Source organism: Ruegeria sp. BK1, assembly GCF_056535645.1.
Genome location: NZ_JBQFIS010000001.1, coordinates 2,805,344 through 2,861,355 on the forward strand (window position 1 = coordinate 2,805,344; position 56,012 = coordinate 2,861,355).

At 58.5% G+C, this 56,012-nt stretch carries 57 protein-coding genes (2 of these 57 running past the window's edge); 26 read left to right on the forward strand and 31 right to left on the reverse strand.

The annotated features are described in order from the left end of the window. Nucleotides 1–1,539, reverse strand: the 5' portion of a protein-coding gene (locus ACR3E7_RS13935; RefSeq protein WP_170786172.1) for an NADP-dependent malic enzyme. The gene continues 726 nt to the left of window position 1, outside the view; the window shows 1,539 of its 2,265 coding nt (coding positions 1–1,539); it begins with the start codon at nt 1,537–1,539; the stop codon falls past the left edge of the window. A gap of 161 nt (nt 1,540–1,700) precedes the next feature. Here ACR3E7_RS13935 and mutS point away from each other — a divergent pair, with 161 nt between their 5' ends. Further along, complete coding sequence (gene mutS / locus ACR3E7_RS13940) at nt 1,701–4,316, forward strand: DNA mismatch repair protein MutS (RefSeq protein ID WP_480505478.1); 2,616 nt, start codon at nt 1,701–1,703, stop codon at nt 4,314–4,316. Between the two features lie 58 nt (nt 4,317–4,374). Here the strand turns inward: mutS and ACR3E7_RS13945 are convergent, their stop codons facing one another. Then, nucleotides 4,375–4,938 carry a nucleotide exchange factor GrpE gene (locus ACR3E7_RS13945; protein ID WP_170771360.1) on the reverse strand — a complete coding sequence of 188 codons (564 nt, stop codon included), beginning with the start codon at nt 4,936–4,938 and terminating at the stop codon, nt 4,375–4,377. Nucleotides 4,939–4,948: 10 nt separating this feature from the next. Next, the gene (gene hrcA, locus ACR3E7_RS13950) at nt 4,949–6,013 is read right to left on the reverse strand and encodes a heat-inducible transcriptional repressor HrcA (protein ID WP_480505395.1); all 1,065 of its coding nucleotides are present in this window, start codon (nt 6,011–6,013) and stop codon (nt 4,949–4,951) included. 112 nt (nt 6,014–6,125) lie between these two features. Between hrcA and rph the strand changes: the two genes are divergently transcribed. Genes rph through ACR3E7_RS13970 form a run of 4 tightly spaced genes read left to right on the forward strand, consistent with a single transcriptional unit; the run spans nt 6,126 to nt 8,949 of the window. Then, the gene (gene rph, locus ACR3E7_RS13955) at nt 6,126–6,839 is read left to right on the forward strand and encodes a ribonuclease PH (protein WP_480505393.1); all 714 of its coding nucleotides are present in this window, start codon (nt 6,126–6,128) and stop codon (nt 6,837–6,839) included. Further along, nucleotides 6,836–7,450, forward strand: a complete 615-nt coding sequence (gene rdgB, locus ACR3E7_RS13960) for an RdgB/HAM1 family non-canonical purine NTP pyrophosphatase (RefSeq protein WP_170771354.1) — start codon at nt 6,836–6,838, stop codon at nt 7,448–7,450. Before rph ends, rdgB begins: the two co-directional genes overlap by 4 nt. Then, nucleotides 7,440–8,594, forward strand: coding sequence for a radical SAM family heme chaperone HemW (gene hemW, locus ACR3E7_RS13965; RefSeq protein WP_480505391.1), 1,155 nt, complete (start codon nt 7,440–7,442; stop codon nt 8,592–8,594). The genes rdgB and hemW overlap by 11 nt, the downstream gene beginning before the upstream one ends. 1 nt (nt 8,595) lies before the next feature. Beyond that, nucleotides 8,596–8,949 carry a YbaN family protein gene (locus ACR3E7_RS13970; RefSeq protein WP_170771350.1) on the forward strand — a complete coding sequence of 118 codons (354 nt, stop codon included), beginning with the start codon at nt 8,596–8,598 and terminating at the stop codon, nt 8,947–8,949. On the opposite strand, the gene ACR3E7_RS13975 is transcribed toward ACR3E7_RS13970, so the two are convergent. The 7 genes from ACR3E7_RS13975 to ACR3E7_RS14005 form a co-directional block, all read right to left on the reverse strand. Further along, nucleotides 8,939–9,835: a ParB/RepB/Spo0J family partition protein gene (locus ACR3E7_RS13975; RefSeq protein WP_480505389.1), complete on the reverse strand. Its 897-nt coding sequence runs from the start codon at nt 9,833–9,835 to the stop codon at nt 8,939–8,941. The two genes, ACR3E7_RS13970 and ACR3E7_RS13975, sit on opposite strands and share 11 nt — an antisense overlap. Nucleotides 9,836–9,854: 19 nt before the next feature. Further along, a complete protein-coding gene (locus ACR3E7_RS13980) occupies nt 9,855–10,655 on the reverse strand; it encodes a ParA family protein (RefSeq protein ID WP_170786181.1) in 801 nt (266 codons plus the stop codon). Continuing rightward, entirely contained in the window at nt 10,648–11,250 is a 603-nt protein-coding gene (gene rsmG / locus ACR3E7_RS13985; RefSeq protein WP_480505387.1) for a 16S rRNA (guanine(527)-N(7))-methyltransferase RsmG, read from the reverse strand. The genes ACR3E7_RS13980 and rsmG overlap by 8 nt, the downstream gene beginning before the upstream one ends. Continuing rightward, nucleotides 11,247–13,115 (reverse strand): tRNA uridine-5-carboxymethylaminomethyl(34) synthesis enzyme MnmG, encoded by a 1,869-nt coding sequence (gene mnmG / locus ACR3E7_RS13990; protein WP_480505385.1) that lies wholly within the window; start codon nt 13,113–13,115, stop codon nt 11,247–11,249. Before mnmG ends, rsmG begins: the two co-directional genes overlap by 4 nt. A gap of 12 nt (nt 13,116–13,127) precedes the next feature. Then, nucleotides 13,128–14,414, reverse strand: coding sequence for a tRNA uridine-5-carboxymethylaminomethyl(34) synthesis GTPase MnmE (mnmE, locus tag ACR3E7_RS13995; protein ID WP_480505384.1), 1,287 nt, complete (start codon nt 14,412–14,414; stop codon nt 13,128–13,130). Between the two features lie 30 nt (nt 14,415–14,444). Next, nucleotides 14,445–15,716 carry a transcription termination factor Rho gene (gene rho, locus ACR3E7_RS14000; RefSeq protein WP_170771337.1) on the reverse strand — a complete coding sequence of 424 codons (1,272 nt, stop codon included), beginning with the start codon at nt 15,714–15,716 and terminating at the stop codon, nt 14,445–14,447. Between the two features lie 147 nt (nt 15,717–15,863). After that, nucleotides 15,864–16,313, reverse strand: coding sequence for a CopD family protein (locus ACR3E7_RS14005; RefSeq protein WP_170790202.1), 450 nt, complete (start codon nt 16,311–16,313; stop codon nt 15,864–15,866). 404 nt (nt 16,314–16,717) lie between these two features. On the opposite strand from ACR3E7_RS14005, the gene ACR3E7_RS14010 reads away from it, so the two are divergent. The 4 genes from ACR3E7_RS14010 to dnaQ are packed head-to-tail and all read left to right on the forward strand — an operon-like array spanning nt 16,718 to nt 19,452. After that, nucleotides 16,718–17,317 (forward strand): Maf family protein, encoded by a 600-nt coding sequence (locus ACR3E7_RS14010; protein WP_480505381.1) that lies wholly within the window; start codon nt 16,718–16,720, stop codon nt 17,315–17,317. Continuing rightward, nucleotides 17,314–18,147, forward strand: coding sequence for a shikimate dehydrogenase (locus ACR3E7_RS14015; protein ID WP_480505380.1), 834 nt, complete (start codon nt 17,314–17,316; stop codon nt 18,145–18,147). Before ACR3E7_RS14010 ends, ACR3E7_RS14015 begins: the two co-directional genes overlap by 4 nt. After that, the gene (gene coaE / locus ACR3E7_RS14020; RefSeq protein ID WP_480505378.1) at nt 18,144–18,737 is read left to right on the forward strand and encodes a dephospho-CoA kinase; all 594 of its coding nucleotides are present in this window, start codon (nt 18,144–18,146) and stop codon (nt 18,735–18,737) included. The genes ACR3E7_RS14015 and coaE overlap by 4 nt, the downstream gene beginning before the upstream one ends. Next, on the forward strand, nt 18,730–19,452 hold the full coding sequence (gene dnaQ / locus ACR3E7_RS14025) for a DNA polymerase III subunit epsilon (RefSeq protein ID WP_170790198.1): 723 nt from the start codon (nt 18,730–18,732) through the stop codon (nt 19,450–19,452). The genes coaE and dnaQ overlap by 8 nt, the downstream gene beginning before the upstream one ends. 27 nt (nt 19,453–19,479) lie before the next feature. On the opposite strand, the gene secB is transcribed toward dnaQ, so the two are convergent. Then, the gene (gene secB / locus ACR3E7_RS14030) at nt 19,480–19,983 is read right to left on the reverse strand and encodes a protein-export chaperone SecB (RefSeq protein WP_170771325.1); all 504 of its coding nucleotides are present in this window, start codon (nt 19,981–19,983) and stop codon (nt 19,480–19,482) included. Between the two features lie 64 nt (nt 19,984–20,047). After that, on the reverse strand, nt 20,048–20,539 hold the full coding sequence (locus ACR3E7_RS14035; RefSeq protein ID WP_170771323.1) for an FxsA family protein: 492 nt from the start codon (nt 20,537–20,539) through the stop codon (nt 20,048–20,050). Between the two features lie 108 nt (nt 20,540–20,647). Here ACR3E7_RS14035 and ACR3E7_RS14040 point away from each other — a divergent pair, with 108 nt between their 5' ends. The 3 genes from ACR3E7_RS14040 to ACR3E7_RS14050 are packed head-to-tail and all read left to right on the forward strand — an operon-like array spanning nt 20,648 to nt 22,925. Continuing rightward, nucleotides 20,648–21,307 carry a Tim44/TimA family putative adaptor protein gene (locus ACR3E7_RS14040; RefSeq protein WP_170771321.1) on the forward strand — a complete coding sequence of 220 codons (660 nt, stop codon included), beginning with the start codon at nt 20,648–20,650 and terminating at the stop codon, nt 21,305–21,307. Then, nucleotides 21,304–22,338, forward strand: coding sequence for a murein transglycosylase A (mltA, locus tag ACR3E7_RS14045; protein WP_480505375.1), 1,035 nt, complete (start codon nt 21,304–21,306; stop codon nt 22,336–22,338). The genes ACR3E7_RS14040 and mltA overlap by 4 nt, the downstream gene beginning before the upstream one ends. Next, nucleotides 22,338–22,925, forward strand: coding sequence for a Smr/MutS family protein (locus ACR3E7_RS14050; protein WP_480505373.1), 588 nt, complete (start codon nt 22,338–22,340; stop codon nt 22,923–22,925). The genes mltA and ACR3E7_RS14050 overlap by 1 nt, the downstream gene beginning before the upstream one ends. Here the strand turns inward: ACR3E7_RS14050 and ACR3E7_RS14055 are convergent. The 3 genes from ACR3E7_RS14055 to hslU all read right to left on the reverse strand — a co-directional run bounded on the left by ACR3E7_RS14055 (nt 22,922) and on the right by hslU (nt 26,643). Then, nucleotides 22,922–24,139, reverse strand: a complete 1,218-nt coding sequence (locus ACR3E7_RS14055) for an MFS transporter (RefSeq protein WP_480505371.1) — start codon at nt 24,137–24,139, stop codon at nt 22,922–22,924. The genes ACR3E7_RS14050 and ACR3E7_RS14055 overlap by 4 nt on opposite strands. Further along, complete coding sequence (locus tag ACR3E7_RS14060; RefSeq protein WP_480505370.1) at nt 24,139–25,263, reverse strand: alpha/beta hydrolase; 1,125 nt, start codon at nt 25,261–25,263, stop codon at nt 24,139–24,141. Before ACR3E7_RS14060 ends, ACR3E7_RS14055 begins: the two co-directional genes overlap by 1 nt. Nucleotides 25,264–25,335: 72 nt before the next feature. After that, on the reverse strand, nt 25,336–26,643 hold the full coding sequence (gene hslU, locus ACR3E7_RS14065; RefSeq protein ID WP_480505368.1) for an ATP-dependent protease ATPase subunit HslU: 1,308 nt from the start codon (nt 26,641–26,643) through the stop codon (nt 25,336–25,338). A gap of 172 nt (nt 26,644–26,815) precedes the next feature. Here hslU and ACR3E7_RS14070 point away from each other — a divergent pair, with 172 nt between their 5' ends. After that, nucleotides 26,816–28,057, forward strand: coding sequence for an MFS transporter (locus ACR3E7_RS14070; RefSeq protein ID WP_170786204.1), 1,242 nt, complete (start codon nt 26,816–26,818; stop codon nt 28,055–28,057). On the opposite strand, the gene hslV is transcribed toward ACR3E7_RS14070, so the two are convergent. Then, nucleotides 28,046–28,606, reverse strand: a complete 561-nt coding sequence (gene hslV, locus ACR3E7_RS14075; RefSeq protein ID WP_170771306.1) for an ATP-dependent protease subunit HslV — start codon at nt 28,604–28,606, stop codon at nt 28,046–28,048. The genes ACR3E7_RS14070 and hslV overlap by 12 nt on opposite strands. Nucleotides 28,607–28,803: 197 nt before the next feature. Between hslV and ACR3E7_RS14080 the strand changes: the two genes are divergently transcribed. Next, nucleotides 28,804–28,998, forward strand: a complete 195-nt coding sequence (locus ACR3E7_RS14080; protein ID WP_170771304.1) for a DUF1127 domain-containing protein — start codon at nt 28,804–28,806, stop codon at nt 28,996–28,998. Between the two features lie 136 nt (nt 28,999–29,134). Here ACR3E7_RS14080 and trxA read toward each other — a convergent pair whose 3' ends face one another. The 8 genes from trxA to regB all read right to left on the reverse strand — a co-directional run bounded on the left by trxA (nt 29,135) and on the right by regB (nt 40,961). Beyond that, nucleotides 29,135–29,455 (reverse strand): thioredoxin, encoded by a 321-nt coding sequence (gene trxA, locus ACR3E7_RS14085; RefSeq protein ID WP_170771302.1) that lies wholly within the window; start codon nt 29,453–29,455, stop codon nt 29,135–29,137. 60 nt (nt 29,456–29,515) lie between these two features. Beyond that, a complete protein-coding gene (gene addA, locus ACR3E7_RS14090) occupies nt 29,516–32,875 on the reverse strand; it encodes a double-strand break repair helicase AddA (RefSeq protein ID WP_480505365.1) in 3,360 nt (1,119 codons plus the stop codon). Next, a complete protein-coding gene (gene addB / locus ACR3E7_RS14095; protein ID WP_480505363.1) occupies nt 32,872–35,799 on the reverse strand; it encodes a double-strand break repair protein AddB in 2,928 nt (975 codons plus the stop codon). The genes addA and addB overlap by 4 nt, the downstream gene beginning before the upstream one ends. Next, entirely contained in the window at nt 35,792–36,478 is a 687-nt protein-coding gene (locus ACR3E7_RS14100; RefSeq protein WP_480505361.1) for a nucleotidyltransferase family protein, read from the reverse strand. The genes addB and ACR3E7_RS14100 overlap by 8 nt, the downstream gene beginning before the upstream one ends. Beyond that, nucleotides 36,475–37,479: an aminoglycoside phosphotransferase family protein gene (locus ACR3E7_RS14105; RefSeq protein ID WP_480505359.1), complete on the reverse strand. Its 1,005-nt coding sequence runs from the start codon at nt 37,477–37,479 to the stop codon at nt 36,475–36,477. The genes ACR3E7_RS14100 and ACR3E7_RS14105 overlap by 4 nt, the downstream gene beginning before the upstream one ends. Further along, on the reverse strand, nt 37,476–37,949 hold the full coding sequence (tsaE, locus tag ACR3E7_RS14110; protein ID WP_480505357.1) for a tRNA (adenosine(37)-N6)-threonylcarbamoyltransferase complex ATPase subunit type 1 TsaE: 474 nt from the start codon (nt 37,947–37,949) through the stop codon (nt 37,476–37,478). Before tsaE ends, ACR3E7_RS14105 begins: the two co-directional genes overlap by 4 nt. Nucleotides 37,950–37,990: 41 nt before the next feature. Then, nucleotides 37,991–39,499, reverse strand: coding sequence for a PAS-domain containing protein (locus tag ACR3E7_RS14115; protein WP_480505355.1), 1,509 nt, complete (start codon nt 39,497–39,499; stop codon nt 37,991–37,993). A 64-nt stretch (nt 39,500–39,563) separates the two neighbouring features. After that, the gene (regB, locus tag ACR3E7_RS14120; protein ID WP_170790184.1) at nt 39,564–40,961 is read right to left on the reverse strand and encodes a sensor histidine kinase RegB; all 1,398 of its coding nucleotides are present in this window, start codon (nt 40,959–40,961) and stop codon (nt 39,564–39,566) included. Between the two features lie 93 nt (nt 40,962–41,054). Here regB and ACR3E7_RS14125 point away from each other — a divergent pair, with 93 nt between their 5' ends. The 4 genes from ACR3E7_RS14125 (at nt 41,055) to ACR3E7_RS14140 (ending at nt 43,310) form a co-directional block, all read left to right on the forward strand. Then, on the forward strand, nt 41,055–41,675 hold the full coding sequence (locus tag ACR3E7_RS14125; protein ID WP_480505353.1) for an SCO family protein: 621 nt from the start codon (nt 41,055–41,057) through the stop codon (nt 41,673–41,675). Nucleotides 41,676–41,761: 86 nt separating this feature from the next. Continuing rightward, nucleotides 41,762–42,316: an ActR/PrrA/RegA family redox response regulator transcription factor gene (locus tag ACR3E7_RS14130; RefSeq protein WP_170771283.1), complete on the forward strand. Its 555-nt coding sequence runs from the start codon at nt 41,762–41,764 to the stop codon at nt 42,314–42,316. A 14-nt stretch (nt 42,317–42,330) separates the two neighbouring features. Continuing rightward, entirely contained in the window at nt 42,331–42,837 is a 507-nt protein-coding gene (locus tag ACR3E7_RS14135; RefSeq protein ID WP_170786220.1) for a DUF2199 domain-containing protein, read from the forward strand. A gap of 101 nt (nt 42,838–42,938) precedes the next feature. Continuing rightward, nucleotides 42,939–43,310, forward strand: a complete 372-nt coding sequence (locus ACR3E7_RS14140; RefSeq protein ID WP_170771279.1) for a VOC family protein — start codon at nt 42,939–42,941, stop codon at nt 43,308–43,310. Here ACR3E7_RS14140 and ACR3E7_RS14145 read toward each other — a convergent pair. Continuing rightward, nucleotides 43,307–43,900, reverse strand: a complete 594-nt coding sequence (locus ACR3E7_RS14145) for an HD domain-containing protein (RefSeq protein ID WP_170771277.1) — start codon at nt 43,898–43,900, stop codon at nt 43,307–43,309. The two genes, ACR3E7_RS14140 and ACR3E7_RS14145, sit on opposite strands and share 4 nt — an antisense overlap. A 205-nt stretch (nt 43,901–44,105) precedes the next feature. Between ACR3E7_RS14145 and ACR3E7_RS14150 the strand changes: the two genes are divergently transcribed. The 3 genes from ACR3E7_RS14150 (at nt 44,106) to ACR3E7_RS14160 (ending at nt 46,676) form a co-directional block, all read left to right on the forward strand. After that, entirely contained in the window at nt 44,106–44,426 is a 321-nt protein-coding gene (locus ACR3E7_RS14150) for a hypothetical protein (RefSeq protein WP_170771275.1), read from the forward strand. 101 nt (nt 44,427–44,527) lie between these two features. Next, nucleotides 44,528–45,916, forward strand: coding sequence for an adenosylhomocysteinase (ahcY, locus tag ACR3E7_RS14155; protein ID WP_170771582.1), 1,389 nt, complete (start codon nt 44,528–44,530; stop codon nt 45,914–45,916). A 13-nt stretch (nt 45,917–45,929) separates the two neighbouring features. Then, a complete protein-coding gene (locus ACR3E7_RS14160) occupies nt 45,930–46,676 on the forward strand; it encodes an extensin-like domain-containing protein (RefSeq protein WP_480505349.1) in 747 nt (248 codons plus the stop codon). 32 nt (nt 46,677–46,708) lie between these two features. Here the strand turns inward: ACR3E7_RS14160 and ACR3E7_RS14165 are convergent, their stop codons facing one another. Continuing rightward, nucleotides 46,709–47,785, reverse strand: coding sequence for an L-dopachrome tautomerase-related protein (locus ACR3E7_RS14165; protein WP_480505347.1), 1,077 nt, complete (start codon nt 47,783–47,785; stop codon nt 46,709–46,711). A 92-nt stretch (nt 47,786–47,877) separates the two neighbouring features. Between ACR3E7_RS14165 and ACR3E7_RS14170 the strand changes: the two genes are divergently transcribed. Together ACR3E7_RS14170 and ACR3E7_RS14175 are read left to right on the forward strand one after the other, a co-directional pair. Beyond that, a complete protein-coding gene (locus ACR3E7_RS14170) occupies nt 47,878–48,753 on the forward strand; it encodes a LysR family transcriptional regulator (RefSeq protein WP_480505345.1) in 876 nt (291 codons plus the stop codon). 125 nt (nt 48,754–48,878) lie between these two features. Next, nucleotides 48,879–49,220 (forward strand): DUF2853 family protein, encoded by a 342-nt coding sequence (locus ACR3E7_RS14175; RefSeq protein ID WP_170771266.1) that lies wholly within the window; start codon nt 48,879–48,881, stop codon nt 49,218–49,220. Between the two features lie 204 nt (nt 49,221–49,424). On the opposite strand, the gene ACR3E7_RS14180 is transcribed toward ACR3E7_RS14175, so the two are convergent. From ACR3E7_RS14180 to tsaD, 4 genes are read right to left on the reverse strand one after another with little or no spacing between them, the layout of a single operon-like run. Then, a complete protein-coding gene (locus ACR3E7_RS14180; RefSeq protein WP_170771264.1) occupies nt 49,425–49,847 on the reverse strand; it encodes an EVE domain-containing protein in 423 nt (140 codons plus the stop codon). After that, nucleotides 49,847–50,116, reverse strand: a complete 270-nt coding sequence (locus ACR3E7_RS14185) for a YciI family protein (RefSeq protein ID WP_170771262.1) — start codon at nt 50,114–50,116, stop codon at nt 49,847–49,849. The genes ACR3E7_RS14180 and ACR3E7_RS14185 overlap by 1 nt, the downstream gene beginning before the upstream one ends. A gap of 1 nt (nt 50,117) precedes the next feature. After that, complete coding sequence (locus ACR3E7_RS14190) at nt 50,118–51,074, reverse strand: NAD(P)H-dependent glycerol-3-phosphate dehydrogenase (RefSeq protein WP_480505342.1); 957 nt, start codon at nt 51,072–51,074, stop codon at nt 50,118–50,120. After that, nucleotides 51,071–52,165 carry a tRNA (adenosine(37)-N6)-threonylcarbamoyltransferase complex transferase subunit TsaD gene (tsaD, locus tag ACR3E7_RS14195; RefSeq protein ID WP_480505340.1) on the reverse strand — a complete coding sequence of 365 codons (1,095 nt, stop codon included), beginning with the start codon at nt 52,163–52,165 and terminating at the stop codon, nt 51,071–51,073. Before tsaD ends, ACR3E7_RS14190 begins: the two co-directional genes overlap by 4 nt. 85 nt (nt 52,166–52,250) lie before the next feature. Here tsaD and ACR3E7_RS14200 point away from each other — a divergent pair, with 85 nt between their 5' ends. The 3 genes from ACR3E7_RS14200 to ACR3E7_RS14210 are packed head-to-tail and all read left to right on the forward strand — an operon-like array spanning nt 52,251 to nt 55,902. After that, entirely contained in the window at nt 52,251–52,976 is a 726-nt protein-coding gene (locus ACR3E7_RS14200; protein ID WP_237215880.1) for a uroporphyrinogen-III synthase, read from the forward strand. Between the two features lie 54 nt (nt 52,977–53,030). Continuing rightward, nucleotides 53,031–54,395: a COG4223 family protein gene (locus ACR3E7_RS14205; protein WP_480719415.1), complete on the forward strand. Its 1,365-nt coding sequence runs from the start codon at nt 53,031–53,033 to the stop codon at nt 54,393–54,395. Nucleotides 54,396–54,405: 10 nt separating this feature from the next. Continuing rightward, the gene (locus ACR3E7_RS14210) at nt 54,406–55,902 is read left to right on the forward strand and encodes a heme biosynthesis protein HemY (protein WP_170790174.1); all 1,497 of its coding nucleotides are present in this window, start codon (nt 54,406–54,408) and stop codon (nt 55,900–55,902) included. Between the two features lie 39 nt (nt 55,903–55,941). Here the strand turns inward: ACR3E7_RS14210 and ACR3E7_RS14215 are convergent, their stop codons facing one another. Next, nucleotides 55,942–56,012: the 3' portion of a citryl-CoA lyase gene (locus ACR3E7_RS14215; protein ID WP_480504266.1), read on the reverse strand. The gene runs 703 nt beyond the window's last position; only the last 71 of its 774 coding nucleotides appear in the window; its start codon lies off the right edge, out of view; it ends in the stop codon at nt 55,942–55,944.

Genomic DNA, 56,012 nt, shown 5'->3' on the forward strand with positions numbered 1-56,012 from the left:
AAGAAAATTCGAGTAGGTCTCGAGATGGTTGGTATTGGCAGCATTCACCACCTCCAACTCGCGCACGGCATCGCCCAGACCGGCCTCTTCCAGCTTTTGCTTCACGTCATCGGGGCGCCCCACAACCAGTGCCTTGCCAAAGCCCGACCGCTGATATGTCACTGCGGCGCGCAGCACGCGAGGGTCGTCGCCCTCGGCAAAGATCATCCGGCTTTGCGCGGCGCGGGCACGGGCGTTCAGACCACGTAGGATGCTGGCGGTCGGGTCCATGCGGGATTTCAGGCTCAGTTCATAGGCGTCCATGTCGATGATCGGACGCCGCGCTGCGCCGGTATCCATCCCGGCCTTGGCAACGGCAGGCGGAATGCGGTGGATCAGACGCGGGTCGAACGGCGTCGGTATGATGTAATCGCGCCCGAATGTCAGCGATTTGCCATAGGCCATGGCGACCTCATCCGGCACATCCTCGCGCGCCAAATTTGCCAACGCGTGGGCACAGGCAATCTTCATCTCGTCATTGATGGCGCGGGCGTGGATATCCAGCGCGCCGCGGAACAGGTAGGGAAAGCCCAACACGTTGTTCACCTGGTTAGGGTAATCGCTGCGTCCGGTGGCGACGATGGCATCGACGCGGACCTCATGCGCTTCTTCCGGGGTGATCTCGGGGTCGGGGTTTGCCATAGCGAAGATGACAGGGTTGTCGGCCATCGAGGCAACCATGTCCTGCGTCACCGCGCCTTTGACCGAAACGCCCAGGAAGACGTCTGCGCCTTTCATCGCCTCTTCCAGCGTGCGCAGGTCCGTGGTGATCGCATGGGCCGATTTCCACTGGTTCATCCCCTCGGTCCGGCCTTGATAGATCACGCCCTTGGTGTCGCAAACGATGCAGTTCTCATGCCGAGCGCCCATGGATTTGAGCAGCTCAATACAGGCGATCCCCGCCGCACCTGCCCCGTTCAGAACGATCTTCACGTCCTCAATCTTCTTGCCCGAGATATGCAGCGCATTCAGCAGACCCGCTGCACAGATCACCGCGGTCCCGTGTTGGTCATCGTGGAAGACTGGAATATCCATCTCTTCCTTCAGGCGCTGTTCGATGATGAAACACTCGGGCGCCTTGATGTCTTCAAGGTTGACGCCGCCGAAGGTCGGCCCCATGAGTTTCACCGCACGGCAGAATTCATCCGGGTCCTCGGTATCCAGCTCGATATCGATCGAGTTCACATCGGCGAAGCGTTTGAACAGAACGGCCTTGCCTTCCATCACCGGCTTACCGCCCAGTGCACCAAGGTTCCCAAGGCCCAGAACTGCCGTCCCGTTCGAGATCACAGCCACCAGATTGCCCTTGTTGGTATAGTCATACGCCGTCTCGGGCGCGGCAGCGATGGCCTCACAAGGCACCGCGACACCGGGACTGTAGGCCAGCGACAGATCGCGCTGCGTGGTCATGGGAACGGTGGCCTGCACCTCCCACTTGCCGGGGGTGGGGTCCAGGTGAAAGGCCAGTGCCTCTGCTTCGGTGATCTTCGTTTTGGGCATCTTTTAGGTCGTTTCCATGACTTCGGGGCTTATGCGTCATAGCGCAGGCAGGGCTGCGCCTCAACGACAATACGTTTTCACCTTTCGTCACGGTTGGGGGATTTGTAAGGTCGCGACCGGAAGACGCCAAGAGGGGGCCGCTTTTGTCCACAGTCACGCCGATGATGGCGCAATATCTTGAGATCAAAGAGGCCCATTCAGACGCCCTGCTGTTCTACCGCATGGGCGATTTCTATGAGATGTTTTTCGAGGATGCGGTGAACGCCGCCGAGGCGCTGGACATTGCCCTGACCAAACGCGGCAAGCACAACGGGGCAGACATCCCAATGTGCGGCGTGCCGGTTCATGCCGCCGAGGGCTATCTGCTGACGCTGATCCGCAAAGGCTTTCGCGTGGCCGTATGCGAACAGATGGAAAGCCCGGCTGATGCGAAGAAAAGAGGCTCTAAATCGGTCGTTCGGCGCGATGTTGTGCGTCTCGTGACGCCCGGCACACTGACCGAGGACGCCCTGCTTGAGGCCCGCCGCCACAACTTTCTGGCCGCTTACGCCGAGGTCCGGGATGAGGCCGCTTTAGCCTGGGCCGACATTTCCACCGGGGCGTTTCACGTAATGCCTTTGACATCAGTTCGGCTCAGCCCTGAGCTGGCGCGGTTGGCCCCGTCCGAGTTGATCGTGGGCGACGGGATGGAACAGGCGTTGAACGAGACGGTCCGTGATCTGGGCATTTCGCTTACCCCCATCGGGCGCGCCAGTTTCGACAGTACAGCTGCGGAAAAACGCATATGTGGGCTGTTTCACGTAGGTGCCTTGGATGCGTTCGGTAGTTTTGGCCGGGCCGAAGTGTCCGCCATGGGTGCGCTGATCGATTATCTTGAGATCACCCAAAAGGGCAAATTGCCCTTGCTGCAAACACCGCTCAAGGAATCCGAGGACCGCGTGGTGCAGATCGACGCCGCCACGCGCCGCAATCTGGAACTCACACGATCCCTGTCAGGTGGGCGCGCCGGATCACTGCTTTCTGTGGTTGACCGCACAGTGACGCCGGGCGGCGCGCGACTGCTGGAGCAGCGCCTGTCCAGCCCGTCCCGCAATCTGGACGTGATCCATGCACGACTCGATGCGGTGGCTTTCGCGACCGAGGACAGCCTGATCGCGTCAGATCTGCGCGAGGCGCTGCGCAAAACCCCCGATCTGGACCGCGCCCTGTCGCGCCTGTCACTTGAACGCGGCGGGCCACGCGATCTGGCCGCAATCCGCAACGGCCTGATGCAGGCGGCCGCGATTGCTGAAATCTGTGAGGCGCAGGATCTGCCCGTTCTGCTCTCGACCGCATTGAAAAACCTTGTAGGGTTCGACGATCTACTAAACCTTCTGGACGAAGCATTGGTGGCCGAGCCACCCCTTCTGGCCCGCGACGGAGGCTTCATCGCCCCCGGTTTCGACGCAGAACTGGACGAAGCGCGCACCCTGCGCGATGAAGGTCGATCCGTCATCGCTGGATTCCAGCAGAAATACGCGGAACATACCGGCATCACGTCGCTGAAAATCAAGCACAACAACGTGCTGGGCTATTTTATCGAAACAACGGCCACACATGCCGAAAAAATGCTGAACCCGCCGTTCTCTGAGACCTATATCCACCGCCAGACCACCGCGAACCAAGTACGGTTCACTACGGTCGAACTGTCCGAGATCGAAACCCGCATCCTAAACGCCGGAAACATGGCGCTTGAGATTGAAAAACGGCTCTATCAAAGGCTTTCTTGCGATATTCTGACCCTCGCCGCCCGTCTCAACCAAGCTGCGCGAGGGCTGGCGGAACTGGACCTGACCACCGCGCTCGCCGATCTAGCGCGGGGTGAAAACTGGTGCCGCCCACAGGTCGACAGCTCGCGCGCGTTCAACGTGCAAGGCGGTCGCCATCCGGTCGTGGAACACGCGCTGCGCCAGCAATCGGGTGATGCTTTCATCGCCAATGACTGCGATCTGAGCGCCGATCAGGGGGCCGCGATCTGGCTGCTGACCGGTCCCAACATGGCCGGTAAGTCAACCTTCTTGCGCCAAAACGCGCTGATCGCCCTGCTAGCCCAAATGGGCAGCTATGTCCCAGCAGAACAGACCCATCTCGGCGTGGTCAGCCAACTGTTCAGCCGGGTCGGAGCCTCCGACGATCTGGCCCGCGGCCGCTCGACCTTCATGGTCGAAATGGTCGAAACCGCCGCCATCCTCAATCAAGCCGACGACCGCGCGCTGGTCATTCTGGATGAAATTGGCCGCGGCACCGCCACTTATGACGGCCTCTCGATCGCCTGGGCCACGCTGGAGCACTTGCACGCCGCCAACCAATGCCGCGCGCTGTTTGCCACCCACTACCACGAACTCACAGCACTGGCCGGAAAACTCGAAGGCGTCGACAACGCCACCGTCGCTGTCAAGGAATGGGAGGGCGAGGTGATCTTCCTGCATGAGGTCCACAAAGGCGCCGCCGACCGCTCCTATGGCGTGCAGGTCGCACAGCTGGCGGGCCTCCCAGCATCTGTCGTCGATCGCGCCCGAACCGTCCTTGAACAACTGGAAAAAACCGAACGCGAAGGCGGCAAGCAAAAAGCGCTGATTGACGACCTACCACTTTTCTCAGCTGCGCCACCACCTCCACCACACACGCCGAAACCCTCGCCGGTCTCAGACATGCTGCAAGATATCCTGCCGGACGAACTCACTCCACGCGAAGCACTCGACCTGATCTACAAACTAAAAGAGGCGGCCAAAAACTGACCGCCCCTTCTTCTGTTCAAAAATACCTCCGCCGGAGGCTTGGCCTCGCAGAGGCCAATCAGCTCGCAGGTGTCGACGACACTCCAACCTGCGCCGGACGCAGCAAACGGTCATGCAGCATGAATCCTTCAGCCGAGACCTGAATGATGTCGCCCGCCTTGGTGCCAGGCACCGGGGCTTCGAACATCGCCTCATGCATGTTTGGATCAAACCGATCCCCAACTTCCGGCGTGATCACCACAATCCCATGTTTTTGGAATACGTCCTTCAGTGCGCGCATGGTCAGTTCCACGCCTTCTATCAAACCAGCAGCCACTTCTTTCTGCTCATCGGTCGCAGCCTCAAGCGCGCGTTTCATGTTATCGTAAACCGGCAGCATGTCACGGGCCAGCTTTGACCCTCCATACTGTTCCGCATCGCGACGGGCCTTATCGCCACGTTTCCGCGCGTTCTCTGCATCCGCCAGGGCGCGCATGAACTTGTCCTTGAACGCATCTCGCTCGGCGCGCAACGCGTCGATCTCAAGCTCTTCTTCGCTAATCTCAACAAGGTCCTCGGCCAGCTCTTCCGCTTCGGCCATTGCGATATCGTCCAGAAAATCTTCGTTTTTGGGCTCTGCCATCTCTTACCCTCTAGCTCCGGTCGGAAATCAGCTTGCCGACCAGTTGCGCCGTATAATCCACGATCGGCACGATCCGTCCATAGTTCAGTCGCGTGGGTCCAATAACCCCGACCGCACCAATTATCTTACGATCAGCGTTCATATATGGAGACACCACCAAAGAGGAACCCGAAAGTGAGAAAAGTTTGTTCTCAGAGCCGATAAAAATGCGCACACCCTCGCCATCTTCGGTCAATTCAAGGAATTCGGCGATGTCACGCTTACGTTCCAGATCGTCAAACAGGGTGCGAATGCGGTCCAGCTCTTCAACTTCGCCCGAATCCGCCAGCAGATTCGCCCGCCCCCGCACGATCAACCGGGCCGAGTCGCCTCCGTCCCCGTCCCAGGCCGCGATTCCGCTTTCGACCATGTCACGCGCCAGAACATCAATTTCCTGTTTACGCGCGTCGATCTGAGACAGCATCTGCTTGCGCACTTCGCTAATCGTGCGGCCCTCAATCAGCGCGTTCAGGAAATTCGCCGCCTCACGCATGGAACTGGGCGTCTGCCCCGGCGGCGGAGTGAACAGGCGGTTTTCCACGTGCCCGTCCGAAAACACCAGCACCACCAAAGCGCGGTCATGGCCCAGCGAGACAAACTCGATATGCTTGATCTCGGCCTCATGCTTGGGCGTCAGCACCAGTGACGCACCTTGCGTCACGTGTGACAAGGCCGATCCCACCCGGTCCAGCATTCCGCCCACATCGCCCGTGCTAGAGCCTAATGTTTCATTCAGCTTCTGCCGATCGTCGGCGCCCAGATCGCCAACCTCAAGCAACCCGTCAACAAACATTCGCAGCCCCTGCTGCGTCGGAATCCGCCCTGCGCTTACATGAGGGCTGTCCAGCAGGCCCAGAAACTCCAGATCCTGCATCACATTGCGCACCGTCGCGGCGCTGACTTTCTCCGACAAGGTGCGGGTCAGGGTGCGGCTGCCCACCGGCTCGCCGCTCTCCAAATAGCTTTCGACGATCAACCGGAACACTTCGCGCGAGCGGTCGTTCATCTCATTCAGAATTTTACTTGCTTCGCTCATCGGCGGCCCCCTGCTGGATCGTCATTAAATCGCAGGTAAATGAAAGGTCAATCGGGGTTGCATCGTAACGCCACGGGGCGGTATCCCAAAGCCAGCAAACAAAGGATATTTCATGCGACCCTCAGGACGTAATCTAGACGAAATGCGCGCTGTTTCCATCGAGACAGGTTTCACCAAACATGCCGAAGGGTCCTGCCTGATCAAGATGGGCGACACCCATGTGCTGTGTACCGCCACGATCGAGGATCGCGTGCCGCCCTTTATCAAAGGCTCGGGCCTGGGTTGGGTGACGGCGGAATACGGCATGCTGCCCCGCGCGACCAACACGCGGATGCGGCGTGAGGCGGCCTCAGGCAAGCAAGGCGGTCGCACCGTGGAAATCCAGCGCCTGATTGGCCGCGCCCTGCGCGCCGGTGTCGACCGGGTTGCATTGGGTGAACGCCAGATCACTGTCGACTGCGACGTCATTCAGGCCGATGGCGGCACCCGCTGTGCCTCGATCACCGGCGGTTGGGTCGCGCTGCGTCTGGCAGTGAACAAGCTGATGAAAACGGGCGATGTCATTTCCGATCCTCTGGTTGATCCTGTCGCCGCCGTGTCTTGTGGCATCTATGCCGGTCAGCCGGTGCTGGATCTGGACTACCCCGAAGACAGCGAAGCCGGTGTGGATGGCAACTTCATCATGACCGGCTCGGGCAAGCTGATCGAAGTACAGATGAGCGCCGAAGGCTCGGTCTTTAGCCGCGCGCAGATGGATCAGCTGATGGATCTGGCCGAGAAAGGCGTCGGCGAACTGGCAGCGGCACAGAAAGCCGCCACCGCATGACCCGCAAGTTCGACAGCGACAGGCTGCTGGTCGCCACGCACAACAGAGGCAAGCTTGAGGAGATGGCGCATCTTCTTGAGCCCTTTGGCGTGACCGTGATCGGCGCGGGCGAGATGAATCTGCCCGAACCGGAAGAGACAGAGGATACCTTTGTCGGCAATGCCCGGATCAAGGCGCATGCCGCGGCCAAAGCGACCGGCCTGCCTGCTCTGTCGGACGATTCCGGGATCACCATCGACGCGCTGAACGGCGCACCCGGCGTCTACACTGCCGATTGGGCCGAAACTGGCAATGGCCGGGATTTCCTGATGGCGATGACCCGCGCTCATAATGAGTTGGAAGCCAAAAACGCCCCCCACCCGCGTACTGCGCAGTTCCGCAGCACCCTGGTGTTAGCCTGGCCCGACGGTCATGACGAAGTGTTCGAGGGCATCGCTCCCGGTCATCTGGTCTGGCCCATTCGCGGCGAAGGCGGTTTTGGCTATGACCCGATGTTTGTCCCCGACGGCTATGACATTACCTTTGCCGAGATGGATCGCTGGGAAAAGAACAAGATCAGCCATCGCGGCCGCGCGGTGGAGATGTTCGTGAAGGGCTGCTTTGGCGGATGATTGGCGCAACGGGGGCTTTGGCCTGTACGTGCATTGGCCCTTTTGCGAGGCCAAATGCCCCTATTGCGACTTCAACAGCCATGTTTCCCGTAATATTGATCAAAAACAATGGCTTGAGGCGTATCTGACCGAGCTGCGCCGCTCGGCCACCGAAACGCCCGATCGCATCCTGAACACGATCTTCTTTGGCGGAGGCACCCCATCTCTGATGGAGCCAGACACAGTCGCCGCTGTGATCGATGAAGCTCGCGCCTTATGGCGCCCCGCCAATGACATGGAAATCACGCTCGAAGCCAATCCCGGTTCAGTCGAGGCGGGCCGTTTCGCCGCCTATCGTGATGCCGGGGTCAACCGGATCTCGATGGGCGTGCAAGCGTTGAACGATGAAGATCTGCGCCGTCTGGGCCGCATCCACACGGTGGCCGAGGCCCGCGCCGCCTTTGATATCGCCCGGACCTGTTTCGAACGCGTCAGCTTTGACCTGATCTACGCCCGACAACACCAAACACTGGAAGACTGGCGCGCAGAATTGACCGAGGCGCTGTCGATGGCTGTCGATCACCTGTCGCTCTACCAACTGACCATCGAGGAAGGCACCGCCTTTGGCGACCGCTATGCAGTGGGCAAACTGCGCGGCCTGCCCGAGGATGACCACGCCGCTGACATGTATCTTGCCACGCAAGAGATTTGTGAGGCGCATGGCCTGCCGGCCTATGAGGTGTCAAACCACGCCCGACCGGGTGCGGAGTCGCGGCACAATCTGATCTATTGGAACTACGGGGATTATGTGGGCATCGGACCCGGCGCACATGGGCGCATCACGGTTCAAAACACTAAATACGCCACTGAAACTTACTTGTCGCCCACCGCGTGGTTGACCGCTGCCCTCAAGGGATCGGGTGAAAAGGAACGCACCGCGCTCAGCCCGCAAGAGCAGGCGAATGAATACCTTATGATGGGGCTACGTGTTTCGGATGGTCTAGATATAGATCGCTACAGTGCGCTATCATCGTATGAGCTGCCACATGGCAAACTCAACGATCTGAGTGAAATCGGCATGGTCGAGGTGCAAGACCGTCGGCTTAAGGCTACCAAAAACGGACGCGCCGTGTTGAATGCCGTTATCCGGGAATTGCTGGGGTAGCATGCAGTATCTTTGGGCTACTCTGGGATTGATTTGCGTGGCGCTTGCAGTCATCGGTGTCGTGCTGCCACTGCTACCGACCGTCCCGTTCCTGCTATTGGCCGCCTTCTTCTTCGCGCGCTCGTCGTCCCGTTTGCATAATTGGCTGATCACACATCGCACGTTCGGCCCAATGATTATTGATTGGCAAAGCTCCGGCGCCATTCGTGCAAGTGCAAAAAAAGCGGCAACCGTATCGATTGCCGCCGTTTTTGGAATTTCAGTCCTGATTTCTGTACCGGGGTACGTTCTTGCAATCCAGGCGGTCGTTTTGGGCGCTGTGCTAACCTTTATCTGGACCCGCCCTAACGGCTGAGCTTGGCGCAAAGATCGTCGAGTTGATCCAGGTTTTCATAGGTTAATACAACCTGCCCCGTCTCGGTCCCCGCTTTATGGTTGATGACAACCTTCATCGCCAGAATGGCTGACAGATCCTTTTCCAATGCCCGCGTATCCGCATCCTTCCCTGCATCCAGATTACGCGCCCGAGGGACCGGTTTGGCTTCATTCGGCTGCTGTTGTTTCTTGACCAACGCCTCCGTCGCGCGGACTGAAAGGCCATCGCGGATCACAATTTTCGCCAGCTCAGTTGGGTTTTCGGCGGTAATCAACGCCCGCGCATGGCCGCCGGACAGCTTTCCCTCGACCACGAAATGCTGCACATCCATTGGCAATGACAGCAATCGCAGCAGGTTTGCGATATGGCTCCGGCTTTTACCCAGAGCCTCGGCCATTTTTTCCTGCGTATGGCCAAAGCGGTCCATAAGCTGTTTGTAACCCGCGGCCTCTTCTACAGCGTTCAGGTCAGCACGCTGGATATTCTCAATTATCGCGACTTCCAGAACCTCGGTGTCGTCGAATTCCCGCACAATAACTGGAATTTCATGCAGTTGCGCCATCTGCGCAGCGCGCCAGCGCCGCTCACCAGCGACAATCTCATAATCACCTTCCGAGATTTCACGCACGATCAAAGGTTGGATAATGCCCTTTTCCTTGACCGAAGCCGCCAGTTCATCCAGTTGCTCTCGTGAAAAAGTACGGCGCGGCTGGTTCGGATTGGCGTGCAGTTTTTCAATCGGGACTTTCATGTCCGGGCGGCGTGGTTCGGACATGACGCGGCCTTCGGTTTCCTGCGTTACATCCGCCATCAATGCAGACAATCCGCGCCCCAACCCCCGAGGTTTCGATTTCTTTGCTGCCACTGTGACCTCCTACCGCCATTCAGGCGGCTTTTTTATTCTTATGCATGACCTCGCGCGCCAAGTGTCGGTACGCCATCGCCCCTAAGGACCCAGAATCATATTGCAGAACTGGCAAAGCGTAAGACGGAGCCTCGCTGACCCGAACATTTCTGGGTATCTTGGTTTTAAATACCATCTCACCCAGATTGTCACGCGCGTCTTTTTCCACCTGACGGGACAAGTTGTTGCGGTTGTCATACATAGTCAGCACAACACCTTCGATTCTGAGGTCGGGGTTTGCGGTTTGCCGAACCTCTCGAATGGTCAGCATAAGCTGCGATAGGCCCTCAAGCGCAAAGAACTCACTTTGCAGCGGAACCAGCACAGAATGCGCTGCAACCATTGCGTTGACGGTCAAAAGGTTCAGCGAAGGCGGGCAATCGATCAGAACAAAGTCAAACCCAAACTTGTCGATAGCGGTTTGACGCAATGCGTCATGAAGCAGATAGCTGCGTTTTTCGTTGGAAATAAGTTCGATATCAGCCGAACTTAGATCCACAGTCGCCGGGATAACAAAAAGCCCACCAATTTCTGTTTCCTGAACGACCGCCTCCAGCGGTGCATCATCCAGGATCAGATCATATGTCGTCCAATCCCGGTCTTCGACACCTAAACCGGTGGACGCGTTGCCCTGCGGGTCCAAATCGACCACGAGAACTTTGCATCCAGCTTCTGCCAGGCCCGCAGCGAGGTTGATCGCAGTTGTTGTCTTTCCAACACCGCCCTTCTGATTAGCTACCGCAATTATCCGAGGGCCAGAAGGACGAGACAAATCAACCACGGGAAACTCCTTTTATCTTAAGGATAACGGCTTGGGGCTCGGTTAAACTTTTAATCGGCTCGGCATCGAATATCCATTCCTCCTGCGCGTCCGACAGTTCTTTTTTCCACTTCGCGCCTTTCGGCAACAGGGCTGTCCCAGATTCGCCTAAATGCCTGTCGCAAAACGATAATAAGACCTTTAAATCTGCAAGCGCGCGGGCGGACAAAACATCGGCATTCAAGGGGTCAACGGATTCAATTCGTTTGGAAATTACCCGGCAATTCGTGCTGCATTCACGCGCCACATTTCGCAGAAATGCTGATTTTCTTTGATCACTCTCCACCAGTGTGAACGAGGCGTCCGGATATTCTTCCATAGCCAGAATCGCACAGACCATACCTGGAAATCCGCCCCCACTACCCAGATCAACCCAAGAATTGAAGCTGTCGGCGCAGCGATAAACTTGCACAGAATCCTTGATGTGCCGCTCCCATATGTCCTCCAGGCTGTTCCTCGAGACAAGATTTATGCTTTGATTCCACTTTTTGACCAAATCCACATAAGTGGTCAGCCGGGAAAATGTTTCACGTGAAACATTCAAGTCGTCCCTCATATCTTTCGCACTTTCTGGTTGCGGCGAAGTCTGGCCAAAACCAATGTCAGAGCTGCAGGCGTAACGCCTTCGACGCGACTAGCCTGACCAATATTCTCCGGCTTTGCTTGGGACAGCTTTTGTTTCATCTCTGACGACAGGCCTTCCAGGGCAAAAAAATCGAAACCCCTAGGAATTTCATAAGCTTCATCCCGGCGCATTGCTTCGACATCTCTTTTCTGCCGCTCAATATAGTTCGCGTACAGCGCGTCACGCTCCACTTGTTGGCGGATATCAGGGTCAACGGCTTCCGAGCCCGAAATTAGTGGGATCAAATCCGAGTAATTGACTTTGGGAAACGCCAGAATCGCCATGCCATCTCGACGATTGCCGTCGTTATTAACCGAAATTCCTGCCGCGTTTATCTCTTTCGGCGTATATTTCCGCTTATTTAGCAACGACTTTGCCGCCGTTAACTTCTTCATCTTCTCGGAAAACACTTCTTCCCGTTTAGGTGTTACGCACCCCAGCTTAATTCCGACCGGCGTTAACCTCTGGTCTGCATTGTCTGCTCGCAATGACAGGCGAAACTCAGCACGAGACGTGAACATCCGGTAAGGCTCCGCGACTCCCTTGGTGGTAAGGTCGTCAATCATTACCCCTATGTAACTGTCTGCACGTGTAAAATGAACAGGTTCTCTATCCAAGGTGGCCAGGGCGGCATTTAGTCCCGCTACCAAGCCCTGAGCAGCCGCCTCCTCATACCCAGTGGTTCCATTAATTTGACCTGCCAAATATAAACCTGGCACAGATGGCAGAGACAGCGAGGAAGTTAACACACGGGGATCCACGTAATCATATTCGATCGCGTATCCTGGTTGCAGAATCTTGGCTTTTTCCAAGCCCTTAATAGACTGGACATATTCGCGCTGAACACCCTGCGGCAACGAAGTTGAGATTCCATTTGGATATATTGTGTGATCATTGACCCCTTCCGGCTCCAGAAATATCTGGTGGGAGTCCTTTTCGGCAAATCGAACAATCTTATCTTCAATTGAAGGACAGTACCGCGGGCCAACGCCATCAATATGGCCGCCATACATTGCTGAACGCGCCAAGTTCTTTTCGATTATCTCGTGTGTTTGGGCATTCGTATGTGTAATACCACACGAGATTTGGGGAGCTACAACCGAACTGGACAAAAAAGAGAACAGGCTTGGTTCATCGTCTCCGTCTTGACGCTCTAGATCTGACCAATCAATCGTTCGTCCGTCCAATCTTGGCGGAGTGCCCGTTTTCAAACGACCAAGTGGCAACTCAAAGCTATCTAATCTTTCTGCCAATCGAACCGACGGTCTGTCGCCCATCCGTCCGCCCGGTTTGGACTGATCCCCAATATGGATCACACCGCGCAGAAATGTCCCGGATGTTAAGATCACTGCTTTTGCTCGGATTTCTGAGTCGTCCGCCAATCGGATACCGACAACGCGATCGGCGACCATCAGGAAATCAGTCACTTCACCGACAATAACGCTCAACTCTTGTTGAGCTTGAGTTTCTTTTTGCATAGCCGCCCGGTACAAAGCCCGGTCTGCCTGCGTTCGGGGACCTTGCACCGCGGGCCCCTTGCGGCGATTTAGCAACCGAAACTGAATTCCGGCCCGATCTGCGACGCGCCCCATAACGCCGTCCATGGCATCGATTTCGCGTACTAAGTGGCCTTTGCCCAGTCCTCCGATTGCTGGGTTACATGACATGACTCCAATGTCGGCGGCTGATAAAGTCACCAATGCGGTATTCACACCCATCCGTGCGGCTGCGTGGGCTGCCTCGGTTCCTGCGTGGCCCGCGCCGATGACGATGACATCAAAATCCGAATGTTTCACGTGAAACACTCCTTACTTGCCCAAGCAGAAACTCGAGAATATTTCGTCCAACAAGTCTTCAACCCCGATCCTCCCGACCAGAGATTCCAACGTTCTGATTGCTGTGCGCATTTCTTCCGCAGCGATATCATACAGGTCTGGGCCTGATTCCAGAACCGAGATTGCCGCGTTCAAGGCCTGTTGCGCATTGATCAGCGCAACACGGTGCCTTTCTCGTGTCGAAATACCAGATGTCGTGGTTCGCGATGACAAAATACGCGATATACGGGCAACAAGTGCATCCACTCCGTGGCCTGTTTTCCCAGAAATTCCATTTTCACCCTCGTCTCGAAGGTCGGATTTAGGGAAAACTTGGATATCGTCGGACTGAAACTGCACATCCAATTCGAACGGGTCAGCTGTCAGAAACACTCGCATATCCGCAGCTTCCGCCCGTTTCTTTGCCAACGCAATCCCCAATGATTCCACATGATCTTCGGTTTCGCGCAATCCGGCCGTGTCCAACAGTGTTACCGGCAGACCGTCCAAGTCCATCCGCACTTCGATCACATCGCGTGTAGTTCCGGCATATTCCGATGTTATCGCGGCTTCTCGCCCGGCCAACGCATTCAGCAAAGTAGACTTTCCAGCATTGGGCAAGCCGACAATAGCAACTTCAAATCCTGTGCGAATACGTTCAGCAATCTTGACGCCTTCGGCTTCACGCATCAGGTCGGACATGACACCTTCAACTAAGGCCCGAACTTCAGGAGTGACATCGGTTGGCACCTCTTCATCCGCAAAATCGATCACGGCCTCAAGCAGGGACGCAGCACGGATCAGGTCGCGACGCCAACGCTCGGCAAGCTGCCCCAGACCCCCAGCTAGAATAGTCTGCGCCTGCTTGCGTTGCGCTTCAGTTTCCGCGTCGATCAAATCGGCAAGACCTTCGACCTGAGTCAGATCCATCTTGCCGTTTTCCAACGCGCGACGGGTGAATTCTCCGGGTTCAGCCAGGCGCAAACCATCGGTATCGGACAAACACCGCATCACAGCATTCACCGACGCAGCGCTACCATGAATTTGCAGCTCTGCGACGTCCTCACCGGTGAAACTGGCCGGAGCCTGGAACGTCAGCACCAACCCGTTATCCAGACGAGATCCATCCGGCCCGCGTAGCGTGCGTAAATTCATACCGCGCGCGGGAAGTTCCCCGCCCGTCAGATCCCTGACCGCCGAGTGCGCTAAAGGACCAGAGAGGCGTATAACCGCCACCCCTGCTTTGCCTTGCGCGCTGGCCAAGGCGAATATCGTATCCATTCGAAGGCCTCGCGTCCGTTAAGACCTGTGTCAGGTATTCATTGAATCGAAGAACTCGCCATTCGTCTTCGTCTGTTTCAACTTGGACAGCAGGAACTCGATCGCGTCGGTCGTCCCCATCGGGTTGAGGATGCGGCGCAGAACAAATGTTTTGGCCAGATCACCCTTGTCGACCAGCAGATCCTCTTTCCGGGTGCCCGATTTGAGGATGTCAATCGCCGGGAACACACGCTTGTCGGCGATTTTGCGGTCCAACACGATTTCCGAGTTACCCGTGCCTTTGAATTCTTCAAAGATCACCTCGTCCATCCTGCTGCCGGTGTCGATCAGCGCTGTGGCGATGATGGTCAGCGAACCGCCCTCTTCGATGTTCCGGGCCGCACCAAAGAACCGTTTGGGTCGTTGCAGAGCATTCGCATCCACACCACCGGTCAGAACCTTACCCGAAGATGGGACCACAGTGTTAAACGCCCTACCAAGTCTTGTGATCGAGTCCAAAAGAATCACAACATCTCGTTTATGCTCAACCAGACGCTTAGCCTTTTCGATCACCATTTCCGAAACGGCCACGTGGCGCGTCGCCGGTTCATCAAAGGTCGAAGACACGACCTCACCCTTCACCGAGCGCTGCATGTCCGTCACCTCTTCGGGACGTTCATCGATCAGCAGGACGATCAGATAGCACTCGGGGTGGTTCTGTTCGATCGAGTGCGCGATGTTCTGCAGGATCACCGTCTTACCCGTCCGCGGAGGCGCCACGATCAGCGACCGCTGTCCTTTACCAATTGGTGCAACAAGGTCGATCACGCGAGCGGACTTGTCTTTGATGGTGGGATCTTCGATCTCCATCTTCAGACGTTCGTCTGGGTACAAAGGTGTCAGGTTGTCGAACAGGATCTTGTGCTTAGCTTTCTCGGGGTCTTCAAAGTTGATCTTTGTGACCTTGGTCAGCGCAAAATACCGTTCGTTGTCATCGGGCGCCTTGATTTCACCTTCAACGGTGTCGCCAGTGCGCAGCGAATGCAGGCGGATCATGTCAGGCGAGACATAAATGTCGTCAGGACCCGGCAGATAGTTTGCCTCGGGCGAACGCAGGAAGCCAAAACCGTCTTGCAGCACTTCCAGCACGCCATCGCCGCCAACGGTCCAGCCCTCATCCGCGCGTTCGCGCAGGATCTGGAACATCATCTCGCCCTTGCGCATGGTAGAGGCGTTTTCGATCTCCAGTTCTTCGGCCATCGCAAGAAGGTCTTTGGGGCTTTTGGCTTTCAGATCGGCCAGATTCAGGGATTCATTGGACATGATACAAACCTTCACCGCTGTCAGCGCGGCACGAAGTGGAATTTCAGTACGGAAGATACGCCGCCCGGACGGGCGTGTTGACCCCTACATAAGCGTGACCTTTGTTGGAGTCAAACTGCCCTTGTATTTCCTAAGTAGTTTGTGCCCTCAGAACTTCAGAACGACCGCCAGGACAATGATAACCATCAAAACCGTCGGAACCTCGTTCATCATGCGGTACTGCCGCCCAGTGAGCTTATTTCGCCCCTCTATGAAGTCCTTGCGCCGCGCCATCAGCCAATGATGGAACCAGGTCATCCCGATCACCGCGACCCCCTTGGCCCAGGGCCAAGTCCAATCCCAACCAACAATGCCGGGCGTGAAGACCATGATCAGCCCGCAGACCCACGCCACGACCATAGCCGGGCGCATGATCACGCGCAGCAGCTTTTCTTCCATTTCAAAGAAGATCTCCTGCGCTCCGTCGACCGCCTGAGCCTTTTCTACGTGATAGACGAACAAGCGGGGCAGATAGAACAACCCTGCCATCCATGAGATCACGGCCATGATGTGAACCGACTTTACCCACGGGTAGATTGCGAAAAGAAGGTCGGTCATGCTGGCTCCGAAGGTTTCCCGGAACCCTCCCTAATAAAAAAATAAGAAAAGAAAAAGGATGATGGTTTTGTAGGGTGGTTCAAATCCGTGGATTACTTTTTTACACATATGTTTTCCCCAAGTGGACAGAATCCGGTTCTGGCCGGGTGATTCTGTTGAGGGAAATTTTTTCTGATTAATTTCAGTGATTTATACTTTTCTTGAATATGAATCACTGGGGATAAGTCTTTGGGTATATATGGAAAACCCTGGTTTTCCCGTCTGTCGAGTTATCCTTGTCCCTATTGGATAGTATTCGGGCGAATCCGGGATGTTTGACGCGAAAATCGCGGGCTTGCGTGTCAACAGGAAAACCATACAAACCATCCCGGAACCGTTAACGATTTGCTCAGGGGGTTTTCCACATGTCTGTCCCCATCATTCTGGCCTCAGGCTCGTCCATCCGGGCGGAGTTGTTGCGCAATGCGCAGGTGCCGTTCTGCGTGCAAACCGCGCGCGTCGATGAAGACACAGCCAAACGCGCCCTTCTGGCCGAAGGTGCCTCGCCCCGTGATGTTGCGGATGCTCTGGCCGAAATGAAGGCCCGCAAGGTCAGCGACAAACATCCCGGCGCGATGGTGTTGGGATGCGATCAAGTGCTGGACTTCGACGGTCAGCTTTTATCGAAACCACAAACGCCTGACGACGCGCTGGCGCAGCTTAGGACCATGCGGGGGAAACGGCATATGCTGCTATCGGCGGCCGTGATCTATCAGGATGGCGAGCCAATCTGGCGGCATGTGGGTCAGGTTCGCTTGCGGATGCGGATGAGCTCGGACGCATATCTGCGGGGCTACGTGGATCGAAGCTGGGACAGTATCCGTCACGCTGTTGGGGCCTATAAGCTGGAAGAAGAAGGTGTGCGCCTGTTCGCCACCATTGACGGAGACTATTTTAACGTCTTGGGTATGCCCTTATTGGAGCTGTTGAATTTTCTGGCCGTCAAAGGGGTGATTGATCAATGAGCAAGGCAAAGATTCCTCTGGCCGGGGTGATCGGGCACCCAGTGGCGCATTCGAAATCGCCTCAGTTGCATGGGCATTGGTTAAAGACCTATGGGTTGTCGGGTCACTACGTGCCGATGGATGTGTCCCCGGACGATTTACAGGATGTGTTGCGCGCTTTGCCCAAGGCTGGGTTCGTGGGATCCAATGTCACCGTTCCGCATAAAGAGGCTGCGCTACGTCTAGCCGATGAGGTCACGGACCGAGCGCGCAAGATTGGCGCGGCGAATACGCTGGTGTTTCAGGACGATGGCCGAATTCACGCCGACAACACCGATGGCTATGGATTTCTCGAGAACCTGCGCAGCGGCGCGCCGGATTGGTCCCCGACGGACGGACCTGCGGTTGTGTTCGGGGCAGGCGGTGCCGCGCGAGCGGTGCTTCAGGCTTTGGTCGAGGCAGATGTGCCCGAGATTTTTCTAACCAACCGTACCTGGGAGCGGGCCGAGACATTGCGAGATGAATTTGGGCCCAGCATCACGGTTGTCGATTGGGTTCAGGCCGGAAATGTGATCGAGGATGCCGAATTGGTGGTCAACACCAGCTCTTTGGGGATGCAGGGGCAGCCCGAGTTACGCGTGCCGCTGGACGGGTTGCAGCCCGGTGCGGTTGTGACGGACCTGGTCTACGCACCGCTGAAAACGCGTCTGCTGAAAACCGCCGAAGAGGCCGGCTGCACCACCGTCGATGGTTTGGGCATGTTGCTGCACCAGGCTGTGCCGGGTTTCGAAAGCTGGTTCGGTGTCCGCCCTGAAGTCAATGTAGACCTGCGCGCGGCTGTTTTGTCATGAGTTTCGCGCTTGGCCTGACGGGCTCGATCGGAATGGGCAAAAGCACCACAGCGCAAATGTTTGTCGATGAAGGCTGCGTGTTATGGGATGCTGATGCAGCAGTGCATAGACTCTATTCAAGGGGCGGTGCTGCCGTTGAACCGATGCAAGCCACTTTTCCCGCCGCAATCGTTGACGACGCGGTCAGCCGCGATGCGCTGAAACAGATCATCACAAATGACCCGGCTGCGCTCAAGCAGATCGAAGGCATCGTGCACCCCTTGGTTGCCGCAGACCGCGCTGCGTTTCGGGCAAACGCTACCGCGGATATTCTGGTTTTCGACATTCCCTTGCTATTCGAAACCGGTGGAGATGCTGCGATGGATGCCGTGGCTTGCGTGTCGATCCCGGCGGATGAACAAAAACGCCGCGTCATGGCGCGGGGAACGATGTCTGAGGCGCAGTTCGAACAGATCCGCGCCAAACAGATGCCGAATGACGAAAAATGCGCACGATCTGATTTCGTGATCGTGACGGACAGTCTGGACCATGCCCGCGCGCAGGTGCAGGATGTGGTCAGGCAGATACGGGCGGGTTTGGCAGATGCGTGAAATTGTACTGGATACCGAAACCACGGGGTTCGATCCCGAAAGTGGCGACCGCATCGTGGAAATCGGCGCGGTCGAGCTTTGGAACCACGTGGCCACGGGCGAGACCTATCACGTCTATATCAACCCCGAACGTTCGATGCCGGAAGAGGCGTTTGGCGTTCACGGTATCGGCCCGGACCTGCTGGAAACTCCGCGACCACCGGAAAAAGGTGAAGTAACACTGAAGGACAAGCCGGTTTTTGCCAAGGTCGGTCAGGGATTTCGCGACTTCATCAAGGATTCGAAACTGGTCATCCACAACGCCTCGTTCGACATGAAGTTCCTGAACGCCGAGTTGAAATGGATGGGCCTGCCGCAGATTCCGATGGATCAGGCGCTCGATACGCTGGCCATCGCGCGCAAACGCTTTCCGGGTTCACCCGCCTCGTTGGATGCGCTGTGCCGGCGGTTCAATATCGACAACTCGAACCGAACGCTGCACGGAGCGCTGCTGGACTCTGAGATTCTGGCCGAGGTCTATCTGGAGCTGATTGGTGGACGGCAGCCGGATTTCGGCCTTTCGACTGTCGCCTCTGCGGCAGGTGCGGGCGGCGAAGAGTGGCGACCCACGGCACGACCGACACCCTTGGCGTCAAAGATCACCGATGAAGAACGCACAGCACATGAAATATTTGTGGAAAAACTGGGCGAAAACGCCCTGTGGACCCGCGCCTGAGGGATTATCCGGCGCGGGTCGAATGGGTTAGGCTTCGGCTTTTTGTGCTTCGGCCTGACGACGCATCAACTCGTTGCGGTACAGGGCGACAAAGTCGATATTGTCCAGGTTCACCGGCGGATAACCACCGTCGCGGGTTACGTCGCTGACGATGCGGCGCAGGAACGGGAACAACATCCGCGGGCATTCGATCATCAGGAACGGATGCAGTTGGTCATCGGCCACACCTTCAACGTGGAACAAGCCGCAATAATCCAGCTCGCACAGGAACAGGATATCTTCCATGCCCTTGGCTTTGGATTTGAGGTTCAGTTTGACCGAAACCTCATACTGATGCTCAGTCGGGCGCTTTTTTGCATCAAGATTGACCTGAACGGAAATCTCGGGCTGCACGTCGCCGGATACGCCCTTTTGGGCCATCACGTTTTCAAACGACAGATCACGAATGAATTGTCCCAGAACGCGCATCTGGATCTGCGGTGCCGCCTGGGCTGCGGCGGCTGTGTTTTCTTTGGCGTCTTCTTCGGCCATTTATCTACTCCGAAACTAAAATTTGCCTTTGCTTAGCAAGTTGGGCGCGGCACCTCAATGCAGGTCACGGACCTTCGACCCATTTCGATGGTTTTGATGGGTCACGGCGGGGGTGAACCTCGGTGTATTCCCCGTCGATCACGTCGTCTTGCGGTGCAGGGTCAGGACCGGTGCGGAACTGCGCGCCACCACCCATCTGAAACTGGGTGATGGTTACCCTGGACTTAAGAAAATTGAAAACGGCCACCCGAACTCCGGGAATAAGCAAAGCAAAACCAATGGCATCGGTGAAAAACCCCGGTGTCAGCAGCAATACGCCAGACAAGAGGATCATGGCGCCATGGGCCAGCGGCTCGGTCGGGTCGTCCAGTTCGGCAAAGGATCGCTGCAGATTGGCCAATGCCATGCGACCTTGTGTCCGTACCAAAGCCGTGCCCAAAACAGCCGTCAGAACGACAATCGCAAGTGTTGGCCACAGGCCGATCAGGCCGCCGACCTGAATGAACAGGCCGATCTCGATGATCGGGACCAGCAAAAAAGCGAGGAACAGATACATATGCGTTATCCTTTAACCAGGCTCGGGCAGTAGACTTGTCCCGAACTGTCACCTACATAGTGGCAAGAGGCTGCGTATACAAAGTCGCGGTCCGATAAAGAGGATGAAATGAACGAACCGATGATCCAGTTGCTGGTCCTGGCCGGAATTGCCGTTTTCCTGATCCTGCGCCTGAAAAGCGTGCTGGGGACGCGTGAGGGTTTTGAAAAGCCCCCCGTTCAGCAGCAGCCAGACGGGCAGAATTCGCGCCGTGACTTCGAGGTGATCGAAGGCGGCCCGGATCACGACATCACCGACCACGTTGCCGAAGACAGCGAACAGGCCCAGACCCTGACTGCGATGAAGCGGGTTGAGCCTAGCTTTTCGGTGTCCGAGTTTGTTCAAGGCGCGCGCGGCGCGTATGAGATGATCGTGATGGGGTTCGAAAAGGGCAATCTGGACGAAATCCAGCCCTTCCTGTCCGAAGAGGTGTTTGACACTTTCGTCGATGTCGTCGCAGCGCGTGAGGATCAGGGTCTGACGATCGAAGCTGAATTCATTGGGGTGCGAGAAACCGCGCTGGCCGATGTAAAGTTCGACAAGGACACCAACGAGGCCGAGATTACCATGCGCTTTGTGGGTGAGCTGACCTCGGTCGTGCGGGATCGCGGTGGGGATATCATCGAAGGCAACCCCAACACCGTCAAACGCCAAAAGGACAGCTGGACCTTTGCCCGCGTCATGGGCAGCGACGATCCGAACTGGCTGCTTGTTGCCACGGACGCATGATTGCTGCGCTTCGGTTGCTTTTGCTGGGGGCTGTGATGGCAACCTCTGCCAGCGCCGAAGCGACGCGGTCCATTCTGTCGTTTGACGATCTGGATGGCTGGGCCGCCGATGACCACGGGGCGGCTCTTTCGGTTTTTCTGAACACGTGTGGCGATCTAGATGACTCGGATTGGCGCGCACTCTGCAGTGTCGCGCAGACCTATGAAGCCGATGCCGCCCGATCTTTCTTTGAGCTGTTCTTCCGCCCCGTTCTGGTCGAAGACGGCAAGGACGCGTTGTTCACCGGGTATTTTGAGCCAGAATTGGACGGATCGCGCACCCGATCGGATCGGTTCCGATATCCGCTGTACAAAATGCCGCCCGAGGCGCGTGGGGCTGGGCAATGGCTGTCACGTCGGGACCTGTTGACCAGCGATGTTTTGCAAGGTCGCGGACTTGAGATCGCTTGGGTCGATGACCCGGTCGAGCTTTTCTTTCTGCAAATCCAGGGCTCGGGCCGTATCCGCCTGCCGGATGGCGGCGCATTGCGGGTGGGTTATGGGGGCGCAAACGGGCATCCCTACCGCTCAATCGGGTCGGAGTTGATCCGAAAGGGAGCGTTAGCCGCCCATCAGGTCAGTGCGCAGATGATCAAGACGTGGGTGCGCAAGAACCCCGAGGCCGGGGCCGAGCTGCTGTTTCACAACCCCTCATACGTGTTCTTCCGCGAAGTCACCCGCATCGCGCCCGAGCTTGGGCCTTTGGGCGCTATGAACCGATCCGTCACCACGATGCGCAGCATTGCAGCCGATCCGGGCTTCACGCCGTTGGGCGCGCCTGTTTGGGTTGAGAAGGACGGCAAAAACCCATTGCGACGGTTGATGATCGCGCAGGATACCGGTTCGGCTATCAAGGGCGCGCAGAGGGCTGATATTTTCTTTGGTACTGGTGATGAAGCGGGCCGCGCCGCGGGGCGTTTGAAAGACCCCGGACGCATGATCGTTTTACTGCCGATCCAACGCGCCTATGCACTGGCACCGGATTCGTTCTGATGGCACGGCGCAAACTCACCTCGGACGAAATCGAACTATGGCGAAAGGTCGCCAAACAGGCCGAGCGGATGCACCCCGAGATCCCGCAAACGGTGCATCCGACCACCCTGCCGAAACCGAAGCCCACCAAAACGCCAAAAGCGCGGACCGACACGTTTGAGCTTGGCCAGACCGCACCTTCTAAACCATCGCGCCATGCGCTGAAACCCTCTATCGCGGAAAGCCTGCGCGCTAGCCCGGTGCAGATGGACAACAAAGCGTTTGGTCGGATGAAGCGTGGCAAGCTCAAGCCTGAAGGCAAGCTGGACCTGCACGGAATGCGCGTGGATACGGCCCATCCGGCGTTGGTGCGCTTTGTTCTGACCGCCCAAGCGCAAGGTAAACGTCTGGTTCTGGTCGTCACCGGAAAAGGCAAGGACCGGGACGAGCCCGGCCCCATCCCCACCCCGCGCGGCGTATTGCGCAACCAAGTGCCGCATTGGCTGAGCATTCCGCCGCTGGCGCAGGCCGTGCTGCAAGTAACCCCTGCCCATATCAGCCATGGTGGCGACGGGGCGTATTACGTTTACCTGCGGCGTATCCGTTAAAAACTGCGCGCGGCGCGGGTGATCCCGATCCAGACCAACGCGCTGGCTGCGACGAAGAACGCTCCTATCCACAGGAATTGCTGATCCAGCGCGACGCGATGGTCGATCAACACTCCGGTCAGTCCCGGCCCGATGGCCGAGCCCAAGACCATCAGGGCGGTTGCCATGGCCTTGATCGCACCGATGTGGCGGGTGCCATAGAACTCGGCCCAGAACGCGCTGGGCAGTGTGCTATTGGCCCCCACAGTCAAGGCCAGAAAAACCAACGCCAAACTGGCCCCCACCAACCCTGTCACAAACGAGACAAGGGCAAACCCGATCGCCATGGGCAATAGGAAATAAGGCATCATCCGCGCGGTGCCCCATTTGTCCAAAGCCCAGCCGGTTGCAAACATCGCCAGCAGGGACACAGCGGTGTAGATCGGGAACAATGCAACCAGTTCGATATGCTGCCAGCCCTTGATCTCGGCCAGATGCACCTGATGAAAGAAAAACGCGGTGATGAAGGCGGATGGTCCCAGCAATGCTGGAGCCATAAACCAGAAAAGTGGACTAAGTAGAGCCTGTTTTCGCGTCCAATGGCGCCCTTTCATCCCGGTTGAGGAATGCTCAGACGCCAGGCTTTGCGGCGTGCGTTCCTGTCGCAGCAAACGCACCAGAACCGGGATCCCTAACAGCACCATTCCAGCTGAAATCACCCAAAGTATCCGCCAATCCAGCACTGCCATCGCGGCGACGAAAATGACCGGCAGCAGCGCCTCGCCGACCGAGAACCCGACCGAGGCAATGGACAGCGCTTTGCCCCGCGTGGCGGTGAACCAGCGTGTCATTGCCACCAGGGCCAGATGCACAGACATCCCCTGCCCGAACAGGCGCAACAGAAAGATGATGATGGGTAAAAGGAACAGCCATGCGTTCAGCGCCATCGCCATCGCGGCCAAGGCCAGACCGACCAGGACAACCGGCCCCAGAACGCGCACGCGAAACATATCGGTCAGCGCCCCGGCCCAGATCATGACCACGGCCGACACTGTCGTGCCCAGCGAATAAATCCCGCCCCACGCCCCATGGCTCAGGCCATACGCGGCGCGGATTTCGCCGGAAAAGATCGAGATGAAGAAGGTTTGCCCAAAGCTGGACAGAAATGTCAGCAAAAACCCCGCGCCCAGCCATGCTGCGTTGTCGCGCAGAAACCCGCCGGGCCGAGGCGACATCACGGGGCGCTTACCTGTGCCTGTCCGGTTTCGGTCAGAACGATCTCGGTCGCGCCGGTTGGGTTGCGCACATTGGCCGGGGCGATGACGTCAATCCCCCGCTGCTCGGTACCGAATGTGTCGCTGACCCGGCGGGCCGATGCGATAATTGCCAGCAACGCTGGCGAGGTCGCGGCCACGAAATGCGAGGATTGCGCATCGTCATTGAAAGCGGTCGTGTCCAGAATGTTGATCTTGTATTCAGACAGCGCCTCGGCCGAACTGATATTGCCCAGACGCTCACCCTTGGTGGTGCCGCGCAGCCGGGCCGAGATATTCAGCAACTTGTCCTTTTGCGAGGTGATGACGATGAACGGATCCGGCGGTGTCTTGATCACATCCATCTGCGAGCGGAACAGATCCACGTCCAGATCCGGTGAAATCAGCACCACGCCTTCCAGATTGCGACTGGCCCAGCCTGGTTCGCGCAATTCGGCCTGTCGCATCATCTCCATCGTCAAGGCAGTGCCCATGGAGTGCGCTACCAGAACCACGCGTTTGACTCCCATGGTTTTCAAGTGGCGGACGGTCTGCTCCAACCCGTCGCGGGCAAACAGCATACTGTCCAGATCATAGGCATAGCCATATCCGGTCGCCTGGCTGGGCCAGGAATAAACCATTGTGGCACCGGGAATATTCAGATCGTGTCTAAGCTGCGCGGCGCGAAACGCAGTTTCGGACTGTGTTGTGTTGTAGCCGTGAATGAAGATAGACACCTCATCCACGTTGCCCAACCGGGCTTTCAGATCGCCGGGCCCTTGTAACTCATCCACGGCTGCCATTACGAACTGCTTTTCGGGGTTTGGATTGGCGTAAGAGAAATCCAACGTTCCGGGTGTGTGATTGGGCGGGATCGAGACGGTCATTTCCAGAAACTGCAACCCATCTCCCCGCTTGAACCCGTAAGAGCCATCAGCCTCGCGCGCGCGGGTTGTGGTGGCGTAGATGGTTTGGGGTGTGCCCACATCCAAAGCCGACGGCACCGTTTCCGAGATGGTACGGTCGACGCAGGCTGTCAGAAGAGATGCAATCAAAAAAATGGAAATATAGCGCAGCACGAAAATAGCCCTCGAGGGTTTGCGCATAAGCTAACGAATTCCTGCCGCGGGTCCAAGCGCGACGGGTTCAACCAAGCAGCGAAAATCGGCCAGTGTCTGTTACAGGACGTATCGGCTCAGGTCGGTGGATTTGGTCAGCTCACCCAGATTGTCATCCACGAACTGCGCGTTCACAGTGATTTCCGCCCCGGCCTGATCGGGTGCAGTGAACGAGAGTTCTTCGAACACACGCTCCATCACCGTATAAAGCCGCCGCGCGCCGATGTTTTCGACGCTTTGGTTCACATCTGCCGCGATCTTGGCCAAAGCGGCGATGCCGTCATCGGTAAAGCTGACCGCAACCTCTTCAGTACCCATCAGCGCAGTGTATTGGCGGGTCAAGGCGTTGTCGGTCTCGGTCAGGATGCGGACGAAATCCTCTTCGGTGAGCGCTCGTAGTTCCACCCGGATCGGCAGACGCCCCTGCAATTCCGGCAACAGATCCGAGGGTTTGGCGATGTGAAACGCGCCAGACGCGATGAACAGGATGTGGTCGGTTTTCACCGGACCATGTTTGGTGGATACGGTGGTGCCTTCGATCAGGGGCAGCAGGTCGCGCTGCACCCCCTCGCGACTGACATCGCCACCGCGCGCTTCCGCGCGCGCGCAGACCTTGTCGATCTCATCCAGAAACACGATGCCGTTCTGTTCAACCGATTCCAAAGCCACGCGGTTGACCGTTTCATCGTCCAGCAGCTTGTCGGCTTCTTCCCCGATCAGCGCGTCATAGCTTTCGGCCACGGTCATGCGTTTCCTGACGGTGCGCCCGCCAAAAGCCTTGCCGAAGATATCACCCAAATTCATCATCCCCATCTGACTGCCCGGCTGTCCCGGCACGTCAAACATCGGCATCGGGTTTGAGCTGTCCGACAGTTCCAGTTCGATCACCGTATCGTCCAGTTCCCCCGCTTTCAGCTTTTTGCGGAACATCTCGCGCGTGCCCTCGCGGGCGTCTTCGCCGGCAATGGCGGTGATGACGCGATCCTCGGCGGCCTGATAGGCGCGCGCTTTCACGTCCTCGCGCATATACTCGCGGGTCTGGATGATCGCTGCATCGGCCAGATCGCGGATGATCTGTTCCACATCGCGGCCCACGTATCCGACCTCGGTGAACTTTGTGGCCTCGACCTTGATAAAAGGCGCGCGGGCCAGCTTGGCCAGACGGCGGCTGATCTCGGTTTTGCCGACACCGGTGGGGCCGATCATCAGGATGTTTTTGGGGTAGACCTCATCGCGGATATCATCAGCCAGCTGCTTGCGCCGCCAGCGGTTGCGCAGCGCCACGGCCACCGCGCGTTTGGCATCTTTCTGACCGATAATGAAACGGTCCAGTTCCGAGACAATCTCGCGCGGGGTCAGGTCGGTCACGGGTTGGGTCCTTTCGATCAGCGGTTTGGCTTACGTAGTCACCGCACAGGCGAAAACAACTGCGGCAGCGTTGGTTAGCAATGCGCCTGCCGGTTTGCAAATGCTTTCCATAGGTGAAACGTTTGTGCTCTGATACAATCATTTCAATATGTTGAGGGTCAGGAGCGCGCGAATGACGAAAATTGCCAAGATCACCCTGTTGTTCGTGGTGTTTGTGGACCTAATCGGACAAGGTTTGGTCTTTCCCATCATCAACTCATTGATCATGGAGACGAAATCCGGCTTCCTTCCCGACAGCACGCCGATGGGGCAGCGGCATTTCTACTATGGGCTGGTGATCGGGTGTTTCTTTTTGTCTTGGTTTCTGGGTGTGGTCTATGTCTCCAAAGTCTCGGATTCCATAGGGCGCAAGAACGCGCTTCTGGTCTGTCTGGCCGGGGCGTTGGCGGGCTATGCGCTGACGATTGCGTCGCTTTACCTCAACAGCCTTCTGCTGCTGATCATCGGGCGGTCAATCACAGGGTTCACGGCTGGCAACCAGCCCATCGCGCAGGCGGCAATGATTGATGGCAGCACGGACGCCGCCGATCGCGACCGAAACATGGGCTATATCGTGACCGGTGTCAGCTTTGGTCTAGTCGGAGGGCCCATCATAGGCGCCGTCCTGTCTGATGCGGCCCTGCTGGGCAGCGTGGCCACCCTTAAAACGCCGTTCTATGGCGCGTTTGCTCTGGTCCTGATCGCCATTTTCCTGGTGATCACCTTCTTCAAGGACACCCGCACCGAACGTGAACCCTTTGTCTTTCGCCCGCGTGATATCACCGATAGCCTGTTCGCTGTGCGCGGGCATCCGATGGTTCTGAAAATCTTGCCGGTCTATTCCTTCTTCATGATCGCCAACGTCACCTTTTACGTTTTTGTCGACAACTACCTGACCAGCCGGTTCGGCTATGGCGTGATCGGCGGCAGTATGGCGATGGTTGTGATCGGCTTTGCACTGGCCTTTTCCAGCACCTTCCTGGTGAAACCCGCGCAGGAAAGGTTCAGCAAGCACAAGATCATTTATGTCTCGCTGATCACGATGGTAATCTGCGGGCTAGCCTTTGCCTTCAGTCCTATCGGATGGCTGAGCTACGTGCCGGTGTTCTTCTTCTATTTCTTCTTCGGCGTATCCTACCCGACGCTACTGGGCCTGTTTTCCGCAAGTGTCAGCGAAACTGATCAGGGCTGGGTCATGGGCGTGACGACAGCCGTCTTCTGCCTGGCCGGAGGGGTCATGTCTCTGATCGGCGGCGGATTGATGAGCATCGACATCCGTGTGCCCTACTACATCGTCATACTTGCGGCGATACTGGGCCTGATCGGCATGCACCGCCGCTGGAAAGGGAAGGAGATTAAGGTTTTATTGGCCTGAGATTTCCTCGACCGTCAGATTGCCGTTGGTGTAGACGCAGATATCGGCGGCAATCGCCATTGCCTCGCGGGCGACGGTTTCGGCGGGTTTGTCGCTGTCCATCATCGCGCGGGCGGCGGCCAATGCGAAATTGCCGCCCGATCCGATGGCGGCGACGTTGTGTTCGGGCTCCAGCACATCCCCTGCCCCGGTGATCACCAACAGGTCTTTGCCGTCGGTCACGATCAGCATCGCCTCAAGCTTTTGCAGGTATTTGTCGGTACGCCAATCCTTAGCTAGCTCGACCGAGGCGCGGGCCAACTGACCCGGTGTGGCCTCAAGCTTGGCTTCCAGCCGCTCGAGCAGAGTGAATGCGTCGGCGGTTGATCCGGCGAACCCTGCGACGACCTCAAACCCACCGGGGGACAGGCGGCGCACCTTGCGGGCGGTGCCCTTGATCACCGTCTGGCCCAGGCTGACCTGACCATCCCCGGCAATCACCACCTGGCCGCCTTTCTTGACGCCAATAATTGTCGTGCCATGCCAACCGGGAAAATCGCTGTCTGCCATTGGGGCCTCCGTTCTTCACTGGCCCCCTATATGGGCCGGGCGTGCGTTCAGCGCAACTCTTCTCAAACTGCTCAAAAGATATGCACTAATTGCAATTCGGGGTTACCAGACTAGCAATTGTGAGACTCGGGTATTGATCCTACATGAGCCTCACAACCGACAAGAGGTCGGCTGTTTCAGTTAAAAGGAATGCGCAAATGGCAACCACCGCAAATATCCATGCGCCGCTCGGAGCAGCTACCATCCTGCATGTAGTGGACGCATTTTTCGGAACCTACGAAAAAGCACTAGCGTGGAATGAATCCCGCAAGACCCGCAAGCTTTTGTCGAACCTCAGCGACGCCCAACTGGACGATGTTGGCCTGTGCCGTGCGGATATCGCAAAGCTCTGATCTTTGCACCGACCACACCGTCAAGATGAGCCGCTCAGCCCCTGAGCGGCTTTTTCTTTGCGCATCCGTTTCTTTGGCTACCCATGAAAAAAGGCGCCCCGAACGAGGCGCCTTTGAATTCCGTTCGAAACCCGGGTCAGATCGAGTCTTCGATCCAGCTTTGCAGCGCGGCTTTCGGTGCCGCGCCAGCGCGGTTCGACACAACCTGACCATCCTTGAAAATGAACAGCGCAGGAATACCGCGGACGCCCATTGCAGCAGCCGAGTTGGGGTTGCTGTCCACGTCCACCTTGGCGATTTTCACCTTGCCGCCATATTCCGACGCCAATTCTTCCAGCGCGGGGCCAATCTGCTTACAGGGGCCACACCATTCGGCCCAGAAATCGACAACAACAGGGATGTCGGAATTCTTGACTTCGGCGTCAAAGGTTTCGTCGGTTACGGCTACGGTCGACATATTCTGTCTCCTGAATGGGGTAAACTCGGGAACAGAACGTAGGGGCGCGACTTGGCAAGGTCAAGATATGTGGGCGCGTGTCAGTGCATCCGTCACAATATCGTGTGGCAACCACATAAGCTGCGCGGTACGCGTCCACAGGATCGCGGTTTTGATATTCCGACCGGGATAGATCTGCGCCAGCGCGTGCGCATAAGCTCCCATCTGCCGCAACAACCCATCAGGGCAGGTTTCGGGGCTGTTTGGTGCGCTCATATTTGTTTTGAAATCAATGATCTGCACCTCGGTATCCGAGATGATCAACCGGTCGATGACCCCATGCAAACGCCGCCCGTTCAGCGTGGCCGTCACCGGAACTTCGGCCAGCGTGTCCGGCGCAAAGACTGGGCGCAGATGATCTGCGGTCAGGGCGGTTTTGGCCTCGGCCAACAGCTCGGACCTGTCTGCGTCGGACATATCCGGTAGAATGCGCGCGCAAAGCTGTGGCCAGTTTTCCGGCGGAGTCGACGGCAAATGCTCCAGCAGCAGATGCAGGCGCGTGCCGCGCAGCTTTGCGGCCTCTTCATCTTGCCCCGCATCTCCGAACAACGCCTTTGGCCCACCCAAATCTGATGGGCTGAGAATGTCCGGTTCAACCTCAGGCGCGTCCGGGTTCGAGCGGAACATATCGGGCAAGATCTGCTCTGCTGCACGGGTGTCTTTGTGTTCGGTTTCTGGCAATCCGTCCCAGTCCCCATGCGCCAATCGCAGGATCTCCGTGCCTTCGATGGCAACAGCCCCTGCCCGTTCCATGGCAGCCTGCACCATTTGATACCAGCTGGTTCCATCCGTTCCGACATCTCCCGCTGCGGCCACGATCAACCACTTCTCCGCCCGTGTTAGAGCCACATAGAGTAGGCGCAACCGTTCATTCTCTTCCCGTTCCCGAGCCTGCGCCCGCGCGCGGGCAATCAGGCTGGGTGAGGCATCGGCTGGTAATTTCCAGGCAGGAACACCGTCGCCCACCATAATCTCGGCATCGCGCGGGGCCTGTCGTTTGCCCGTATCTGGCAGGATCACGATGGGCGCCTCCAGCCCTTTCGAGCCATGCACCGTCATGACGTGGATCATATTGCCGACGCCGCTCATCTGTCGTTTGATTTCCAGATCGTCGGTCTGCATCCAGACAAGGAATCCGGTCAGGCTGGGAATATCCGTGCGCTCATAGGCCAGCGCCTGCGACAGCAGCGCGTTGATACCATCCTCGGCCTCGGCCCCCAGGCGACCCAGCAATTTGCGCCGCCCGTCATGGCGCGTCAGGATGCGTTCGATCAGGTCATAGGGGCGCAGAAAGTCGATCTGGCCGCGCAAATCGTTGAGAACCTCAAGCGTTTCAGGAAAGTCATCCGCGCGATGGCGCAAAGCCGCCCATAGAAATTGTTCCTGCCGCCGATGGGCCAGATCAAAGAGCTGTTGCTCGCTCCACCCGAATAGCGGAGATTTCAGCACGGTCGCCAGCGAAAGGCTGTCCTCGGGCGTGGCCAGAAAGCTCAGCAAGGCGGCAAGGTCTTTCACCGCCAGCTCTGCGCCGACCTTCAGCCGGTCCGCCCCTGCGATGGGCAGGTGCAGGGATTTGCAGGCGCGGATGATCTCGGCAAACAGGTCGGATCGGCGTTGTACGAGGATCAGGAAATCGCCCGGCTGCACCCTGCGGCGCACGAAGGTGCCGGGGATGTCGCCACCCTCGGGGATGGTTTCGCCCGAGTCGATCATGGTTTTGATAGACTGCGCAACCTGCTCGGCCAGGATCACCGTGTGATGGCGCGCGCCAGGTCGGTCGACCGGGTCGGTCCAGTCGGCATCCTCATCCGCTTCGACCTTTTCCACCACGGGCCACAGATCTACGCGCCCCGGTAAATCGGCCTTAAACGCCCGGTGCTGGCTGTCTTTGTGAAACCCGGCCTCGGCCCGGTTTTCGAACAGGATATCGACCAGAGACAAGATCGCACTGGAGGACCGGAAGGAATATTCCAACGTCGAATCCCAGAGTTTAGAGCCTGATTCTTTCAGCCGCCGCCCAAACTCTCGCTGCATGCGATCGAACGCGGCAGGGTCCGCGCCCTGAAAGGAATAGATCGACTGTTTCTTGTCGCCGACCACAAAGATCGTGCGTTCGACCCCGGACCGGGCCCCTTCCCCGCTGGTGAATTCCTGCGCCAGTTTCTCGATCACATCCCATTGGTCGGGGCTGGTGTCCTGCGCCTCGTCCACCAGAATATGGTCGATGCCGCCGTCCAGCCGATACAGCACCCATTCGGCCACCGCTGGGTCGTTCAGAACTTGCCGCGCACGCAGGATCAAGTCGTCGAAATCCAGCCAGCCGCGCAACTGCTTGCGACGCTCATATTCCGGCAGGAAGGCGGAGGCAAAACGGTGCAATACATAGGTCTTGCGCGCGGCGGCCAGCGCCAACCTCTGTTCGCGCGCGCCCTCGATGCGCAACATCAGCGCCTCAAGCTGTGGCATTCGGTCGGCCAAAGCGCCTTCGCGCAGGGCCTTGGTCGGAAAGCTGTTGATCTTGGCCGAAAACGGTTCCCTGGCGGACTTGCCCGTCAGGAAAACGCCTTCGAGGATTGGCAGGCTGTCCAATCGCGGCTCGGTAAAGGCGGCCAGTTTTGCGGCAGCCTTGGCGTTGTTGCCGCCGCTCTCGGACAGTGCCGGCAGGATCGAGCGGATCAGATCGACCTCACCTCCCAGAAAGACCTTGCGCAACAATGCGTCTTCGTCAAACCCGTCGGGCAGGTCAAATTTGCCCAGAATGTCGCCCCAGCCCAGCGCGTTTGCGAAAAGGTTCCGTTTCTGGGTCACGGCGGCTGTCAGAGCGTCAAATCCAGAGTCGGTTACAAACCGGGCCACATCCTCGATCAGTCCGGCCTGCGGTCCCGTGGCGAAATCTTCGACGATTTCCTCACGAAGTAAGGCGGCGGCGCGGTCTTCCATCTCAGAGAACTGCGGGCTGACCCCGGCCTCAAGCGGAAATCGGCGCAGCAACGCCGCGCAGAACGAATGGATCGTCTGGATCTTCAACCCACCGGGCGTTTCGATGGCGCGGGCAAACAAAGTACGCGCCTGCGCCAGGCGATCCGGGTCGATCATTCCCGCCACGCCCAGATCGGTCAGCTGCCTGCGCAACGGGTCATCACCCAGCATCGCCCATTCGCCAAGGCGCTTGAATAGGCGGTTCTGCATCTCGCTGGCGGCAGCTTTGGTGTAGGTCAGGCACAAGATGTGCTGCGGCTGCACGCCATCCAACAAAAGCCTCGCCACCCGGTCGGTCAGAACCCGCGTCTTGCCCGAACCCGCATTCGCGGCCAACCAGGTCGAGGCATCAGGCCGCGCTGCCTGCACCTGCCGTTCGGTGGCGTCGTTGCGGGCGCTCATGACAGATCCTCGGGCTTGGTCTCGGCGGTTCGGTCCCACTCGCCAAAACGGGCAAGGTGATCGTAGTCCCCGATATCCGTATCCTTGTGCAACATTCGCCGTGACGAGAACCCCTGATCAGGCTCTAAATAGGCAGAAATCAACTCTTTTAGTTCAGCCAACACCTTGTCAGTCGGTTCCTTGGCCAAGGGCGCAGGCACCTCTTTGTAGCTTCCGCCCATGCCGATAAACACTGCTTCGGCCACGGGCAGAGGGTCAAACCCTTCGATCCCGCCCTGCTCGGCCATGGCGGCTTCGATCAACAATTGCTTGTCGAACTTGGCTTGCTGACTTTCGGTGGGAGGTGTCCCGGTTTTATAGTCGATCAGTCGCACCGCACCGCGCGTGTTCAGGTCGATCCGGTCGGCCCGACCAACGATCGTGACATCCATCGGGGCGAGGACCAGTTTCATCGCCGCTTCGAACGCCACCGGCCCGCCATCGCCCCTGCGCGCGGTTTCAGCAGTCAGAAAATCGTCGGCAATACGCTCCAAACGCGCCAGCCACAATTTGCGTGCGGTTGGCCAGGCGACATGCTGGTCCAAGAGCATCTCGGCACGTTTCAGAAAGTTCTCACGGTTCAGTAGGGCTGTGTCCAAAACGCTGTCTTTCACGAAATGTTCGAGGATTTCATGAATCACGATCCCGCGCAGCAAGGCATCCGGTGCTTGCACTAATGGGTCCAGAGGTTTCAGCCGCAGTACATGTTTCGCATAAATAGCGTAAGGATCGCGGATCAGGCGTTTGATCTCGGTGACGCTCAAGCGACGAGGCCGCGACGCGACGGGCGGGCGCGGTGAGGGGCGCGCTGCCGCTTTGATCTCAGGTGCATGCTCCAGCTGTTCCGACCAACGCAACCATTGGCCGCCCCGGTCGCGCATCTTTGTAAGCGCCGAGCGTCCGCCCTGATCCGGCAAGCCCTGCAGCAGATTGGTCAACCGGTTCAACCAGCGCGACGGCACAGTTTCGGCGTCGTCCGAGCGGGTGGCGCGGGTCAACCAGACCTCGGGCGCGCCGATGGCCTGCTGGAAATCGTGTGCCGACAGCCCGATCCTCCGTTCCGGCAGCAACAAACCGACCTTGTCACGCATCTGCCGGTTCAACCAAGGGTCCGGGGCTGGGGCCTCGGGCCAGCTGCCCTCGTTCAAACCGCCCAGGATCAGAAGATCAGCCCCCTGAACCCGCGCCTCAAGCGTCCCCCAGATCATGATCCGGGGATGCGGCGCGTCACGGTCGCGAACCTCTTCCCCAGCCAGCAGCGCACCCAACAGATCGGCGAAATCATGCGCCGTCATCTGGCCGCCATGGCCGGACTCATCCTCAAGCGCAGTCAGAACGGCCAGTGCTTTTTGACCTGCGTTCTTGTCCCAAAGCGGACCGCTTTCGCCGGAGCTGCCGGTCGAGATCGCCTCGGCCAGACGACGCAAACGAGTGACCCATTCGGACAACGGCAATTCGCCCGAGATCTGTTGATCGCAGAAATGCCGGATCAACCATTGGATCCAGCCCTCAGACACTTCTTTGCGGATCGCAAAGGCGGTCAGGCTGGGCCCGTCTGGAAAAGGAGGACCATGGCGACGCAAATCCAATTCCAGATCGCGGGTGTGCAGCAAATGCGCACCCCGCTCATCACCACCGTGGCACAAAGGATGTTTCAGCAGCGTCAAAAGCGCCTCACCATCCAGCCGCCGGGTAAACAGGCCCGCCACATGGCGCAGGAACCGACCGGGCGGGGACAGTTGCAAGGGCAGACCCGCACTGTCGTCGGGTGTGATGTTCCAACGATCCAGAGCAGCGCTGACCTGTCGGGTCAACATCCTGTCCGGCGTGATCAGCGCCGCAGTTTGACCCGTTTCTGCCGCCTGTCGCAGCCGAAGCGAGATGGCCAAGGCTTCGCTGCGCGGAGATTGCGCCTCAACCAGGGTCAGGTCTGCGGTGGCCTCGGCCAAATCCGTCAGTTGCGGACCCTCGGTCATCCACGCATCCGTTATTGGCGCTGGGCGCAATGCCAGTGACACCAGCCGATTGCGCGGGGCTGAGGGTGGGGCATCCCGCGTCCAGCGTTCAATCTGATCGGGCCGCAGACCCAACATCGTCATCAGTTTACGGAATCGGTATTGCGGGTGATCTTCCGAGGTCAGCGCCTCGTCCAGCCGGGTCCAGACGGCGTCGGGTTGGTCAAAATCATATCCGGGCAGAATCAACGCGCCTTGCGGCAGGCGAGCGATTGCCTCCATCAACATCAGCGTGGTCCCACGCGACCCGGTTGACCCCGCCAGAATGACCGGATGTTGCGGCGGTTCCACCTGCCAACGGGCGATCAGATTTTCGACAACGCGCCGCTGACGCGCCTGTGCGTCCAGCGCGTTATCGCCAGTGTCCACGAACCTGTCGGCAATCCCGATAAACGCCTGCGCGCGGGCCCAATGGCCAGACATGTCGCTGACATCCAACTGCCGGATCGCCTCGGGGGAAACGCCTTCGCCCTGCATCTCGTCAATCAAGGCGGCCAGGCTGTCGGACAGATCAAACAGCGAGGACCGCGCCGCCAGATCGGGCTGTTGTTCCAGCAGTTTTGAGACCAGTTGAGTCAGTTCCAACCGTCGTCTCAGTGCTGGAATCGCGGGCGGAATCTGCGCAAGATTAATGCTTTCGCCCAGATCCGTGACCAGCGAAAGTCGCGGTAGCAAGCACGCGGGCCCTTTATCGAACAGGTCGCGAACCCGTCGCGCCATCCGCCGCGTGTTGACGACAAGTTGTACGCGAGCCAGCGCCTCGGGCGGTTGGCCGGTGCTGCGTGAGTGCAATCCCGCCACCAGCGCCTTGGGAAAATCCGAACCCGGTGGAACGGCAAAAACGCGCGGAGCCGTGGAGGGGTCAAACATCGGCAATCAACCCTTCGGCCAGCGCGATACCCTCTGGATGGCCTACATCGCACCATCGGCCAGGATAGGTCAGTGAAAACAGACGGTTGTCGCTGTGCATCCGGTCCCACAGCAGGTTCAGGGAAAAGGATGTCTGAGGGATATCCATCAGACCTTCAGTTTTCAAAATCTGCGCCCCGCCATAGATCAATCCGGGCCCGCGCGAGATGCGCCCATCCGCATCTGCGGTGAAATCTCCAGTGCCGGTGTAGCCCAAGGTTTGTGCCACAGGTACGCACATCAACAGCGCGTCCATTCGATCCGGGTCCCAAGCTTCCAGCAAGAGCCTCAACGGGTTCGGACCCGACCAGATTGCGTCAGGGTTCAGAGAGAACACCGGCCCCGACCCCAGCATCGGCAGCGCGGTGCGCAATCCGCCCCCTGTTTCAAGGATTTCGTCTGTCTCGTAAGACAGCAGCACGCCTTTCGGTGACAAATGCGCCTCAAGCTGCTCGGGCAAATAGTGCAGGTTGGCGACGATCCGCTGAGGGTTGATCGCATCAACCAGCTCGAGTGCGTGGTCGATCAGCGGCCGACCCGAAACCTCGATCAGCGGTTTGGGTCTATCTTTGGTCAGCGCGCCCATACGGGTCCCGAACCCGGCGGCGAATACCATCACAGCGTCGGGTGATTGCGTCATCTCTGTCGTAGCCTGTTCAGGTTTTCTTCGGTGGGCGCGGGCAGGGCGCTGCGCAGCAGATCAGCCACGCCGACCAGCGCGGGATGCTCTAGATCGCGCATTAAATGCGCCCATGTGGCCGGGATCAGGTCCACGTATTGGGGCTTGCCGTACTCCGTGGCCAGCCGGGCAAAACCACCCAGAATACGTAGGTTTCTTTGCGCCCCCAGCACCGTATAAGCGGTGCGGAAGTCATGATCGTTCACTCCGGTCTGCGAGATATAGTGATCAATCATACGCATCTCGGTTCCCAAGGATACGTCGCGACGAATGTCTTGCAACAAGGACACAAGATCATAAGCCGGATGCCCCAGCATCGCGGTTTGGAAATCCAGCAGTCCCACGCGTTTTACCCCGTTTCGATCGGGCAGCCAAATCAGATTCTCGGCGTGGTAATCGCGCTGGACCACGACCTTTGGTCCCGATGTTTCCTGGTGCAGGATGTCGGCAAAGCGATGCTCAAACCGACTACGCGCGTCTTGATCATGCGCGCCAAGAATGGCCTGCGCGTATTTGGTGAAGGACAGCGCCGACAACTCGGCCATCAGCGAGGGACCGTAAGACGGCAGGGACAGTGTTGGTGCCGCGTGCAGTGTGATCAGAACGTCCGTAGCAGCCTGATAGAGCTCCCGTTCCATCTCAGGGCGGGTTTCTAGGACACGCGCGAATAGGTCATCGCCCAAATCTTCCAACAGAAGGAACCCGAACTCGGTGTCCTCAGCGTAGATCCCGGGCGCGCTTAGCCCGGTCGCGCGCAGGTGGTGCGCCATCCGCACAAACGCTTCGACCGGTTCGGCTTGACCGGGGGGGGAATCCATCAGCACGGCCGTTGCCCCTGTCTCGGGATTGGTAAGCCGCTCGTACCTGCGGTTCGAGGCATCCCCGGCCAAGGGCGCGCGCAGGGCATTCGCCCAAGGTGTCTGCGCGATCAGTGCTTCGGCTAGAATGGCGCGGTTTGTCATGTGATCGCCTCCGGCAATTCAGCCCAGCGCGGGTCCGACCAACTGATCGTCAGATGGCGTTTATCCAGTGTATCAGGGTCTGTTTCAAACTTTAGCGTCAGCGCTGAGGCCGGTTTCAACGGCCCCAGTTTGTTTGGCCATTCGATCAGGCTGATCGCGGTTTCGAATGCGTCGGTCAGACCCAGTTCCTCGACCTCTTCCAGTGCGCTTAGTCGGTAGAGGTCGCAGTGCCAAATCTCGCCCAAGGAGGTGTCATAGACCTGCACAAGCGTGAAGGTGGGCGAGGGGACATCTTCGGGGTGGGTCATCACGGATTGGATCAGACTGCGCGCGAAATGTGTCTTGCCGCTGCCGATCTCGCCGTCCAGCAACAGAACGTCGCCGGGGCGCAGCACGCGGCCCAGTAAAACCGCCAATCGGGCGGTTTCCTCGGGCGAATTCAGGGTGATTACATGGGGCGCGCTTGTCATGGCGCCACAATGGCCTTGCGCCCGGTTGGCTGCAACCCGGTTCAGGCGCTGATCTGGTGAATATCCTGACTTATCATCGCGTCCGCATCCGGTGAAAACCGCACGATCGTCGCGCCGTTCTGCATCGGGCACAAGGTGCAGATCAGGCGCGTGCCATTACGCAATCGCAGGTCCGCGGACCACTCGGATCGGTTTTCGCGCATGGCTACGAAATCTCGGATTTCGCCAAGGACCGGCGTTGCCAGGCATTGATCCTGCCAGCCCCGTGTCACATCAAGGATCGAGTCAGGCTCGAACCCGCTGTCGTCGGTTTCACCCCACAATTCCTGATAGGCGTAATTGGTGAAAGCTAGGGTTCCATCCGCACCAAACACAGCGATTGCATCCGCCAGCTTGTCCAGAATGGATTGCATCAGGTCCATCTCGGACCGGAAGCGGCGGGTCAGGGTGATCTCGGCCGTGATGTCCTCGAACAGAAAGGCGACGGCACCGTCAGGGTGCGGGCGGCCGCTGACCGAATAGACCGAGCCCGAGGGCAGGGACCATGTTTCCTGATAATTCCCGTCCTCGGCCGCTTCGAGAAGATCGTTCATCTGGCTGCGCCAACCGCGATAATTCTTTGGTTCGGGCATCATGTGCTGATCGCGCAGCCGGTCGAAAAAGCTGGACAGGCTGGGGCGACAACTGAGGAAATCGGGCGGCAGGGCGGTCAGGTCGATCAGGGCGGGGTTGAACAGGGCCAACTGACGGTTTCGGTCGAAAATGGCCAGTCCGATGGACAGCTGTGCGAACGTCTTGGTCATCGTCTGCACAAATTTGCGCTGGGCGGTTTCGGCGTCGACGATGGCATTGATGTCGACTGCATAGCACAAATGCCCCTCGGGGTGATCCGCCAGCGTCAGGTCGAACCAGAGCTTGCTGTCGCTGCCCTCGGTCGAGATCGAAACGCGCGACTTTCCTGACGGTTTTGCGTCGTCTTCAAGGCCCGGGAAGAGCGGTGCGGTCAGGTCCGTATCCTGCCCGCGCACTTTGCGTACCAATGCAATATAGGCCGCATTGCACCAGCGCACATTGGATTGGTGATCCAGCAACCAGACCGGATAGGGCGCACGTTCCATGGCCAATCGGATTGGATCGTTGGTTTCGCGATGAACAGTCGAGGGACACCCGCCACTGTCACGCAACTGAACCCGTACAATCCCATCGATCCATTCGCACAGGACATCGCGTTCTACCGTGCAATCAATCGCGGGGATCACCATGTTGCCTTCCTGCCGGATACGTTCGGGCGTTTCGGGGAACGAAGGGAAGTCCCGCTGCAACAGACGGCGCAGGTCCGGCCAGTCGCGCAGGTCGTCGAACCCTTCAAGCGCGATGTCCGAATGGCTGATCAAACGATCCCCATCAAACAGAAACACCGCATCGAACAGCGACGAGGGCGAGGAAAGGCCGAAATTGTCGCCTCTTTGCCTGCGACGTGGCAGCAGCCACTGCACCGCAAGGCTGGCAGAAACCAGACCGATAACAGCCAGAATGATCCAGTCCACCATGAGTTCCTCGCAGGGTTGCTCGTGGCGTCGGATAATGGGTTGCAATGGTTAACAGGGTCTTAACTCAGACCTCAATGCGCTGATTGGCACCGGATGGCACAGGGGTGTCGCCGGTCTGGGCATCCAGCAATTTGCGGGGCCATGTGACCCTGACGATTGCCCCCCGGTGATCGGGATTATCGGAATAGGTCTGATAGGGGTCCGAGCCATTGGCAAAGTCCAGCTCGGCCCCGGTCCGTTCCAGCAGCGTTTTGGCAATGAACAGACCCAGCCCCATACCTTCATATTCCGGGCGCGCGCGCTGGTCCGTCTCGGCGCGGCGGCGGCGCATGAACGGGTCACCGATGCGGCCGATCATCTGCGAAGGATACCCGCGCCCGTCATCCATGATGTGAACGGTAATCTGATCGGCCGTCCACTCGGCCTCGACCCAGACATTGGCGCGGGCGAAATCCACCGCGTTCTGGATCAGGTTGCGCAGCCCGTGAATGATCTCGGGTTTGCGCAGGATCGAGGGTTGCTGCACATCGCCGTCATCGGCGGGCCCTTCCAGGAAATGAACGCTCTTGCCTCGGTTGATATGAGGCTCTGCGGCTTCATGCACCACGGTGGATAGCGGGGCTTGCCGCAAATGCAGGTCGTCCTTGCCTGCCCGACCCATGTCACGCAGGATATCGCGGCACCGGTTGGCCTGTTCGCGGATCAGGGCGGCGTCTTCCTTCAGGTCGGGGCGGTCGTCCAGTTCCTCATAGAGTTCAGAGCTGGTCAGCTTGATCGTGGCCAGCGGCGTGCCCAACTCATGCGCGGCGGCGGCGACCACGCCGCCCAGATCAGTCAGCTTCTGTTCCCGCGCCAGCGCCATGTGCGTGGCGGACAACGCGTCAGACATGGATTGCACCTCAGAGCTGACCCGATGGGAATAGGCCCCCAAAAAGACGATGGCGATCACTATGGCAGCCCAGTTGCCGAACAGCAGGATGTCGGGGATATCCAGATCCATGCCCACATCCGTGCGTAGCGGCACATGAAACTCGGCCAGCAGGGTGGTCAGCGCGATGGCCACACCGCCAATGATCAGGGTCGAACGCGTGCTCATCACGCTGGCCGAGATCGTGACCGGCCCCACCAACAACAAGGCAAAGGGGTTGTTCAGCCCGCCCGTCAGATACAAAAGGATGGTCAGTTGCAGCAGGTCGAACAGCACCATCAGGAAGTTTTCGAACTCGGACAGGCGCTTGTTGCGAGGAAAAACAAGGATCGCCGTCAGGTTTCCCATGACGGATACGCCAATCGCCAGATAGCACAGCATCACGTCCAGCTGCACACCATAGGTCTGTTGCGCGACGGTGATGGCGGTGATCTGGCCGATGATGGCCACCCAGCGCAACAGGATCAGCGTGCGCAGCCTGATCCAGCTGCTGCGTTCCTGTCCACGCCAGAATGTGATGTTGGAATTGGCCATGGGTCCATTTTGTCCTGTTGCATCGGCTGACCATCTTGATAGGTGTCCGGGCCGAAACGATCAACAACCCCTCTGATCTTTAGGATTGATGCTATGGTCCGCCTTTTCGCCATTCTCGCCGCTGTTGTTCTTGCCATAGGTCTGGGGGCTATGTGGTTGCTGACGCGCGGAGCCGGTTCGGACGACAAGTTCACGCAATGCCGGTCCAGCCAGATCGCAGGCGGCACCGCCGCCATTGGTGGACCGTTCGAGCTGATCAACGGCGAAGGTCAAACCGTCACCGATACCGACGTGATCACCGAACCCACGCTGGTCTATTTCGGCTACACCTTCTGCCCCGATGTCTGCCCCTTCGATATGTCCCGCAATGCCGAGGCCGTGGATATTTTGGAAACCCGCGGCCAGTCGGTGACGCCGCTGTTCATCTCGATCGATCCGGACCGCGACACGCCCGAAGTTGTGGCTGACTATGCCTTCAACCTGGGTGGAAAGACCATCGCTCTGACCGGTTCGGCCGAACAGGTCAAGGCTGCGAGCCAAGCTTACAAGACCTATTACAAGGCCCATGACAAAAGCGACGAATACTATCTGGTCGATCATTCCACCTTTACTTATCTGGTCACCCCTCAGGACGGGTTTATCGAGTTTTTCAACCGGAATGACACAGCCCAGCAGATGGCGGATAAGGTCGGGTGCTTCCTGGACAAGATCTAGGACTTAATGGCCTGTTTGACCTTTGCCTTGGCGCTGCTATTACTCAGTACCAAGCCAACGGCGTGAAATAGCGGAAAGAATAGAATATGGCGGACAGCTCTGACCTGGATATCGGCCCGGATAAATCCCTGCTTCTGGTGGATGATGACGAGCCCTTTCTGAGACGTCTGGCCAAGGCCATGGAAAAGCGCGGTTTCGAGGTTGAGACCGCAGGCTCGGTCGCCGCAGGACGGGCCATTTCCACCGCCCGCCCACCTGCCTACGCGGTTGTGGATTTGCGGCTTGAGGATGGCAACGGGCTGGACGTGGTCGAAGTGCTGCGTGAAAAGCGCCCCGACAGCCGGGTCGTGGTTCTGACCGGCTATGGCGCTATTGCTACTGCCGTGGCCGCCGTAAAGATTGGCGCGACCGACTACCTGTCGAAACCCGCCGATGCCACCGACATCACCAATGCGCTGCTGACCAAAGATGACGAGCTGCCGCCGCCCCCGGAAAACCCTATGAGCGCCGACCGCGTACGTTGGGAGCATATCCAGAGGGTCTATGAACTGTGTGACCGGAACGTCTCGGAAACCGCGAGGCGGCTGAACATGCACCGCCGGACGTTGCAGCGAATTTTGGCGAAGCGCAGCCCGCGGTGAAGCGGATTTTTTGAATGTCATTCAGCTTTAAGTGTAAAACTTGTGGCGAGAGACATGAAGTTCTTCCGAGTTTCGGGCCCGAGGCTCCACTAAGCTACGCGGTTTTGGATGAAGAAGACCAAAAATCACGCGCCGAGCTTGGCACTGATGATTGCATCATTGATGATCAATACTATTTTGTTCGGGGTAGGTTGCAGCTCCCTATCATAGGACAAACTGAGCCCTTTGTATGGTTGGTCTGGTGTTCATTAAGCCTAGACAGTTATGCGCAATGGCGAGAAATGTTTGGTGAAAAAAAGCGAGCGCATGTTGGCCCATTTTTTGGTTGGTTGAATGTTCAGCTCCCCTTTTATGAGGACACTTTGAATCTTGCTACTTCTGTTCAATTGGTTGACGCTGGATCCCGACCGCTCGTCACAGTTCACGAAGCAGACAACCAGCTGTACTTCGATCAGCGTGACGGGCTGTCCCAGGCAAAGGTGGAAATGATGGTCCACGACCTTTTGCATCCAGAACTGTAATTTTCAGAAACCTCATGTCACAGCTTCGTGACTTGCACCTCTGCGCCCTGAGACCAATTGTTCGCTTCTGGAAAACACTTAACAAGACAGGAACTTCATAGATGATCGGCTATGTGACCATCGGCGTCTCGGATATGGAACGCGCGAAGAAATTCTATACGGAACTGCTTTCGGATCGCGGCGCAAAGGTGGTCAACGATGTAGGGCGCATCGCGTTTATCGGAACCAAACCCGGAGAGGCGATGTTGGCCGTCTGCGAGCCCTATGACGGAAATGAATGCTCTGTTGGCAATGGCGTCATGATCTCGTTTGCCGCCGAATCCGAGGATGAGATCAAAACGCTCTATAATAAAGCCCTCAGCCTTGGTGCAACCGATGAAGGCGCGCCGGGTGTCCGTGTGCCGGGTCGGTTCACTGGCGCTTATGTGCGAGACCACGACGGCAACAAAATCTGCTTTTATATGTTTGCTTAAAGCTGTGCCAAGAGGGCGGCGTGTCTGTCCGTGTAAGCACGCCGTACCTCGATCGGGGGGCGCAGAACGATGTTCAGCCCCTCCATCGCGGTCTTGTCGGGGTGTCCAAAAAACTTCGTCGCCTCGGCCTCGGAAAAGCCTGCGATCTGCGTGGCCTCCATCCAGGCGCTGATCTTGTCGGCCTTTTTTATCTGACGCTTCACCGTTTTCGGCATGGCGGCGGGCAGGCCGAACCGAATGTGGATCGCCGCGGCCAACCGGTCATCCAGCGCGCCATAGTCGGGACCGACGGCGGATTTGACTGGAGAAATCATATCTCCAATCACGTATTCGGGGGCGTCATGTAACAAAGCAGCCAACCGCCATTTGACCGGAGCCTTCGGGGCGATGCGGCCATAGAGTTCTTCGACCAGCAGCGAATGTTCGGCCACGGAATAAGCAAAATCCCCCGCCGTCTGACCGTTCCAGCGCGCCACAAAGGCCAGTCCATGGGCGATATCTTCGATCTCGATATCCACCGGGGTCGGATCCAGCAGATCCAGCCTGCGGCCAGACAGCATCCTCTGCCATGCGCGGGGTTGTGTTGCCATTATACCATGCCTTGTCCGAACAGCCGCGATTGCGCCGCAATTTTGTGGTATGGTTTACCTGTCAAGATCACCAGCTGCCAACTTTTTCTTGAGCATTCGTGCTTTGAACAAGTGCGCGGTGATACCGACATGAAGTACCGAGGGGGGCGCATGCTTCTCCCGGTGTGCCCCTCTCGATTGAAACCAGAATCGAAAGGAGCTTGTTATGTTCAAGCGTTTGTTTGGAATTGCACTGGCCTTTGGCATGGCCGCCACTGCCCCTCCGGCGTTTGCCCAGCAGCAAAGTTGTGCGCAGCGTGACCACGTGATCGCCAAGCTACAAGACAGCTATTCGGAACAGCTGGCGTTTGGCGGATTGCAGAAATCACGCGGCGGGCAATCGGTGATGGAGGTTTGGACCTCACGGGAAACGGGAAGCTATACCGTTTTGGTGACCCATGCGAACGGCCTGAGTTGTATCGTCGCCGTTGGCACCGATTTTTTCGAAGCGATCCCCAAGATCAAGGTAGAAGGCACGCCTAGCTAAGTTTGGCGCATAAAATCCCGTTTCCGGCCATCTGCGTTGCCACGTCCCCAAAGGGATGCTAGGGGCAACCCGGACCAAGATTTACCGGAATGGAGTACCTGATGGCCGGGGACTATATCGTCAAAGACATTTCATTGGCCGGGTTCGGCCGCAAAGAGCTGGATATTGCCGAAACCGAGATGCCGGGGCTGATGTCCCTGCGTGCGGAATATGGCGAAAGCAAGCCGCTAAGCGGCGCGCGGATCGTCGGCTCTCTGCACATGACTATCCAAACCGCTGTTCTGATCGAAACGCTGGTGGCGCTGGGCGCGGATGTGCGCTGGGCGTCGTGCAACATCTTCTCGACCCAAGACCATGCTGCCGCTGCGATTGCCGAGGCCGGTATCCCCGTCTTCGCCATCAAAGGCCAGACGCTAGAAGAACATTGGGATTATCTGGACAAGTCCTTCCTGTTCGACGAAGGCCCGAACATGATCCTGGACGATGGCGGCGACGCGACGCTGTACATCCTGCTGGGCGCGCGTGCCGAAGCGGGCGAAGACATCATCCCCGTTCCGGGTTCGGAAGAGGAAGAGGTGATCAAGAAGCAGATCGCCAAGCGCATGGCCGCAAGTCCGGGCTGGTTCACCAAGATGCGCGATCAGATCCAGGGTGTGTCTGAGGAAACCACCACCGGCGTGAACCGGCTGTATCAACTGGTCAAAGACGGCCACCTGCCGTTCCCGGCAATCAACGTCAATGACTCGGTCACCAAATCGAAGTTTGACAACAAATATGGCTGTAAGGAATCGCTGGTTGACGGTATCCGCCGCGCTACCGACACCATGATGGCCGGCAAGGTTGCCGTCGTCTGCGGCTATGGCGACGTAGGCAAGGGGTCGGCCGCCTCACTGCGCGGTGCCGGTGCCCGGGTGAAAGTCACTGAGGTTGATCCGATCTGCGCGCTACAGGCCGCGATGGACGGGTTCGAGGTGACACTGCTGGAAGACGAAGTTTCCAGCGCGGATATCTTCATCACCACCACCGGCAACAAGGATGTGATCCGCATCGAGCATATGCGCGAGATGAAGGATATGGCCATCGTCGGCAACATTGGCCACTTCGACAACGAAATTCAGGTGGCCAGCCTGAAGAACCACAAGTGGACCAACATCAAAGAACAGGTGGACATGATCGAGATGCCCTCGGGCAATCGTCTGATCCTGCTGTCCGAAGGCCGGTTGCTGAACCTCGGCAACGCCACGGGCCACCCCTCGTTCGTGATGTCGGCGTCCTTCACCAACCAGGTTCTGGCGCAGATCGAGCTGTTTACCAAGGGTGATGAGTACGAAAACAAGGTCTATATCCTGCCAAAGCATCTGGATGAAAAAGTCGCGCGTCTGCATCTGGACCGGATCGGCGTGAAGCTGACCCAGATGGATAGCGAACAGGCGGCCTATATCGGCGTGAAACCCGAAGGCCCCTATAAGCCCGAGCACTACCGCTATTGATCGCGGATCGGGTATGACGAAACGCACAGGACGCCGCCGGTTCACGCAACTGGCGGCGTCTTTCTTTTCCATCATCGTATTTCTATTTCTTGTTGGCTCTGCCGGATTCCTTCTGGTGACACACCCGAAGTCACCCTTGCCTGACCATTGGAACCCCCTGCGCGATCTGTCGGTTACGGCCCCGGTCACTCTGATCACGCGGTTTCAGCTGAACCGTGCTCTGGCGGATGAGGCGCAATGCAAGGCGGTACTGTCTGCGGACGAAGTGGCGTTTGCTGAGATGGAGGATTTGGTCGTCGATCAGAATTGCGGGATCAGCGGACGGGGCCTTCTGTCGCGCGTTGTTACCGCAGATGTCCGAGGGGTCGAAACGCGCTGTACCACAGCTCTGCGTCTTGCCATGTGGGAACATCACGTGGTTCAGCCTGCTGCGCGGGACATATTGGGTACTGAGGCGCGTGCTCTGCGGCACCTGGGCAGCTATAACTGCCGCCGGATGCGGACCGCGCAGGGGCAGGACAGCCGATGGAGCAGTCATGCAACTGCAGATTCCATTGATATCGTGGGGGTCGATCTGGCCGATGGACGCACACTAAACCTGTTGCGCGACTGGCCAACTGAAGGGCCCGAATCCGAATTTCTACGCCAGATCGGGCAGGGCGCTTGTGATTGGTTCCGGGTGGTGCTGAGCCCCAATTTCAACAAGCTGCACGAGGACCACTTCCATTTGCAGGGGCCGGGCTGGGGCTATTGCAGATAATCCGGCCCCGAGAACCGGGGCCGGAGATTGGCTTAGCGTCCGCTGACCGCATCAGCCAGCGATTTGAACCGAACGATCTTGTAGATACCCTTTGAGGCATCCTCGCCATTGTTCAGTACGGGCGAGCGGTGCAGCTCGTTAATCGTGGCATAGACATACCCGTCAGCACCGATCGAAAACCCGTCTGGCCACGGCAATTCATCATCCGACTGGAACAGCACTTCATAGCTGCCATCCGGCTTGGTGACGCCCAGCGCATTGTCGGTCATCGCAGTGATATAGACATTGCCGCCGGTATCCACGGTCGACCCATCCGAAATCGGCTTGTCGCCATAGCGTTCAACCTTGGCCTCAAGATCGGCATCTGACAGGCTTTCATCCAGCAGCGCGGCGGTGGGGATGCGGTACATCGCACTTGCCGTCATTGGGGCGAAATAGACCCATATGTTGGTCGGATCGACTGTGATCGGGTTGATGCCAATCTTGGCCGGATTGCCGCCCAGCGTGATCTCGCGCCCGTCAATCACCATCGGCGTATCTTCGGGGATCGTGTATTGCGACCCCTCCAGAACGCGCCGCGCGCGCCCTGTATCCAGATCAACCACAATAATGGCCGAGTTCTGCCCGTCGCCTGTATCTGAAATGTAGATAGCCCCGTGATCGCGGTCTACAGCCAGATCATTCAGGAATGAGGTCGGCCGCGCCACAGGCGCACCGATATAATGGATCGCGTGCAGGGTTTCGGTTTTGGTGTCCCAGCCGACGACGCGCCCGGTCTGGTTTTCGCCCTGACCATCCAGCATCCAAAGGATACCATCCCGATCCGCACGCAGGCCCAAAACGCCGTTCAACCCATCCGCATCGTCGTTGGGTGCGCGGGCCCAGTCTTCGGTCGGGTAAGGCTTGGTGGAGCCATCAGGCATCACCTCAACCACGCGCAATTCAGGGCCGTAGAATTCATGCACCGACATGAACATGCGCCCATCTGGGCCAATGGCCAAATTGCCCGGAGGCATGGCCTTTTCAAACTCAAGATAAGTTTCCAACTCGGCTGCTGCGGCGGGCAGGGCCAGCGCAAGCGCGCATGTGGCTGCGTAAAGTGATTTCATCAGGTTCCCCTCTGGTCGTGATCCAGCAGATACCATTTGAAATTTTCCGCGATAACTGGCTCAATCTTGAAACCAGCGTTAGGAAATTTCGAATGTATCATGTGAATGACCTACTGACCTTTGTCTCGGTCGCAAAAACCGGCGGCGTCGGGTCCGCGGCCAAGGCGCAGGGGATCTCGGCGGCGACGGTCAGCCATCGCATCACGAAACTTGAGGAGGTTCTGAACCTCAAACTCTTTCACCGTAACAGCCGCAAAGTCCAACTGACCGATGAGGGGTTGATCTTTCTGGACCGGATCGAACCACTTTTGGCCGATCTGCGCGAGGCCGAACTGGATGCCGGCAGCGGCAGCGGAGCATTGCGCGGGCATCTACGCGTCACGCTTTCCCCGTGGATTCTGTCGCGCTTTATTATGCCGGTGATGAGCTCGTTTCAGGCCGAAAACCCGGACCTGACGGTCGAGTTTCTGGCCGTTGACCGCTATGTCTCGCTGGTGGATGAGGGGATAGACTGCGCGATCCGGGTGGGGCGGCTGGCTGACAGCACGCTAAAGGCGCGCAAGCTCAGCGACAATGACCGGATCATCTGTGCTGCGCCCTCGTTTTGCGACACGCATGGCATGCCGCGTTCAGTCGAGGACCTGCGCGTGATGCGCTGGGCATGCCTGCCGTGGCAGACGCGGCTGGATATAACGGACGGACATAGCGCCACATTATTCACGATCCCGCGCGGCATTGCCGTGTCAAACTCGGACATGCTGACCGAGGCGGCAGTACAGGGGTTGGGACTGGCCGTTAAGTCTCGGTTGGCCGTGCAACGTGAACTGGAAAACGGCGCTTTGATCGAGGTTCTGCCCGGGTGCCTGCGATCCCCCGATGCGCCGATTTCCTTCGTGCATGCGGGCAGCGCCACCGCCGGGCGCAAGGTGCGGGCGTTCTCGGAATTGGCAAGCCGCGCCTTCCATTAAAGCGCTGCGGGGGGGAAACCCGCTAAATTTCCCCTTTGTGGCCTGCATCCGACATATTAACCTATCTGCACGTGTTTCAAGGTTTCACACAACAGCGGCCCTGCCGCCTTACCGGAGAGTTATTCATGGGAAAACGCGACGAGTTGATCGCCAAATATGCCGAAGATCTGAAATCCAAATGCGGTATGGATGCCGATATGGATCTGTTGACCAAGGTCACGATTGGCTGCGGCCCGGCGATTTACGATGCAGATGCCTCGACCGTGGCGGCAACGCAGGACGGTGAGATCGAGACGGTCAAGAACAATTTCCTGATCAAGAAACTGGGCCTGTCGGACGGCCCTGCGCTGGACGAGGCAATTCAGTCGGTGCTGGAGACCTATGGCCAGTCCGAGCGTAACAAATACCGCGCGGTCGTCTACTACATGCTGACCAAGCATTTCGGCAAAGAGTCGGTCTACGGCTGATGACAAACGCGCCCGTCCCTGTGACGGGCGTTTTCAATTTTAGGTACTTGGTGTTTGTATGCGCGGCTGCAAACGGCTAATGTCTGGATGTGACCAGGACGGTCAGAACCAATAGATTTCTATACGCGTGTGGTGAGTCGGGAGCACGCGGGGTAGGGAAGGTTCTGCATCGTCGGAACCTTCCCTTTATTTGTCTGCCTGCGACTATTCGGCCGGGGTCTGCCCCAGATCGCAGATCACCTGCCATTCGGCATCTGTGACCGGTTGAACCGACAGGCGCGAGTTCTTGACCAGCACCATCGCGCCCAATCGTTCGTCGGCCTTGATCTGGTCCAGCGTGACCGGCGTTGCAAAGGGCCGAACCGCTTTGATATCCACACATTCCCAGCGTTCGTCATCGGTGGTGCTGTCGGGATGGGCGGCGGCGCAGACCTCGACAATGCCGACGATCGCCTTGTCCTTTTGCGAGTGGTAAAAGAACCCCCGGTCGCCCACTTCCATCTGACGCATGAAATTGCGCGCCTGATAGTTGCGCACGCCGTCCCATTCCTCGCCTGCGTCCCCTTTGGCGACCTGTTGGTCCCAGCTCCAGGTCGAGGGTTCGGACTTGAACAGCCAATATGCCATCAGCCGACGACCTTCTTCCAGGCAATCAGATCGACGGACTGGAACAACCCCGCCTTGGCATAGGGATCATTGTCAGCCCAGCTTTGGGCGGCAGCCATGTCTTCCACCTCAAGGATGATCAGCGAGCCTATCATTGCGTCGCCATCCAACAGGGGTCCAGCCTGTGCAACGACACCGGTTTCTTCGATGTAAGCCAGGTGGTCGGCGCGATTGTCCAGCCGGGTTTGCAATGCGCCGTCCTTGTCACGGGCGATCAGAGCGATGAGCATATTATTCCTCCTTCAGGGGTCTGTTGAGCAGGGTTTCGATGGCTTGCATGACACTGTAGGTGCCCTGGCTAAGATCCGCCACCGTGGCGCTGATGGGCATGTCCAGACCTTCGGCTTTCGCGATATCCGACATCGCGCGGGCGGTGGCGACACCTTCGACCGTGGTGGTACTGTCAAATGGCTGTTTTCGACCCAAACAAAGGCCAAATCGGTAATTTCTGGACAGTTCAGATGAGCAGGTCAATACCAGATCGCCCAGTCCAGACAGGCCCATCAAGGTCTCGGACCGCGCGCCACGCATCAGGGCAAAACGCTGCATTTCAGCAAATCCCCGCGTCATCAGCGCAGCGCGGGCGCTGTCGCCCAAACCGGCTCCGATCGCTGCTCCGCAAGCGATGGCCATGACGTTTTTCAACGCGCCGCCCAGTTCCGCCCCGATCAGATCTGTGGTGCGGTACAGGCGCAGGTTCGCCGTGGTCAGGTCATGCTGTAGCTCATGCGCATCCTCGGCGCAGGCCAGCGTCAGCGCGGTGGGCAATCCGCGTGCGATATCATCGGCAAAGCTCGGGCCGGTCAGCAGGGCAGGGCGCGCGTCGGGAATGGTCTGGCGGATGACCGAGATCGGACCCAGCCCTGTGGACAGTTCAATCCCCTTGCAGCAAGCCACCAGCGTTTTCCCGGTCAGAACCTCGGCGTGATCCTCTAACGCGCCACGCAGTTTCTGCATCGGAACCGAGACCAGCAATATCTGGCTTTCCGCAGCCTGCGTGATGTCAGAGGTTACAGTGATCGCATCTGGCAAAGCCACACCCGGCAGTCGTGCCGCGTTTTCACGCGTAGTGAGCATCGCCCGCGCCAGTTCCGAGCCCCGCGCCCACAGCGTCACCGGCCCGTTCCCCGCCAATGAGATCGCCAGCGCTGTGCCAAACGCGCCCGAACCCAGAACGGACACGCTCATGCCTTGGCCCCTTTCTTGCCGCTGCCCAGCATGGTGGGGCTGGTCTGGTCCAGGGGCCAGCGGGGTCGCGCGGTCAGGTCCAACCCGTCGCGCGCGCCGGTGCGAAACCGCTCGATCCCTGCATAGGCGATCATGGCGGCGTTGTCGGTGCACAGGGCCAGTGGCGGTGCGGTGAAACGCGCGCCCTTCTCAACACAAACAGCCTCTAACGCGAAGCGAATGGCTGAATTTGCTGCGACGCCTCCGGCCACGGCAATCACCGGCTCCGCGGGGTTTTCGTCCAAATACAGATCCATCGCGCGGCGGGTTTTCTCGGCCAGTGTATCCACGATGGCTTGCTGAAATCCGGCGCAAAGGTCGGCGCGGTCCTGACGGGTCAGCCCACCTTTCTCGGCCACGACCTGATCGCGCATCCGCATCAGTGCAGTCTTCAGGCCCGAAAAAGACAGATCACATCCGGGGCGGTCCAACAAAGGCCGCGGAAAGCGGAACCGTTTGGGATCACCTGCGCGGGCCTCGGTTTCTACCGAAGGGCCACCCGGTTGCGGCAGTCCCAACAGGCGGGCGGTTTTGTCGAACGCCTCACCCGGCGCGTCGTCGATCGTGCCGCCCAAACGGGTAAAGCGGTCCGGCCCGTGGGCGATCAGGTATTGGCAATGCCCGCCCGAAACCAGCAGCATTAGGTAAGGAAATGCGATCCCGTCGGTCAGGCGCGGCGTCAGCGCGTGGCCTGCCAGATGGTTCACCCCGATCAAAGGCAACCCGGTTGCCGCACTGATCCCCTTTGCGCACATGACGCCGGACATGACGCCTCCGATCAGGCCCGGCCCAGCGGTGACTGCGACGGCATCCATGTCGGACAGGCCCAGCCCGGCATCCGCCAGTGCCTGCACGACGCAGGTATCCAGCTTCTCGGCATGGGCACGGGCGGCAATCTCGGGCACGACGCCGCCAAAGGCGCTATGCAGCTCGGTTTGGCCATGCACGACAGACGACAAAACCTCGGCCCCGTTTTCGCCATGGCGCACAACGGCGGCGGCTGTGTCGTCACAGCTGCTTTCCAACCCGAGGACAGTAAGTGTTTGCACCATTGGCCTGATCCGTTACACCTTGGTTGCCAAGCGGGGTATCACCCTGCGCGGATGCAAACAATCCCAAGGCCCAAGGCGCCGAACGTTGTATTTGTTGATGACCCGCCCGCGCGCGGCCTCTGAAAGGTTCGTCGCGCAGCTTCCGACCCGCGTCAGGTCTCGGGTGCAGGTCATTTATTCCCCGATTCTGGAAATCAAACCCCTGCCGGTGAGCACGGATATGCGCGGCGTGCAGGGTCTGATCTTTACCTCGGCCAATGCGGTGAACGCGGCGGCCTCAATGGGGGTTGATCGGTCGCTGCCGGCTTTTTGCGTCGGACCGGCGACAACCGGGACGGCCAAGGGCGTCGGATGGGACGCGCAATTGATGGGCCAGACCGCCGAGGAGTTAATCGCAGCCCTTTTGCAAACCCGCCCGCTCAGTCCGCTACTGCACCTGCGCGGCGAGCACAGCCGGGGCAATATTGCCGAGCGGCTGACCGAATCCGGTCTGACCGTGCGCGAACAGCCCGTTTACCAGCAAAACCTGTTACCGCTGACACCGGAGGCGACTGCCGCAGCAAACGGCAAATCCGCTGTTTTGGCTCCGATATTTTCGCCCAGAACGGCGCGACATTTTGCCGACATCTGGCGCGGTTCTGCCCCGCTTTGGGTGGCTGCCATCAGCCAGGCCACCGCCGAACCCCTTTATTCTTTGCCCTATGCGCGGTTGAAGGTCGCGAAAGAGCCGACACCAAAGAAAATGCGTAAGGCCGTTAAAAAACTTGTGAAACATGCGTTGCGGGTTGAGGGCGACGTGGCCACCGACTAACTTAACTGGGTCTGTTGTTCCAAGCATTTCGGATTCGATAAGGGGAATATTGCGGTGGCTGGTAAGAAGAAGTCCGATCAAAAACCGGTGGATGACCCCAAGGTGGAGGAGGCGGTCGATGCTGTTTCCGTATCTGACGAAGCATCGGTTGACGAGGTCGCAGCGCTAGACGAGGCCCCTTCCGAAGCCGAAGCCGAAGCCGAAGCCGAAGCCGAAGCCGAAGCCGAAGCCGAAGCCGAAGCCGAAGCCGAAGCCGAAGCCGAAGCCGAAGCCGAAGCCGAAGCCGAAGCCGAAGCCGAAGCCGAAGCCGAAGCCGAAGCCGAAGCCGAAGCCGAAGCCGAAGCCGAAGCCGAAGCCGAAGCCGAAGCCGAAGCCGAAGCCGAAGCCGAAGCCGAAGCCGAAGCCGAAGCCGAAGCCAACCTTGAACGCTTCAAGGAAAAGATGGCTGATCGTAAGGCGGAAAAACAGAGCGGCTTTATGCCCGCTGTGATCGGTGGGGCCGTCGCTGCAGCGATTGGTTTTGCGGCGGGAAGCGCGGGTATGTTCGGTAGCGGTGACACAGATGCTGTAGCCACGCTCGAGGCCAAGCTGGCCGATCAGGCCAACCAGATCGAAGCTTTGACCAAATCTCTGGCAGATGCGCCGGATGTATCGGCAAAGATCGACGCGTTGACTGGGCAGATTGCGCCGATCACGGCGGATCTTGATGGGGTGAAATCCAGCCTTGATGGCCTGGCCGGGCAGATCGACCCTTTGACCAAACGGCTGACCGATTTGGAAAGCGGGGCCCTGACCCAAGGCGCTACGCCCGAGGCGACAGCTGCTTTTGAGGCCGAGTTGAAAAAGCTGCAAGACTCGCTGGCTGCGCAACGGGCTGAGGTTGAAAAGATGGTTTCGGACGCGCAGGCGCTTGAAATGAAAGCCTCGGCGGAGGCACTGGCAGCGGCCAATGCCGCGATTTTGTCAAAACTGCACGGTCAGTTGAATGCGGGCCAACCCTATGGCGATTTGTTGTCCGAACTGTCGGCCGGAGGGGTTGATATTCCCGATGCTTTGTCGGCGTCGGCAGATAAAGGCGTGGCGGCAGTTGCAACCCTGAATGAAACCTTTGCACCTGCGGCGCGCGCTGCTTTGGCTGATGCGCGTGACGCGGATAAGGGAACGGGGATTGTCGCTTTCCTCCAACGTCAGACTGGAGCGCGTTCTGTGACGCCGCAGGATGGTGACGATCCCGATGCGATCCTGTCGCGCGCGCAGGCGGCGCTGTCAGGTGGTGACGTCGCGGGGGCGTTGAGCGAAATTCAATCCCTGCCTGATGCGGCCCGTGCCGCGTTGGCCGAATGGGAACAGGCGGCGCAGGCACGGGTTTCTGCCGTGGATGCCGCAGATGCGCTTTCCTCTGGCGCGAACTCGAACTGAAGGACCTGCCATGCTGTGGTCACTGTTAAAAATCCTAGTTTTTGTTGCCATTGTCGGCCTGCTGGCCGTTGGGGCCGGGTTCCTGATGGAAAGCAGCGGTGGTATTCAGATCACCGCTGGCGGCACGGAATACACGTTGGGGCCGTTGCAATCGGTCATTGCTCTGGGTGTGCTGGTCCTTGCGATCTGGCTTTTCTTCAAATTGCTGACCCTGCTGGTCGCCACGCTGAAATTTCTCAACGGTGATGAAACGGCCCTGTCGCGTTATTTCGACCGCAGCCGCGAGCAGCGTGGCTATCAGGCGTTGGCCGATGGGCTTATGGCGCTGGCCTCGGGCGAGGGGCGGATTGCCATGTCCAAAGCCGCCAAGGCGGAAAAACTGCTGAACAAGCCTGAACTAACCAATCTGCTGGTGGCACAGGCGGCCGAGATGAATGGTGACACCAAGAAAGCCTCGGATACCTATAAGAAACTGGTGACGAACAACGCCACCCGGTTTGTGGGCGTGCGTGGTATCTTGAAGCAGAAACTGGCCGAGGGTGATGACGATACCGCCCGGAAGCTGGCCGAAAAGGCGCTGGCAATCAAACCGCGCCACGCCGAAACACAAGACATCCTGTTGGGGCTGCAAACCAAGTCGCAGGATTGGGCAGGCGCGCGTTCGACTCTAACGGCCAAGCTCAAGGCTGGTCATCTGCCGCGTGACGTGTTCAAACGCCGTGATGCAGTGCTGGCTCTGTCCGAAGCCAAGGGCATTCTGGAAGAAGGTGCCACGGTCGAACAGCAAGAACACGCGATCGAGGCCAACCGCTTGTCGCCTGATCTGGTTCCTGCCGCTGCGATGGCCGCGCGGGCCTATATCGAAAAGGGTAAGCCGCGCGCCGCGACCAAGATCCTGAAAAAAGCGTGGGAGGTGCAGCCGCATCCCGATCTGGCCCATGCCTTTGCGGAAATCGCGCCGGATGAAACGCCGGATGCGCGGATCAAGCGGTTCGCCGCCCTGACCCGTATCCACCCGGAAAACCCTGAAACGCGCCTGATCCTGGCCGAGTTGAATATCGTGGCCGAGGATTTCCCCGAAGCTCGCCGTGCGCTGGGCGATGTGGTCGAAAAACAAGCCGATGCCCGTGCCTATACGCTGATGGCGGCGATTGAACGGGGCGAGGGCGCCTCGGACGCGGTGGTGCAGGGATGGCTGGCCAAAGCGTTGAACGCCCCGCGCGGGCCGCAATGGGTCTGCGACAACTGCCATGATATCCAGCCCGAATGGGCACCGGTCTGTCAGAACTGCCACAGCTTTGACACGCTGAGCTGGCAAACCCCGCAAACGCCCGAGATCGCCTCGGCGACCGGTGTTCACATGCTGCCCCTGATCGTTGGCGCGCTTGAAGACAAGGTCGAGCCGGAGGTTGAAGAGCCGGAAGAAGAAGTTGCGCCCGACGTGATCGAAATGGAGGCCGAACCCGTGCGCCCCGATGTCGAGCCTGCGATCGAAGAGAAGGTCTGAGGACTCGGATCAACGGACACTTTAGAACCTTGATGCCACTTACGTGTCGCTGGGCAAGTACGTCCAGCGATACTTTGGCGGGGTCGGTCCCTTGTTTCGGCCACCCTGCT

Coding starts and splice junctions, on each gene's coding strand:
- ACR3E7_RS14165 (WP_480505347.1), bottom strand. CDS start 47,785: ATGAAATCACTTTACGCAGCCACATGCGCGCTTGCGCTGGCCCTGCCC.
- ACR3E7_RS14190 (WP_480505342.1), bottom strand. CDS start 51,074: ATGAGCGTGTCCGTTCTGGGTTCGGGCGCGTTTGGCACAGCGCTGGCG.
- ACR3E7_RS14060 (WP_480505370.1), bottom strand. CDS start 25,263: ATGCGCAAACCCTCGAGGGCTATTTTCGTGCTGCGCTATATTTCCATT.
- dnaQ (WP_170790198.1), top strand. CDS start 18,730: ATGCGTGAAATTGTACTGGATACCGAAACCACGGGGTTCGATCCCGAA.
- ACR3E7_RS14130 (WP_170771283.1), top strand. CDS start 41,762: ATGGCGGACAGCTCTGACCTGGATATCGGCCCGGATAAATCCCTGCTT.
- rdgB (WP_170771354.1), top strand. CDS start 6,836: ATGACCCGCAAGTTCGACAGCGACAGGCTGCTGGTCGCCACGCACAAC.
- hrcA (WP_480505395.1), bottom strand. CDS start 6,013: ATGAGCGAAGCAAGTAAAATTCTGAATGAGATGAACGACCGCTCGCGC.
- ACR3E7_RS14185 (WP_170771262.1), bottom strand. CDS start 50,116: ATGCTCATCGCTCTGATCGCCCGTGACAAGGACGGCGCATTGCAAACC.
- ACR3E7_RS14135 (WP_170786220.1), top strand. CDS start 42,331: ATGTCATTCAGCTTTAAGTGTAAAACTTGTGGCGAGAGACATGAAGTT.
- ACR3E7_RS13970 (WP_170771350.1), top strand. CDS start 8,596: ATGCAGTATCTTTGGGCTACTCTGGGATTGATTTGCGTGGCGCTTGCA.
- ACR3E7_RS14145 (WP_170771277.1), bottom strand. CDS start 43,900: ATGGCAACACAACCCCGCGCATGGCAGAGGATGCTGTCTGGCCGCAGG.
- ACR3E7_RS14015 (WP_480505380.1), top strand. CDS start 17,314: ATGAGCAAGGCAAAGATTCCTCTGGCCGGGGTGATCGGGCACCCAGTG.
- ACR3E7_RS14055 (WP_480505371.1), bottom strand. CDS start 24,139: ATGTCGCCTCGGCCCGGCGGGTTTCTGCGCGACAACGCAGCATGGCTG.
- ACR3E7_RS14210 (WP_170790174.1), top strand. CDS start 54,406: ATGCTGTGGTCACTGTTAAAAATCCTAGTTTTTGTTGCCATTGTCGGC.
- ACR3E7_RS14035 (WP_170771323.1), bottom strand. CDS start 20,539: ATGTATCTGTTCCTCGCTTTTTTGCTGGTCCCGATCATCGAGATCGGC.
- ACR3E7_RS14040 (WP_170771321.1), top strand. CDS start 20,648: ATGAACGAACCGATGATCCAGTTGCTGGTCCTGGCCGGAATTGCCGTT.
- ACR3E7_RS14175 (WP_170771266.1), top strand. CDS start 48,879: ATGGGAAAACGCGACGAGTTGATCGCCAAATATGCCGAAGATCTGAAA.
- ACR3E7_RS13945 (WP_170771360.1), bottom strand. CDS start 4,938: ATGGCAGAGCCCAAAAACGAAGATTTTCTGGACGATATCGCAATGGCC.
- ACR3E7_RS14105 (WP_480505359.1), bottom strand. CDS start 37,479: ATGACAAACCGCGCCATTCTAGCCGAAGCACTGATCGCGCAGACACCT.
- ACR3E7_RS14005 (WP_170790202.1), bottom strand. CDS start 16,313: ATGACCGACCTTCTTTTCGCAATCTACCCGTGGGTAAAGTCGGTTCAC.
- trxA (WP_170771302.1), bottom strand. CDS start 29,455: ATGTCGACCGTAGCCGTAACCGACGAAACCTTTGACGCCGAAGTCAAG.
- ACR3E7_RS14140 (WP_170771279.1), top strand. CDS start 42,939: ATGATCGGCTATGTGACCATCGGCGTCTCGGATATGGAACGCGCGAAG.
- ACR3E7_RS14170 (WP_480505345.1), top strand. CDS start 47,878: ATGTATCATGTGAATGACCTACTGACCTTTGTCTCGGTCGCAAAAACC.
- ACR3E7_RS14080 (WP_170771304.1), top strand. CDS start 28,804: ATGGCAACCACCGCAAATATCCATGCGCCGCTCGGAGCAGCTACCATC.
- addA (WP_480505365.1), bottom strand. CDS start 32,875: ATGAGCGCCCGCAACGACGCCACCGAACGGCAGGTGCAGGCAGCGCGG.
- rph (WP_480505393.1), top strand. CDS start 6,126: ATGCGACCCTCAGGACGTAATCTAGACGAAATGCGCGCTGTTTCCATC.
- addB (WP_480505363.1), bottom strand. CDS start 35,799: ATGTTTGACCCCTCCACGGCTCCGCGCGTTTTTGCCGTTCCACCGGGT.
- tsaE (WP_480505357.1), bottom strand. CDS start 37,949: ATGACAAGCGCGCCCCATGTAATCACCCTGAATTCGCCCGAGGAAACC.
- ACR3E7_RS14150 (WP_170771275.1), top strand. CDS start 44,106: ATGTTCAAGCGTTTGTTTGGAATTGCACTGGCCTTTGGCATGGCCGCC.
- regB (WP_170790184.1), bottom strand. CDS start 40,961: ATGGCCAATTCCAACATCACATTCTGGCGTGGACAGGAACGCAGCAGC.
- ahcY (WP_170771582.1), top strand. CDS start 44,528: ATGGCCGGGGACTATATCGTCAAAGACATTTCATTGGCCGGGTTCGGC.
- hslV (WP_170771306.1), bottom strand. CDS start 28,606: ATGGCAGACAGCGATTTTCCCGGTTGGCATGGCACGACAATTATTGGC.
- coaE (WP_480505378.1), top strand. CDS start 18,144: ATGAGTTTCGCGCTTGGCCTGACGGGCTCGATCGGAATGGGCAAAAGC.
- mltA (WP_480505375.1), top strand. CDS start 21,304: ATGATTGCTGCGCTTCGGTTGCTTTTGCTGGGGGCTGTGATGGCAACC.
- rsmG (WP_480505387.1), bottom strand. CDS start 11,250: ATGAGGGACGACTTGAATGTTTCACGTGAAACATTTTCCCGGCTGACC.
- ACR3E7_RS14125 (WP_480505353.1), top strand. CDS start 41,055: ATGGTCCGCCTTTTCGCCATTCTCGCCGCTGTTGTTCTTGCCATAGGT.
- ACR3E7_RS14115 (WP_480505355.1), bottom strand. CDS start 39,499: ATGGTGGACTGGATCATTCTGGCTGTTATCGGTCTGGTTTCTGCCAGC.
- rho (WP_170771337.1), bottom strand. CDS start 15,716: ATGTCCAATGAATCCCTGAATCTGGCCGATCTGAAAGCCAAAAGCCCC.
- ACR3E7_RS14160 (WP_480505349.1), top strand. CDS start 45,930: ATGACGAAACGCACAGGACGCCGCCGGTTCACGCAACTGGCGGCGTCT.
- mnmE (WP_480505384.1), bottom strand. CDS start 14,414: ATGGATACGATATTCGCCTTGGCCAGCGCGCAAGGCAAAGCAGGGGTG.
- ACR3E7_RS14180 (WP_170771264.1), bottom strand. CDS start 49,847: ATGGCATATTGGCTGTTCAAGTCCGAACCCTCGACCTGGAGCTGGGAC.
- ACR3E7_RS14100 (WP_480505361.1), bottom strand. CDS start 36,478: ATGACGCAATCACCCGACGCTGTGATGGTATTCGCCGCCGGGTTCGGG.
- mutS (WP_480505478.1), top strand. CDS start 1,701: ATGATGGCGCAATATCTTGAGATCAAAGAGGCCCATTCAGACGCCCTG.
- ACR3E7_RS14050 (WP_480505373.1), top strand. CDS start 22,338: ATGGCACGGCGCAAACTCACCTCGGACGAAATCGAACTATGGCGAAAG.
- secB (WP_170771325.1), bottom strand. CDS start 19,983: ATGGCCGAAGAAGACGCCAAAGAAAACACAGCCGCCGCAGCCCAGGCG.
- ACR3E7_RS14010 (WP_480505381.1), top strand. CDS start 16,718: ATGTCTGTCCCCATCATTCTGGCCTCAGGCTCGTCCATCCGGGCGGAG.
- tsaD (WP_480505340.1), bottom strand. CDS start 52,165: ATGGTGCAAACACTTACTGTCCTCGGGTTGGAAAGCAGCTGTGACGAC.
- ACR3E7_RS14070 (WP_170786204.1), top strand. CDS start 26,816: ATGACGAAAATTGCCAAGATCACCCTGTTGTTCGTGGTGTTTGTGGAC.